48 protein-coding genes and 1 riboswitch (2 of these 49 only partly in view) are annotated in these 57,426 nt (G+C 71.4%); of the genes, 18 read left to right on the top strand and 30 right to left on the bottom strand.

The genetic code is table 11. The annotated features are described in order from the left end of the window. On the bottom strand, positions 1-524 hold the start of the coding sequence (locus H6726_27805) for a quinone-dependent dihydroorotate dehydrogenase (GenBank protein MCB9661484.1). Its footprint begins 589 nt before the window's first position; 524 of the gene's 1,113 nt are visible here — the first part of the coding sequence; the start codon lies at positions 522-524; the stop codon falls past the left edge of the window. Between the two features lie 48 nt (positions 525-572). Here H6726_27805 and metF point away from each other — a divergent pair, with 48 nt between their 5' ends. After that, positions 573-1,490, top strand: a complete 918-nt coding sequence (metF, locus tag H6726_27800) for a methylenetetrahydrofolate reductase [NAD(P)H] (protein MCB9661483.1) — start codon at positions 573-575, stop codon at positions 1,488-1,490. A 144-nt stretch (positions 1,491-1,634) separates the two neighbouring features. Here metF and H6726_27795 read toward each other — a convergent pair whose 3' ends face one another. The 7 genes from H6726_27795 to H6726_27765 all read right to left on the bottom strand — a co-directional run bounded on the left by H6726_27795 (position 1,635) and on the right by H6726_27765 (position 13,165). Continuing rightward, positions 1,635-4,340: a CehA/McbA family metallohydrolase gene (locus H6726_27795; protein ID MCB9661482.1), complete on the bottom strand. Its 2,706-nt coding sequence runs from the start codon at positions 4,338-4,340 to the stop codon at positions 1,635-1,637. Between the two features lie 59 nt (positions 4,341-4,399). Further along, positions 4,400-5,470, bottom strand: coding sequence for a 4-hydroxy-tetrahydrodipicolinate synthase (locus tag H6726_27790; protein MCB9661481.1), 1,071 nt, complete (start codon positions 5,468-5,470; stop codon positions 4,400-4,402). Between the two features lie 86 nt (positions 5,471-5,556). Continuing rightward, positions 5,557-6,702: a hypothetical protein gene (locus H6726_27785; GenBank protein ID MCB9661480.1), complete on the bottom strand. Its 1,146-nt coding sequence runs from the start codon at positions 6,700-6,702 to the stop codon at positions 5,557-5,559. After that, on the bottom strand, positions 6,699-7,790 hold the full coding sequence (locus H6726_27780) for an acyl-CoA dehydrogenase family protein (protein ID MCB9661479.1): 1,092 nt from the start codon (positions 7,788-7,790) through the stop codon (positions 6,699-6,701). The genes H6726_27785 and H6726_27780 overlap by 4 nt, the downstream gene beginning before the upstream one ends. After that, positions 7,787-8,623 (bottom strand): AgmX/PglI C-terminal domain-containing protein, encoded by an 837-nt coding sequence (locus tag H6726_27775; protein ID MCB9661478.1) that lies wholly within the window; start codon positions 8,621-8,623, stop codon positions 7,787-7,789. The genes H6726_27780 and H6726_27775 overlap by 4 nt, the downstream gene beginning before the upstream one ends. A 39-nt stretch (positions 8,624-8,662) precedes the next feature. Continuing rightward, positions 8,663-9,817 carry an acyl-CoA dehydrogenase gene (locus H6726_27770; protein ID MCB9661477.1) on the bottom strand — a complete coding sequence of 385 codons (1,155 nt, stop codon included), beginning with the start codon at positions 9,815-9,817 and terminating at the stop codon, positions 8,663-8,665. A gap of 51 nt (positions 9,818-9,868) precedes the next feature. Then, positions 9,869-13,165 carry a tetratricopeptide repeat protein gene (locus tag H6726_27765; protein MCB9661476.1) on the bottom strand — a complete coding sequence of 1,099 codons (3,297 nt, stop codon included), beginning with the start codon at positions 13,163-13,165 and terminating at the stop codon, positions 9,869-9,871. A gap of 221 nt (positions 13,166-13,386) precedes the next feature. Here H6726_27765 and H6726_27760 point away from each other — a divergent pair, with 221 nt between their 5' ends. After that, on the top strand, positions 13,387-14,133 hold the full coding sequence (locus H6726_27760; protein MCB9661475.1) for a hypothetical protein: 747 nt from the start codon (positions 13,387-13,389) through the stop codon (positions 14,131-14,133). A 155-nt stretch (positions 14,134-14,288) separates the two neighbouring features. On the opposite strand, the gene H6726_27755 is transcribed toward H6726_27760, so the two are convergent. After that, on the bottom strand, positions 14,289-15,923 hold the full coding sequence (locus H6726_27755) for an OmpA family protein (GenBank protein ID MCB9661474.1): 1,635 nt from the start codon (positions 15,921-15,923) through the stop codon (positions 14,289-14,291). A gap of 157 nt (positions 15,924-16,080) precedes the next feature. Here H6726_27755 and H6726_27750 point away from each other — a divergent pair, with 157 nt between their 5' ends. Next, positions 16,081-16,746: a DUF72 domain-containing protein gene (locus tag H6726_27750; GenBank protein ID MCB9661473.1), complete on the top strand. Its 666-nt coding sequence runs from the start codon at positions 16,081-16,083 to the stop codon at positions 16,744-16,746. A gap of 8 nt (positions 16,747-16,754) precedes the next feature. Beyond that, complete coding sequence (locus H6726_27745; protein MCB9661472.1) at positions 16,755-17,828, top strand: RluA family pseudouridine synthase; 1,074 nt, start codon at positions 16,755-16,757, stop codon at positions 17,826-17,828. A gap of 4 nt (positions 17,829-17,832) precedes the next feature. Here the strand turns inward: H6726_27745 and H6726_27740 are convergent, their stop codons facing one another. The 4 genes from H6726_27740 to purH are packed head-to-tail and all read right to left on the bottom strand — an operon-like array spanning position 17,833 to position 23,225. Further along, positions 17,833-18,096 (bottom strand): hypothetical protein, encoded by a 264-nt coding sequence (locus H6726_27740; GenBank protein MCB9661471.1) that lies wholly within the window; start codon positions 18,094-18,096, stop codon positions 17,833-17,835. A gap of 33 nt (positions 18,097-18,129) precedes the next feature. Next, complete coding sequence (locus H6726_27735; protein MCB9661470.1) at positions 18,130-20,262, bottom strand: hypothetical protein; 2,133 nt, start codon at positions 20,260-20,262, stop codon at positions 18,130-18,132. Further along, positions 20,259-21,545, bottom strand: a complete 1,287-nt coding sequence (gene purD / locus H6726_27730; GenBank protein ID MCB9661469.1) for a phosphoribosylamine--glycine ligase — start codon at positions 21,543-21,545, stop codon at positions 20,259-20,261. Before purD ends, H6726_27735 begins: the two co-directional genes overlap by 4 nt. A gap of 15 nt (positions 21,546-21,560) precedes the next feature. Next, positions 21,561-23,225: a bifunctional phosphoribosylaminoimidazolecarboxamide formyltransferase/IMP cyclohydrolase gene (gene purH, locus H6726_27725; protein ID MCB9661468.1), complete on the bottom strand. Its 1,665-nt coding sequence runs from the start codon at positions 23,223-23,225 to the stop codon at positions 21,561-21,563. Between the two features lie 32 nt (positions 23,226-23,257). Between purH and H6726_27720 the strand changes: the two genes are divergently transcribed. Next, positions 23,258-24,190: a hypothetical protein gene (locus H6726_27720; protein ID MCB9661467.1), complete on the top strand. Its 933-nt coding sequence runs from the start codon at positions 23,258-23,260 to the stop codon at positions 24,188-24,190. Positions 24,191-24,513: 323 nt separating this feature from the next. Here H6726_27720 and tgt read toward each other — a convergent pair whose 3' ends face one another. Genes tgt through H6726_27695 form a run of 5 tightly spaced genes read right to left on the bottom strand, consistent with a single transcriptional unit; the run spans position 24,514 to position 31,414 of the window. Beyond that, positions 24,514-25,671, bottom strand: coding sequence for a tRNA guanosine(34) transglycosylase Tgt (tgt, locus tag H6726_27715; GenBank protein MCB9661466.1), 1,158 nt, complete (start codon positions 25,669-25,671; stop codon positions 24,514-24,516). Continuing rightward, on the bottom strand, positions 25,668-26,747 hold the full coding sequence (gene queA / locus H6726_27710) for a tRNA preQ1(34) S-adenosylmethionine ribosyltransferase-isomerase QueA (GenBank protein ID MCB9661465.1): 1,080 nt from the start codon (positions 26,745-26,747) through the stop codon (positions 25,668-25,670). Before queA ends, tgt begins: the two co-directional genes overlap by 4 nt. Before the next feature lie 11 nt (positions 26,748-26,758). Continuing rightward, positions 26,759-27,898 (bottom strand): PQQ-binding-like beta-propeller repeat protein, encoded by a 1,140-nt coding sequence (locus tag H6726_27705; protein MCB9661464.1) that lies wholly within the window; start codon positions 27,896-27,898, stop codon positions 26,759-26,761. A gap of 37 nt (positions 27,899-27,935) precedes the next feature. Beyond that, positions 27,936-29,936 (bottom strand): protein kinase, encoded by a 2,001-nt coding sequence (locus H6726_27700; protein ID MCB9661463.1) that lies wholly within the window; start codon positions 29,934-29,936, stop codon positions 27,936-27,938. 8 nt (positions 29,937-29,944) lie between these two features. After that, positions 29,945-31,414 carry a hypothetical protein gene (locus H6726_27695; protein MCB9661462.1) on the bottom strand — a complete coding sequence of 490 codons (1,470 nt, stop codon included), beginning with the start codon at positions 31,412-31,414 and terminating at the stop codon, positions 29,945-29,947. Positions 31,415-31,421: 7 nt separating this feature from the next. Between H6726_27695 and H6726_27690 the strand changes: the two genes are divergently transcribed. The 3 genes from H6726_27690 (at position 31,422) to H6726_27680 (ending at position 33,892) form a co-directional block, all read left to right on the top strand. After that, the gene (locus tag H6726_27690) at positions 31,422-31,844 is read left to right on the top strand and encodes a hypothetical protein (GenBank protein MCB9661461.1); all 423 of its coding nucleotides are present in this window, start codon (positions 31,422-31,424) and stop codon (positions 31,842-31,844) included. Positions 31,845-32,188: 344 nt separating this feature from the next. Beyond that, entirely contained in the window at positions 32,189-33,424 is a 1,236-nt protein-coding gene (locus H6726_27685) for a hypothetical protein (protein MCB9661460.1), read from the top strand. Between the two features lie 87 nt (positions 33,425-33,511). Beyond that, positions 33,512-33,892, top strand: a complete 381-nt coding sequence (locus H6726_27680) for a hypothetical protein (GenBank protein ID MCB9661459.1) — start codon at positions 33,512-33,514, stop codon at positions 33,890-33,892. Between the two features lie 48 nt (positions 33,893-33,940). Here the strand turns inward: H6726_27680 and H6726_27675 are convergent, their stop codons facing one another. From H6726_27675 to H6726_27665, 3 genes are all read right to left on the bottom strand, one after another. Next, positions 33,941-36,223, bottom strand: coding sequence for a hypothetical protein (locus H6726_27675; protein MCB9661458.1), 2,283 nt, complete (start codon positions 36,221-36,223; stop codon positions 33,941-33,943). A 29-nt stretch (positions 36,224-36,252) separates the two neighbouring features. Continuing rightward, the gene (locus tag H6726_27670) at positions 36,253-37,041 is read right to left on the bottom strand and encodes a DUF4159 domain-containing protein (protein ID MCB9661457.1); all 789 of its coding nucleotides are present in this window, start codon (positions 37,039-37,041) and stop codon (positions 36,253-36,255) included. 71 nt (positions 37,042-37,112) lie between these two features. Further along, the gene (locus tag H6726_27665; protein ID MCB9661456.1) at positions 37,113-37,643 is read right to left on the bottom strand and encodes a hypothetical protein; all 531 of its coding nucleotides are present in this window, start codon (positions 37,641-37,643) and stop codon (positions 37,113-37,115) included. A 163-nt stretch (positions 37,644-37,806) separates the two neighbouring features. Here H6726_27665 and H6726_27660 point away from each other — a divergent pair, with 163 nt between their 5' ends. The 3 genes from H6726_27660 to H6726_27650 are packed head-to-tail and all read left to right on the top strand — an operon-like array spanning position 37,807 to position 40,642. Beyond that, the gene (locus H6726_27660) at positions 37,807-38,910 is read left to right on the top strand and encodes an FAD:protein FMN transferase (protein MCB9661455.1); all 1,104 of its coding nucleotides are present in this window, start codon (positions 37,807-37,809) and stop codon (positions 38,908-38,910) included. Further along, complete coding sequence (locus tag H6726_27655; GenBank protein MCB9661454.1) at positions 38,907-40,367, top strand: sigma-54-dependent Fis family transcriptional regulator; 1,461 nt, start codon at positions 38,907-38,909, stop codon at positions 40,365-40,367. Before H6726_27660 ends, H6726_27655 begins: the two co-directional genes overlap by 4 nt. Further along, a complete protein-coding gene (locus H6726_27650) occupies positions 40,367-40,642 on the top strand; it encodes a hypothetical protein (GenBank protein MCB9661453.1) in 276 nt (91 codons plus the stop codon). The genes H6726_27655 and H6726_27650 overlap by 1 nt, the downstream gene beginning before the upstream one ends. Here H6726_27650 and H6726_27645 read toward each other — a convergent pair. The 4 genes from H6726_27645 to H6726_27630 form a co-directional block, all read right to left on the bottom strand. Next, positions 40,633-42,039: a hypothetical protein gene (locus H6726_27645; GenBank protein ID MCB9661452.1), complete on the bottom strand. Its 1,407-nt coding sequence runs from the start codon at positions 42,037-42,039 to the stop codon at positions 40,633-40,635. The genes H6726_27650 and H6726_27645 overlap by 10 nt on opposite strands. Positions 42,040-42,129: 90 nt before the next feature. Then, entirely contained in the window at positions 42,130-43,479 is a 1,350-nt protein-coding gene (locus H6726_27640; GenBank protein ID MCB9661451.1) for a sigma-54-dependent Fis family transcriptional regulator, read from the bottom strand. A 50-nt stretch (positions 43,480-43,529) separates the two neighbouring features. Next, positions 43,530-44,006, bottom strand: a complete 477-nt coding sequence (locus tag H6726_27635; protein ID MCB9661450.1) for a hypothetical protein — start codon at positions 44,004-44,006, stop codon at positions 43,530-43,532. A 61-nt stretch (positions 44,007-44,067) separates the two neighbouring features. Continuing rightward, positions 44,068-45,384 carry an HD domain-containing protein gene (locus H6726_27630; protein ID MCB9661449.1) on the bottom strand — a complete coding sequence of 439 codons (1,317 nt, stop codon included), beginning with the start codon at positions 45,382-45,384 and terminating at the stop codon, positions 44,068-44,070. A gap of 71 nt (positions 45,385-45,455) precedes the next feature. Here H6726_27630 and H6726_27625 point away from each other — a divergent pair, with 71 nt between their 5' ends. The 7 genes from H6726_27625 to H6726_27595 all read left to right on the top strand — a co-directional run bounded on the left by H6726_27625 (position 45,456) and on the right by H6726_27595 (position 53,086). After that, on the top strand, positions 45,456-45,857 hold the full coding sequence (locus tag H6726_27625) for a hypothetical protein (protein ID MCB9661448.1): 402 nt from the start codon (positions 45,456-45,458) through the stop codon (positions 45,855-45,857). Then, positions 45,854-47,236, top strand: coding sequence for a 5'-nucleotidase C-terminal domain-containing protein (locus tag H6726_27620; GenBank protein ID MCB9661447.1), 1,383 nt, complete (start codon positions 45,854-45,856; stop codon positions 47,234-47,236). The genes H6726_27625 and H6726_27620 overlap by 4 nt, the downstream gene beginning before the upstream one ends. 36 nt (positions 47,237-47,272) lie before the next feature. Further along, on the top strand, positions 47,273-48,010 hold the full coding sequence (locus H6726_27615) for a YebC/PmpR family DNA-binding transcriptional regulator (protein MCB9661446.1): 738 nt from the start codon (positions 47,273-47,275) through the stop codon (positions 48,008-48,010). Positions 48,011-48,092: 82 nt separating this feature from the next. Next, complete coding sequence (locus tag H6726_27610) at positions 48,093-49,952, top strand: tetratricopeptide repeat protein (GenBank protein ID MCB9661445.1); 1,860 nt, start codon at positions 48,093-48,095, stop codon at positions 49,950-49,952. Between the two features lie 27 nt (positions 49,953-49,979). Further along, positions 49,980-50,074: riboswitch (TPP riboswitch) on the top strand. A 50-nt stretch (positions 50,075-50,124) separates the two neighbouring features. Then, positions 50,125-51,918: a phosphomethylpyrimidine synthase ThiC gene (gene thiC, locus H6726_27605; protein ID MCB9661444.1), complete on the top strand. Its 1,794-nt coding sequence runs from the start codon at positions 50,125-50,127 to the stop codon at positions 51,916-51,918. A 45-nt stretch (positions 51,919-51,963) separates the two neighbouring features. Continuing rightward, positions 51,964-52,338, top strand: a complete 375-nt coding sequence (locus tag H6726_27600) for a cytochrome c (protein ID MCB9661443.1) — start codon at positions 51,964-51,966, stop codon at positions 52,336-52,338. A gap of 496 nt (positions 52,339-52,834) precedes the next feature. Further along, entirely contained in the window at positions 52,835-53,086 is a 252-nt protein-coding gene (locus H6726_27595; protein ID MCB9661442.1) for a hypothetical protein, read from the top strand. A gap of 106 nt (positions 53,087-53,192) precedes the next feature. On the opposite strand, the gene H6726_27590 is transcribed toward H6726_27595, so the two are convergent. The 5 genes in view from H6726_27590 to H6726_27570 are tightly spaced (at most 13 nt apart) and all read right to left on the bottom strand, a layout consistent with a single transcriptional unit that may run on beyond the window. Next, positions 53,193-53,639 carry a globin gene (locus H6726_27590; GenBank protein MCB9661441.1) on the bottom strand — a complete coding sequence of 149 codons (447 nt, stop codon included), beginning with the start codon at positions 53,637-53,639 and terminating at the stop codon, positions 53,193-53,195. Then, positions 53,636-54,559 carry a VOC family protein gene (locus tag H6726_27585; protein ID MCB9661440.1) on the bottom strand — a complete coding sequence of 308 codons (924 nt, stop codon included), beginning with the start codon at positions 54,557-54,559 and terminating at the stop codon, positions 53,636-53,638. The genes H6726_27590 and H6726_27585 overlap by 4 nt, the downstream gene beginning before the upstream one ends. Continuing rightward, positions 54,559-55,773, bottom strand: coding sequence for a flavin-dependent monooxygenase (locus H6726_27580; GenBank protein MCB9661439.1), 1,215 nt, complete (start codon positions 55,771-55,773; stop codon positions 54,559-54,561). The genes H6726_27585 and H6726_27580 overlap by 1 nt, the downstream gene beginning before the upstream one ends. Further along, positions 55,770-56,735 carry a Rieske 2Fe-2S domain-containing protein gene (locus H6726_27575; protein ID MCB9661438.1) on the bottom strand — a complete coding sequence of 322 codons (966 nt, stop codon included), beginning with the start codon at positions 56,733-56,735 and terminating at the stop codon, positions 55,770-55,772. Before H6726_27575 ends, H6726_27580 begins: the two co-directional genes overlap by 4 nt. 13 nt (positions 56,736-56,748) lie before the next feature. Beyond that, on the bottom strand, positions 56,749-57,426 hold the 3' portion of the coding sequence (locus H6726_27570; protein MCB9661437.1) for a Rieske 2Fe-2S domain-containing protein. 309 nt of this gene lie beyond the right edge of the window; the window shows 678 of its 987 coding nt (coding positions 310-987); its start codon lies off the right edge, out of view — the gene reads right to left on this strand; its stop codon occupies positions 56,749-56,751.

Raw genomic sequence — 57,426 nt, 5'->3', positions numbered from 1 at the left:
ACCACGTAGTCCGCCGACGCCGCCAGCCGCTCCGCGCTCAGCACGTAGTCCGCGGCCGCGTCCTCCTCCGCCACCACCTTGCTCTTGCCGAGGTTCACGCCCACGCGCGTCTCGCGGGGCTCGGCCAGGCGCTCGGCCGCGGCCGCGCTGCCCCCGTTGTTGAAGCCCATGCGGTTCACCAGCGCGCGGTCCTTCACCAGGCGGAAGAGCCGCGGCTTCGGGTTGCCTGGCTGTGCCTGCCCCGTGAGCGTGCCCACCTCGACGAAGCCGAAGCCGAGCGCCCCCAGCGCCTCGAAGCCCTGCGCGTCCTTGTCGAAGCCCGCCGCCAAGCCCACCGGGTTGGGCAGCTGCATGCCCAGCGCGCGGGTGACGAGCGCCGGGCTGGTGGCCGAGCACACACGCTTCAGCAGGCGCCGGAACAGCGGGACCCGCGCGAAAGCGCGCAGCAGGCCGAACGTGAGGTGGTGCGCCGTCTCCGCCGGCAGGAGGTACAGCAGGGGCCGCAGGAGGGTACGGTAGAGCATCGCGGCGGCAGCCTAGCAGCGTGCCGGGGGACTGCTACGGTGCGCCCCATGCGCATCGCCGACCGCCTCGCCCACAAGCGCCCCGTGTTCAGCTTCGAGTTCTTCCCGCCGAAGACCGAAGCCGGAGAGACCGTGCTGTGGAAGAGCCTGGAGCAGCTGGCCAAGCTGCGCCCCGACTACGTGTCGGTGACGTATGGCGCCGGCGGCAGCACCCGCAGCCGCACCATCGAGCTGGTGGGCCGCATCAAGCGCGAGCTGGGCATCGAGGCCATGGCGCACCTCACCTGCGTGGGCTCCACGCGCGACGAGATCGCGGAGATCCTGGACCGCTTGGGCGAGCTGGGCATCGAGAACGTGCTGGCGCTGCGTGGCGACCCTCCGAAGGGGGCCGAGCGCTTCGTCACCGTGGACGGCGGCTTCTCCCAGGGCGCCGAGCTGGTGGCGTTCATCCGCGAGCGCTACGGCGACCGCTTCTGCGTGGGCGCGGCCTGCTACCCCGAGGTACACCCCGAGGCCGAGAGCGCCGAGGCCGACCTGGCGTACCTGGTCGACAAGGTCAACGCTGGGGTGGACTTCCTGGTCTCGCAGCTGTTCTTCGACAACGCCAGCTTCCTCGGCTTCTGCGAGCGCGCCCATGCGGCCGGGGTGAACGTGCCCATCGTGGCCGGCATCATGCCCGTCACGAACGTGAAGCAGATCCAACGCTTCACGGCCATGTGCGGCGCGAAGTTCCCTGAGCGCTTCGCGCAGCACCTCGAGACCATCGAGGACGACCCGCAGGAGGTGTTCTGGGCCGGCGTGCAGTACGCCGCTCATCAGTGCCGGCAGCTGCTCGAGCCCACGCGTGACGACGTGTTCGGGACCGCCCCGCTGGGCGTGCCGGGCATCCACTTCTACACGCTCAACAAGTCGCCCGCGTCACGGGCCATCTTCGAGATCCTGCAGCTGACCCGCTCGGCTCTCTGACGCGGGGCCGTCGGGAACGCCGAGACCCGTCGCCAGCGCTCTCGGGCCCACTCCGACGTGTCGTACCGGGGCATCTGGGGGGGGGTGCCCATCGTCCCTGACCTGGTCGCTCGCATGGACGACCGGACGACCCCCGAGCGCGCCTCAGCCTTCGGCTCCGGCCTGGTCGTTCGGCGCAGCGACATCGGAACCGCCCCCGCCCACTGCGGGCTGCCGCGGGCCCGCGTCCGCCTCGGGCTGAGACCCGGCGGCTGCGTCTTCCCCCGCCGGACCCGCCTCGGGCAGTGGCGCGCCCACCCCCTGCTCACGAGCGCTACCGCCGCGGGCGCCGACCCCCGCGTCCACGACGGGGAACCAGCGCAGCGCGCCGTCGCCGTCCGCGTCGACGAAGATGGGGTTGGTGAAGGCCATCGGGATGACCCCACGGCGGCCGAAGAAGTCGTCCATCGGCGTCGCCGAGCGGACGCGCACCACCACGGGGGAGTCCCGCTCGATGGGGACACGCAGCTGACCCTGGTAGCGCACGATCGGAGGCGCGTCGCGCGCCGCGGTGGGGGCCGGGTCCACGACGGGCCGCGCGTGACGGATGGGGATGGTGTGCACCAACGAGCGCCCGACGAAGACCTGCAGCTCCTCGACGTCGATGTAGGCCGGCGCGCGCACCTCGACGTCCACGAGCACCTCACCGTCACGGGCGGTGACGCGACCGCCGGGCAGCTGCCCCTCGATGCTGGCCTCCAGGAACGGCCCGCTGGTGACGAACACACGCCCAGCGCGCAGCGCCTCCAGCACGCGCTCTGGGTCCCGCGGACCGTCGGGGGCGTAGACGTAGGTGCGTGGGTAGCCCGCCCAGTGGTAGCGCACGGGGTGCGAGTCACTGTTGCCCGTGCCCACCACGCGGACGCCCCCCTCGAGCAGGGCCAGCCACTCCTGGAACACGCGCTCGACGTAGGTGGGGCGGGCCAGGTCGTACCCGTTCCAGATCTCGATCAGGTCGTAGCCGGGGTCGTAGAAGCCCGTGGCCGTGAGCGTGGCGGGGTCGAAGCCCGTCAGGTCGAAGTAGCCGATGTTGGGCTCGAGCCGGGGGTGGTTGACCTGCACCAGCATGCCTGCCCGCGTGGCGTGAAGCTCCGCGAACAGGTCGGCGGGGGTGCGCTGCACGTGGACGGGCGCGCCGTTGTGCGGGCGCTCGGCGTCGAGGGGATAGGGGAACGCGTTGAAGTGACCGAAGTTGGGGTCCCAGGTAGTCACCTCCACGCCGGTGACCGTGCCGAAGTCCTCCAGGGCGTGCGCCTCGATGCCAGGAGCGTAGCTGCTGACCTCGTTGTGGTCGGTCGGGACGGCGAACGAGATGCCCTCGGCCACCAAGGTCGCGACACGGTCCTCGATGGACACGGAGCTGTCGTCACTGGGAGCCTGGTGGACGTGGAAATCACAGGCGATCCAACCGCGGGGAGGGATCACGTGTTCGATGCGTCCGTCGATGGCGGGTCGCTCGCCCTCCGTCACCACGACGTCGCTGACCACGATGGACCACTCGGGTCCGTGGCTGACGATGACGCGGTAGGAGCCCGGCGGGAGCGGGACGATGGCCTCGCCGGTGGCCGTGACCACGGCCTCGCCCGCGCCACGCGCGAGGTAGTCGGGCCCCAGGTTGGGCGTGTCGGTTCCGTCCCGCCCGAGGATGCGGATGCGCGCGGGCAGCGGGGTGCCGCGCAGGTCGCCGAGGCGTACCCAGACCTGGCCGCCCTTTGGGATGACGAGACGCACACGCTCCCCGGCCTGCACCGCCAGCGGCTCGCTCGGCAGGTATCCATAGGCCTCCGCCTGGACCACGTAGGGCTCGGACGCGTCCGGGTCGCCCAGCAGGGGGACCACGGCCACGCCGCGGGCGTCCGCCTGTGCGACGATCAGCTCCACGCCCCCGCGCCGGAGACGCACACGCGTTCCCGTGGGGGCGCCCGGGACGCGCACCGACACCTCGGGAAAGGGCTGACCTTCGAGCCAACCCATGCGCCGCACGGCGTCCGCCAGGCCGAACTCGGACAGCACCAACCCGAAGGTCTGCGTGCGCGGCTGGTCGGGCTCGAGGGGCAAAACGGCCACGGCCGCGCGCATCTGGTCGAGGTCCTCGACCGTGCCGTGTCGTTGGGTCTCCGTGTGGACGTGGAGCGGCGCGTGGCTGGCGAACACGGCAGCCCCGGTGATGCCCTCGGCACCGCGCATATCGGCGCCCACGACCGGCGCGACGGCCTCCATGGCGCCCACCACGCGGCCATGGCCCGGCACGTAGGGTGCGTGCCCTCCCCACCTCACGACCAGCGCGGGCGCGAGCTCGACGGCGTGCTCGGCGATGAGCTGCGTGCTGATCATCAACGCGTGCCGGTCGTCGCTCAGGCGGTACTCGAGATACACCCGGACGTCATGGCCGCCGACACGCGCGTGACCCGTGAGGCGCAACGCCACGCGCTGGTCGTCGTCACCGCGTTCGACCAGCCGGAAAGACTCGAACACGATGGGGTGTTCGCGCTCGCCATCGGTCACGATAGGCACCAGCGTCGCGCCTCGGGCGAGGCCCTCACCGTTGGCGAGCGAGGCCTCCAGCACGGCCCCGAGCGGCGTCTCGGTGCGCCCTCCCCCGGCGATGACGACGCGCAGCGTGTCGCTCTCGATCAGGACGTCGCCGCGCGCCGCCACGAGCCCCAGCCGCCGCGGGGCGCGCTCTTCGGTCTCGACCACCCGCATGACCACGCCAGCGCGCGTCATCTCGCGCGGTCCGCGGTTGTACCGGCGGATGGCGAAGAAGGTGGCGCAGCCTGCGATGCCCACCCCCACGGTGAGCGCGATCATGACGCGGGTGGTGCGCTGATGCCGGCGCACGAACGACGGCCGGCCTGTGTCGTGCTCGCTCAGCGACAAAGGCCCGACCAGACCTCGTCGTCCGCCAGCCGCGCTGCGACCGACACGGAGAAGGCTTCCTCGATGGGCGCGAGGAGATCGGGGGTTTGCTGGTGCACGGCCCGGAGGGCCTCACGGCAACGCGCCACGGCCGGCTGACTCATCGAGCCAAGGGGCGCGCGCAGCCCGTGGGTGAGCATGCCGAGGCCCGCCATCATGGTCTTGACGGCGCTCGGGTTGCGGAACTTGTCGACGGTCGCCACCTCGCGGCCCGAGGGGAGCCGGCGCGTGGCGGGCACGGCGCAGCCCACCAACGCGAACAGGGGCTTGAGCTGCTCCTGGAGGGCCTGCGCGCGCGCCTCGTCGCCGGCGGCCTGGGCCTGCACCATCTCCGTGATGGCGCCGGGCACGAGGTTGGTCATCACGCTGATGACGCCGCTGGCCCGAATGCGCTGGTCACTCATCATGGCCAGCGTGAGGTCGTCATCGCCGGAGAGGATGGCGAGGGTGTCGCCGGCCAGCTCGCGGTCTTCGGCCATGCGGTCGAGGTCGCCGGTGGCCTGCTTGACGGCCGGCACCATCTCCGGGGACGCCTGGTGCAGGATGGCCACGTCGGGCGCCAGCAGCGCGCAGCCGCTGCGGCCGGGGATGATGTAGGGCACGATGGGGAAGTCGGACACGGCCGAGAGCACGCGCTCGTAGTACTCTTCGCGCAGCTCGAGGGAGCTCGGGCCGTTGTAGTAGCAGTCCACCAGCAGGCCAGCGCTGGCGCCCAGGTCGCGCGCGTGCCGCGAGCTCCAGATGGCCTCGTCGGTGCTGTTGCTGCCGGTGCCCGCCAGGACGCTGACGCGCTCCCCGGTGACCTCGACGCACAGCTCGATGACGCGGTTGTGCTCGTCCCAGGTGAGCGTGGGCGACTCGCCGGTAGTGCCGCAGGGCACGAGGCCGGTGATGCCGTTCGCGATCTGGAACTCGATGTTGGCGCGGAAAGCCCCCTCGTCGCACTTGGCCTTGTCCCCCGTCCCCGTGAAGGGTGTGACGAGGGCGGTGAAGGCTCCATGGGGATCGAAGGGCTTGCGCATGACCGCCCGAACATAGCAGCCCGATGGAAATTCGCATCAGGTGTTGCGCGCGGGTGAGACCGCCCGGCGTGGTCCGCGCGCGCCCGCTAGGCAGCACGAAGCAGGTCCCAGAGCGCGGCGTGTTCGGGTCGGATGACGAGCCCGTCGTAGTCGGCTCGGCCACGCTCCGCGATCATCCACGGGAGGGTCCCGACCGACAGCTCGCGCGCCGCTTGCAGGAGGCCGCGCATGACCTGGAGGCGCTCGCACCCGAGCGTGTGCGCGCCCGTCTTCCAGCCCAGCTCCTCGACCAGCAGCGGCAGCCCGTAGCGGGCGGCGAGCGCGGCACGGTCCGCGAGGATGGCGCGGCCGACCCCGACCGCGGCGCTGGCCCGCGCGTCCCAGGGCACGCGGCGCAGGAGCGCGGGGTGCGTGGCGAAGGGGTAGAGGTGCAGCGTCGCGAAGTCGACGGCCCCGCTGGCGAGGACGGGCTCCATGTCTTCTCCGTGCGTGCCCCGGTGCCCCGAGCCCCCCCACCCCACCAGCTGCTGCGCGCCGCCGGCGTCGAACGCGCGCCGCATGGCGACTGCCCAAGCGGCGAGCGCTGGACCGAGCCGGCGGCTGGGCTGCACGAGTCGACGCAGCCGGGCACGAGGAGCACGCGAGAGCCGGGGCTCGTTCGCGAGCTCCCACGCGAAGACGGTTGGATCGTCCCCGTAGCGCACGCCGGTCAGGTGATTCACGCGCCCCATGAGCGCCTCGATGTGGACCTGCTGGGCACGGACGCAGCGCGGGTCCAGATAGAACGCGTCCGGATCGGCTGCCGCTCGAGACGCGCCGAGCACCATGCCGGCCACGGCCCGCGCGCCGCCGTAGTCCGGCCAGTGGTTGGCGACGGGCAACAGCAGCTGCACCCCGTGCGCGCGGGCCTCCGCGAGCACGCCATCCAGCGCGCGCAGCCCGGGCTCGTGCGGCGTACCGTCCGCGTTGCGAAGGCGCGCAGGGCTGTCCCCCCCGTCGAAGAACGCGTGTGTGCGGACCAGGGGACGGTCGAGGTCGCGGGCCTGCGCGAAGACGTCGCGCACGTGCTGGACGCGCCCGCGACCGCTGTGGTCGAGCAGGGGATAGCTCCCGACGCCGCGCGGCACGAAGGGCCCCGACCCGAGCCCCGTGTCAGCGGGACCTCCGCGGACGAAGCGCCCTCCCTGGACCCGAACGAGCGACGTGACCGGCATCGGGGCCACGCGGGTCACGCGCGCAGCATCACTTCGCGCGCGATGACGTGGCGCTGGATCTCGCTGGTCCCCTCGTAGATGCGCGTCACGCGCACGTCGCGCTGACAGCGCTCTACCGTCGCGCGTTCGGGGTGGCCCGCAGGCACCAGGTCGGCCGCGGTGTCGCACACCCACTGGCTGGCCTCGGTGGCGAAGAGCTTCGCCATGCTGGCCTCCCGCGTGAAGGGGCGCCCCTGCTGCTTGAGCGCCGCCGCCTGATGCACCAGCAGCTTGGCCGCGTCGAGGCGGGTCCGGCAGTCGGCCAGCGCAAACTCGGCGAGCTGTCCCGGGCGGCTCGCCGCGACGTGCGCGCGCAACGCGTGGAGCGCGCCCTCGCCGATGCCAATGGCCTGAGACGCGATCCCGATGCGCCCTCCGTCGAGCGCCATCATGGCCACCCGGAACCCGCGCCCGTCCTCGCCCATGAGCGCCTCGGAGGGCACGCGCACGTCCTCGAGCGCGAGTGCGCACGTCGCGGACGCCCGCAGGCCGAGCTTGTCCTCCTTGCGCACCACGCTGATGCCTGCCGCGTCACCCGGCACGGCAAAGCAGGAGATGCCGCGCTCCGTGCGGGCCCACACCACCAGCACCTTGGCCTTGTCGCCGTGGCTGATCCACTGCTTGTCGCCGTCGAGCCGGAATCCGCCGTCGGGGAGCGGGGTGGCCCGCGTCCGCATGCCCGCGGGGTCGCTCCCCGCTTGTGTCTCGCTGAGCGCAAAGCCCCCCAGCCCCCCAGCGGCCAGCAGCGGGCAATAGCGCGCCGATACGCTCGGCTGGGCGAAGGCCGCCAGCACCTCACCGACCATGTTGGTGACGGCCATGGTCACGGCGGTAGACGCACAGCCGCTCGCCACCTGCATCATGGCGTCGGCGTAGTCGGTGACGCTGCGCCCGGCGCCGCCCATCGCAGGCGAGACGTGCACCGCCATCAGTCCGTCGGTCGCGAGCGCACGGTACACGTCGAGGGGCACGTGTTCGCCGGCCTCGTGCTGCGCCGCGCGTTCCCGCAAGCGCTGGCCGTGCGCCTGGGCCGTGGCCAGCCAGGTCGCCCGCGCGTCGCCGCTCACGGCGCCTCGAACGTGACCTTGGCGGTGTAGGAGCCCGGGTCGGGGAAAGGCCAGCGGGCCACCGCCTGGGTGACACAGTCGAGCGCGGCCTGTGAGTCGGCCGACGGGTCGCGTGGGACGAACGACGCGCCCACGGCCGCCACCGTCGCGCCCGGGTCCACGTAGACGGTGATGCGCAGGTCGTCACCCGGGACGTTGCACGTGCGCAGGCCGGAGCCCGCCGTGCGCAGGGTCGCGCGCAGGCGCGACGGTTGCCACGCCACCGGCGGCCGCACGTCGTCGGGCGCCTGCAGCTCGATGGTGTCCTGGAACTCCGCGTCGCCGCCCACCGGGCCAGGCGTGAAGCGCATACCCGCAGCGGCGCCGAGCACGCAGCGCTCGGTCTCTCGGTCGCCCACCGTGGAGTTCACCAGGTGCACCCAGCGCACGCTTCCGTCCCCACGCACCCGGAACGCCAACGTGGCGGCGCCCGCGAGCACCGGCAGCGCGTCGTAGCGCTGCGCGAAGCAGTCGCTGAAGCGTCCCATGCGCTGCGACATGGCGCGCGTGATCGTCGACTGCGCGAGCGACCCCAAGATGCCCTCGACCTCCATGCCGTCTTCTGCCGCGACGGGCTCGCCCTGGGGCTGTGCCTCGGAGCCGTCCCCAGGCCACGCCGCCGTGCCCTCGTCGCTCCCGTGCGTCCCGCCGCCTTGCGCCTCGCCGCCGCTGCTGGTGCTCCCGGACCCGTCGCCCGTGGACGACGACTCGCCTCCCTCACCGCCGCCGCAGCCCGCGAAGGGCAGCGAGGCCAGCGCCAACAGACACCACCAGGAACGAACCGTGTGCTTCATCGAACTCATGCTCCTCTTACGCCGACTCCGTCCGCGTGGTCACGCCTCGAGCGTCTTCGCCGCGATCACCAGGCGCATGATCTCGCTGGTGCCCTCGTAGATCTCGGTGATGCGCGCGTCCCGGTAGTGGCGCTCCATGTCGTACTCCTCGGAGTAGCCGTAGCCACCGTAGACCTGCAGCGCTTGGTGCGTGATGCGGGTGGCGGCCTCGGACGCGAACAGCTTGGCTTGCGCCGACTCCAGCGTGTGGCGCAGCTTCTCGGTGCGCGCGCGGTCCTTCAGCCATGCCGCGCGCAGCGTCAGCAGTCGGGCGGCCTCGAGCTGCGTGGCCATGTCCGCCAGCTTGAACTGGATGGCCTGCTTCTTCGCGATGGGCTCGCCGAACGCGTGGCGCTCGTGGCTGTAGGCGACCGCCTTCTCGAAGGCGGCGCGCGCGATGCCCACCGCCTGCGCCGCGATGCCGATGCGCCCACCGTCCAGCGTGGACATGGCGATCTTGAAGCCCTCTCCCTCGCTGCCCAACATGGCGCTCCGAGGGACCCGGCAGCCCTCGAAGAACATCGTGCACGAGTGGGCCGCGCGGATGCCCAGCTTGTGGTCCGCCGGCTGGGGGTTGAAGCCAGGCGTGCCGGCCGGGACGATGAACGCGCTGATGCCCCGCACGCCCGCGTCGCGGTTGGTGCAGGCGAACACGAGCATGGTGTCCGCGTGGGGACCGTTCGTGATCCAGTTCTTGCTGCCGTCGATGACCCAGCCGTCCCCGTCGCGCACGGCCACGGTCTGCATCTCGCTGGCGTCCGAGCCACTGCTCGGCTCGGTCAGTCCGAAGCAGCCGAGCGCGGCCCCCGAGGCCAGCGGCCGGAGCACCTCGCGCTTCTGCTCGGCGTTCCCGAACTTGTGCAGGGGGTCGCACACCAGCGAGTTGTTGACGCTCAGGATGACGCCGCACGAGGCGCAGGCTGCGCTGATCTCCTCGACCGCGAGCGCGTAGCTCACGTGGTCCATGCCCGCGCCGCCGTCCTCCTCGGGGATGGCGACGCCCATCAGCCCGAGGGCGCCCATCTGCGTCACCAGCTCCTCCGGCCAGCGCGACGCCTTGTCGAGCTCCCGCGCGCGCGGCGCCACTTCGTTCTCCGCGAACTCGCGGGCCATGTCGCGCACCATGCGCTGAGATTCGGTGAGGGTCAGGTCCATCGCTGCTCCGGCGCGAGGATACCCAAGACCCGCCCTCTCGGCGACGCAAAGCTACTGGATGGCGCGCCTGGCCCGGGCGGCGAGCGGGCCCACCGGGTGAAGCGCCAGGTAGCGCTCGTACGCGGCGCGCGCTTCGGGGGAGTGAGAGCCGCTGAGAGCCTCCCCCAGGTAGAACCAGCCCTCGCTGGGCGCGCCGGGGATCTCCAACGTGCGCCGCAGCAACGCGGCCGCCTGCGCCATCTCGCGCTCGGCCACCATCACCCGTGCGCGCACGACCTGCAACCGCGCCAACGTCGCGGGGGGGCGCACGCGCCCGCGCAGGCTGGCCTCGGCGCGGTCGAGGTTCGCACGCGCCTCGCGGTGCTTGTGGGCACGCAGGAGCACCTGCGAGAAGCCAATCAGCGCCTCGGGGTGGGACGCGTCACGCGCGATGGCGCGCTCGTACTGGGCGCTGGCCTCGAGGGTCCGCCCGGCCTCGTAGAGGGCGTCGGCGTAGAGCGCGATGACGCTGGGGTCCGCACCCTCTGCGGAGGCGAGCTCGGCCAGCAGGCGGGCCGCCTCGGCGGGCTCACCGCGCATCAGCTGAAACTGGGCGACGACGGGCGCGTAGCGTGGATCCGCGCGCGCGGGCTCGGGCAGCTGGGCGAACAACGCCTCGGCCGCCTCGTACGCTTCGAGTCCCAGCGCGGCCCGCAGCTGGCGCTGCGTCCGGGCGGGCGTGGGCTCCGCGTCCATCGCGGACAGCTCATCGAGGACGGGAGCGTAGTCTCCCGCGTCGAGGCGCAGATCGACCTGCCGCAGCGCGACCAGCCCCCACGACGGGGCAAGGGCCCGCGCCTCCTCGAGCGCTTGCCGCTCGGCCGTGGCGTCACCGCGCTGGTGAGCGAGCCACGCGCGCTGGACCAGCGCCCGCGCACGCATCGTCTCTGGGCCCTCGGCGATGACGCGCGACAAGACCGCGTCGGCGTCGCTCATGTCGCCGTGGGCGATCAGCGCCTCGGCCAGCGTCCACTGCGCGAGCGCGTCGTCCGGGAACTCGTCGGCGAGCGCGCGAGCGGCGGTCAGCGCCTCCGTGTCCAGCGCGGCGGCCGTCAAGCGCAGAGCGGATGCGCGCAGCGCGAGCGCGTCCGCGCGATTGGTGTCTCCTGCGGCCAGCGTTGTCGCGATGGCGTCCAGCACGACTGCGCGCGAGGCGTCGGACACATCGCCCGGCTCGTCGCTCCACCACGGCGCGAGCTGGAGCAGCATGGCCTCCGCACGCACGCGCAGGGCGTTCGCGTCCGTGATGGCGTCGCCTTCCGCCAAGGTCGAGAGACCGTCCGGGATCTGCCCGCCCGCGAGCGTGCGATCGAAAGCGTCCAACGCGCTCGTCTCGTCCGCGGGCGGCTCGGGCGCGAGCGGAGCGCCCGCGGAGGTGGTCGCGGCAGGTGTCGGCGTGGGCGGGGGGCTGTCGACCGCCGTCGAGTCCCCGCGTGCGCCGCCGCGCATGTCGTCGAGCTGCGCGTCGATCGCCCGGGACCATGGCGCTGGCAGCACCCCCGCCACGTGCGCCCCGGCGCCGGCAGCGAGGGAGAGCACGATGGCGACCATCAGCACCGCGCCCCACCGTCGCTTGCGAGGTGGAGCGGGCGCAGCCTCGTCGCGGGCATGGTCGCGTGCGTCCGACGGGACGTGCTCCGAGGTCTGCTCGTCGGGCCCGGAGGCGCTCGCGGCGGATGATGCGCCTGCCCGGGCTCCACCGACCGCGGCGCGCCCGCTCTCTCCCTTGCGCTGGGCACGCTGCCCTGCCCCGGAAGGAGTTGCGCTCGACCCGTCGGCCGCGACGTCCGTCGCGTTCGCGGCGGGTGCCTCGGGTTGTGTCCGCGCCCCGCTGCGGAGCCCGAGCGCCGGCAGAGCCGCGTTCTTTGGGAGCACCACGGGCACCACGGCGGCGTCGGCGCTGACGGCGAACTCCGGGAGCGTGTCCGCCAGCTGGGCCGTGGACGGCGCCGCCCTGGACGCGGAGCCACTTTCGTCGACGCCCGCACGCGGCACGTCGCCTGCGCGGTCGGCAGCCGCCGCCTGCGACACCTCCTCGGTGACCACCGGGTGCGACGCGAGCGCGTTCACGAGGCTCTCGCGATCCATGAACGCCGTCGGCATGTCCTCGTCGTCGTCCGTCCCCGTCGCGCTCGACGACGGTTCGCCGAGCTGCGCTGCGCGACCGGGCGGCGGAACCACGGGGGGCGGGAGTGCCGCGCCCAGGCCGGGCGGCCTGACGCTCGGCGGGCGGATGGCCGGGAGCGGTGCCGTGTTGGGTGGGGGCGCCACGGACGCGGGCCGGGCAGGAGGTCGCGGTGGCGCGAAGCCGAGCAGCGTGGGGCTGCGTCGCGGCCCAGGGCGCGGTGAGGGTGCGCTCGGCGGATCCTCGGTCGCCGTTGGGGGATCCGCCGTCGCCGTTGGCGCGAGGGGCGCAGACGGCGACGGCTTCGTGGGCGCGGACAAGGCCGCTTGCGCGGGCGCGGACAAAGCCGCTTTCGCAGGCGGCACGGCGGACGGCGCCGCCATCGCGGGTGGCGGCACGACGGCGGACGGCGCCAACTTCGCAGGAGGCGGGACGTCGGGCGCCGCGATGGACGGCGCGGGCGTGCCGCGTGCGTCCTTCGGCCGCGGCGGAAGCGGCTGAGATACGGATGGAGGGGCGACGGAGGTGGGGACGGGAGCCGTCTTGGGGATGGCGACCTCGCGCACACCACCGACGGGCGCCGCAGGATGGGCCGACGCCGTCTTCATCGCCGTCGCGAGCAGGTCCGCCACGTCGCGCTGGAGCTCGTCGCGCTCGGTGGCCTCGGGCGTCGACCGGCTCTCCTCCGGGACCTGCGTCGTCGTGGCTGGCACCACGCCAGGCACGACCTGAGGGGATGGGCCAGGCGCGGAGACCTCCGAAGCCAGACTCGGCCGTGCGGGAGCAGGGGTCGACGACGCCGTAGGGCGCGTCACGGGCGCGTCCACTTCCGCCAGCGAGCGAGCCTTCGCCAGAGCGGCGTCCGCCCGGCCCTCGTCACCACGAGCGCGCAGGGCGTCGGCCAGCAGCAGGTACGCATCGACGTCCTGCGGATCGGCCCGGATGATGCGTGTGAGGGTCTGCTGCGCGCGGAGCGGGTCGCCGTCGGCCAGCAGCGCGCGGGCCGCTAGGCGCAACAGCTCGGGATCGTCGGGACGCGCCGCGACGGCCCGCGACAGGACTTCGAGGGCCTCGCGCGGACGCCGTGCCTCGAGCAGCTCCCGCGCGAAGGCGGGCCCTCGCTCCGCGTCTCCGTCGGAGCGAAAGCGCAGCACGCGCGCGTCGAGGCTGAGGTCGTCGGACACGGCTGGACTCTACCGATTCCGCGTGAATGGGCCGCTTTCCGGCACACAGCGCACCCCTGGCCCCGCTCATGCGGTCCAATTGCCCAATGATTCTGTGGGAGCCAACGCGGTATCCAGCGATCCGTCGCCGGTGTGCTGGACGCGCAGAGCCTGGTGCACGGGCGGAGCCCGACCCGAAAAGCCCTCGCCCGCGCCCCCCAACGCTGGCACTGTTCCAGCGCATGTCCTCGTCCCTTCGCCGCCCCATCGCTAGCCTCCGCCCGCCTCCCCCGCGGGTCCAGCGCAGCCCCCGTGCCACCTGGCATGCCGCCCTCTCGTCGCTCTTGCTGTCGGGCGTTGCGTTGGGCGGTTTGGCGGGCTGCGGAAGCGGGTCGAGCGCCGCAGACACCACCGTGCGCGAGTTCTCCGAGGCCATCCGCCAGGACCGACCACGCCAGGCCTACGCGCTGCTGTCCGAGGACTACCGCCAGCGCGTTTCGTACGAGGAGTTCGAGCGGTATCTCAGTGACCACCCCGACGAAGCCCGCGACGTGGCGGCCCTCCTTCAGCGCATCGACGGCGAAGCCGAGGTAACGGCCGTGGTGCGCTACGCAGACGGGCAGGAGCTCACCCTGGTGCAGGAGGACGGGCAGTGGCGCATCGCCGGGAACCCCGCGAACCTCTACGACCAGAGCACCCCACGCGCGGCCGTTCGTTCGTTCGTGCGCGCCATGGAGCGGCGGCGCTACGACATCGTGCTGCGCTTCGTACCCAACGCCAGCCGCGACGGAATGGACGAAGAGCGCCTGCGCGCGTCATTCGAGGGGGAAGGCCGCGAGGAGATCGAGCGGCTGGTGGCGAGCCTGCGCGCCAACCTCGACAACCCCATCGAAGAGGTGGGGGACCGGGCCACGATGACGTACGGCGAAGGGGCCGCGGTGCAGCTCATCCTCGAAGACGGCGTGTGGAAGGTCGAGGACCCGGACTGACACCGTCAGTGTGGCATGCACCCGGACTGAGTGGGTGAGTCCGGCATGCACCCGGACTGAGTGGGTGAGTCCGGCATGCACCCGGACTGAGTGGGTGAGTCCGGCATGCACCCGGACTGAGTGGGTGAGTCCGGCATGCACCCGGACTGACACAGTCAGTCCGGCATGATGGTGAACTCGACGCGACGGTTCAGCGCGCGGCCCTCGGGGGAGTCGTTGGGCGCGACCGGGTTGCGCTCGCCGTAGCCCTCGTAGAGCAACCTCTCCCGGTTGACGCCGCGTCCCACGAGGTAGTCCACCACGGCGCGCGCGCGTGTGTAGCTCAAGTCGGCGTTGTAGGAATCGTCGCCCTCCGAGTCGGTGTAGCCCTCCACCCGGATGCGCCGCCGTCCGGGGAGGGAGCGGATCACGTCGGCCACCTGATCGAGCAGGGGCAGGCTCACGGAGCGGATCTCGGACGTGTCGAAGTCGAAGTAGATGCGCTCCGAAATGAGGATGCGCGTATCGGTGACGGTGACGGTGGCTTGACCGGGCCCCGGTTCGGGGCAGCCGTCGTCGTCCTGGTAGTTGTCGCGGTCCTCGGGCTCCATCGGACACTGATCGGCGCCGTCCGCGATTCCGTCGCCATCGTTGTCCGGCTCGGGGCAGCCGTCTTCGTCCTGGTACTCGTCGTGGTCCTCGGACTCGAGCGGGCACGTGTCGGTGTCGTCGGGGATGCCGTCTGCGTCGTTGTCCACGTCCGGGCAGCCGTCGTCGTCCGCGAACCCGTCCATGTCCTCGGGGTCGTTCGGGCACGCGTCCACGGTGTCCTCGAGTCCGTCCGCGTCGTTGTCCAGCTCGGCGCAGAAGTCGCCGTCCTCGAACCCATCGAAGTCCTCGGGGCCCGCCGCACACGGCTCGCGCTCGTTGCTGTAGCGCACGATGACGAAGCCACGGACCTGTGGCGCCCCGTAGCCCGCGAGCACGCCCGTGCCGGCGCCGACGTCGATGGTCCACGCGGCGCTGGGGAACAGCCTGACCCCCGCTTCCACCTCCATGGGGAACTCGTTGGCGCGCCGTGTCCGTCCTCCCAGGCCAGCTCGCAGGTGCGTCTCGGCCACCAGCGCCAGGAGCGGCACCACACGGTAGCTCGCGCCCAGCTTGACCTGCAGCTCGTCGTCGAACTCGAAGCCCTGGACGGCCGAGCGGTCGCGGAAACGGTAAGCCAGGTCCGCGCCGAAGGTAAAGTCGCCTGCATGGTGCGCGAAGACCAGCGCCGGGGTGAGCGACCAGTAGCGCTGCCGCGCGTAGGTGGAGCGGCCGCCCGAGGGCAAGGTCCCTTCGATGCGCGCGGAGAGCGCCGTCTGCCCACGCAGGATGGGCACCTTGAAGCCGATGCGGACGTCGCCGAGCGAGACGTGCGTGTCCGTTCGAATGGGGCCGCTCTCGATGAACTGGCCCGTCGCGCCGAACACGACGGGCAACGCGACGCCGAGCTCCACCCACTCGAACAGGCCCAGCGCGAAGAGCAGGTCTGCTTGGACACGCCAGGGGGCGATGCTCTCGCCGTCTTGCCGCTCCAGCAGCCCAGCCGCTCCGTTGACCCCGAGCCCCGCGACGATGCTGAGGTGACGCGGCACCTCGGGGCGGTCCAACGTGAACGTGGTGCCTGTCGCGAGCGTGGGCTGGAACAGCTGGAGGTCCAGCGTGGGTCGCTGCGCGTGCGCTGGCACGGCACCGAGCGCGGCCATCACCAGGGCAAGGGCCACCGCCGACGCCGACCGCAGCACGCGCAGGGACAGCAGCTGCACGGCGGATCGCGAGCGCGGAGGACGGGGAGACAGAAGCTGACCCACGGCGCGACGCTACCACGAACCCCGCAGCACGGGGCGCAGGATTGCTCACTCGGCGCACAGGCGGGCGCGCAATGGCCACCACGCACACGGTTTTCTGTCATACTCCGCGCCCATGCTGTTGGTCGCGTGCTCCGGCTTTCCCGTCCCTGTCAGTCGCTATTGGGACGCATTCCCGGCCGTCGAGATCTCGGACACCGAGATCGCGATGCCTGGGCGAGGCTCCATCCGTCGTTGGACCCGTGAGTCTCCGGAAGACTTCGCCTTCTCCGTGCTGGCCCCCAAGCTGCTGGGGGACACGTCCTTCAAGAAGACGGCCGAGTCGGACGAGGCCCTGACTGCGGTCATGGCCCTGTGCACCGAGCTGAAGGCGCGCGCGCTGGTGTTCGGGGCCCCCGCTACGTTCACCCCCACCAAGACCAACCGGGCAGCGCTCAAGCGCATCGTCGGGCTGGCACCGCGCAAGGGTGGCCCTGCCCTCGTGTTCGACTTCCCCGCCTGGAAGCCGGCGCAGGTGCTGGAGGCGGCCCAATCCGATTCGGTCGTGGCGGCCTACGATCCCCTCCTGCACGAGCCGGTCGAAAGCGGCCCGCTGCGCTACATCCGCCTGGCGGGGCCCGCCGGGCACCGGAGTCGCTACGACGAACCCTCCATCGACCAGCTGTCCCAGCACATCAAGGCCCTCCCCGACGTGAGCAAGCGCGACACCTTCTGCGTGTTCTGCAACATCGACATGGAGACCAACGCCAACCAGCTGCTCGGGCGCCTGTCGGCCCGCTGAACGCGCCGATGACGTCGCCTTCTCATCCGCCCAGCAGCGACCGGTCGCACAGCGCCGCGACCGCGGGGTCGCACGGGGACGAACTCCTCGACGCCCCGGACGTCGAAGACGACGACGAGCTCGTCGCGGGACCGGGTGCAGCGCCCCCTGCCGCGCTGCGCATCCTCCTCCGCGAACAGGACGCGGGTGAGCGTCTGGACCGCGTGCTGGCCGAGCACGGCGACATGCCGTTCTCGCGCAGCGTCATCCAGCGCCTCATCGCGGAAGGGCGTGTCACGCTCGATGGAAAACCGGTGGATCGCAAGACGCTCGCCGCACCGCTGGGCGTGGTGCTGCTGCGCCCTGCCCCCCCGCCGCCCATGGAGGCGCTGCCCGAAGACCTGCCGCTCCGGGTCTTGTTCGAGGACGAGCACCTGATCGTCATCGACAAGGCAGCAGGGATGGTGGTGCACCCCGCGCCGGGGCATCCGACCGGCACGCTGGTGAACGCCCTGCTCCATCACGCCCAGCTGCACCCTTCGCTCCGTGAAGGGCACGCGCGCCCGGGCATCGTCCACCGCTTGGACAAGGACACCAGCGGGGTGATGGTGGCGGCCAAGACGCCCGAAGGGCACGAGGGGCTCGTCCGCCTGTTCCAGACCCACACCATCGAGCGGCGCTACGTGGCCATCGCCGTGGGGCCGCACCTGCGCACGCAGACGTTCGACACGCTGCATGGGCGGCACCCGCACGACCGCAAGCGCTTCAGCTCGACCGTGAACAAGGGCAAGCCCGCCATCACGCACGCCGCGCTGACGGAGCGGCTGCACGGTGGCGCGCTCATGACGCTGACCCTCGAGACCGGCCGCACGCACCAGATCCGCGTGCACCTGAGCGACGCCGGCACGCCGGTGCTGGCGGATCCGCTCTACGGGAAGAAGAGCCGCGACCCGCGTCTTCAGCGTGCCGAGGCCGCCATCGGCCGCCAGGCGCTGCACGCCGAGCTGCTGGGCTTCGTGCACCCCATCACGGGCGAACCCGTGCGGTTCGAGGCGCCCCCTCCGGCGGACTTCCAAGCCGCACTCGCCGAGCTACGCGGCTGAGCCGTCACCACATGACCGACTCGACGTGCCCCTTGCTGCGCACGAGGATGTCGATGATGGCGCGGTCGTAGAAGTTCTTCTCGAACAGCTCGGGGGCGACGCGGCTGCGGAACAGCGCGCGGCCCTCTTCGATCTCGCCCTCGAGCACGCTGAAGAGGTTGTCCCCCTTGATGCCCTCGACGATCTTGTCCTCGTTGTAGAGCGAGAGGTCGCTGGCGATGGCGCGCGACAAGCGGCGGGCCGCTTCTTCCGTTTCGATCAGAGCCATGACGCGATGTGTACCGCGTTCCCGGCGCCCATGTCAAAAGCGTGCGGAGAGGTAACGCAGGTAGGCCGACCCCGCGTGCTGAACGAAGTCGTTGCGCACGACCAGGTCCCCGAGCGCCCCCGTGGTGCCGCCGCGCATGGCCTCGGGTCGCCGCATGAGGTGCGTGGGGCCTGGCAGAAAGTGGTGCTGGAGGAGCGCTTGCACGCCCCGCTCCACCTGACGCTCGAGGTCGGGGTCCCGCGCGTCGCCATGCCAGCTGGCCAGCGCCGCGAAGGCCTCGGTGCGCGTGGCGGTGCCGCTCATCTGGGGCGGGATGATGGGCCCGAGGCCGTACGCTCCGGTCACGTCCCAGACCGTCTCCCCTTCGTCGTACTGCACGCGCCGCGAGAAGGCCGCCCAGCGGTCGCAGAAGTCGCGCACCTCGGGCAGCTCCGCGCCCAGCAGCGTCTGGTACTCACCGTACGCGATGCAGGTCCAGTGCTCCTCGCCCATCAGGTAGGGCTCGCCCAACGCGTCCCGCTCGGTCACCGCCAGGTAGCGCAGCAGCCTCGTCGCGGCGTCGCGGTCGGCCGGGTCCTCGCTGCTGGCCGCACCGCGCACCAGGGCCAACGCGGCCTCCCCGCTGAAGTACATGAGCTGCACGTCGATGGGCTCGCCACGCTCGAGGTCGAAGCCGTGCCGCATCTCCCCGTCAGGGCGCTGCTGGGCATGCAAGAAGGTCAGCAGGTCGCGCTGCAGCTGCGCCAGCTCGGGCGTGTCCGCCACCGCCCGCAGGTCGAACAAGGCCGCGGCGAAGAGCGCCGTGGAGCCAAACTCGGGCCCGTTCCATGTCACCACGCAGCGCGCTCCGTGCGGGCCGCAGGGACGCACCCGCTGGGTCAAGAAGCGCACGCCGCGCTCCGCGCCGAGCAGCGCGCGCGTGGACGGGAGCATGCGCGCCGCTTGGGCGAGGAAGTAGGCCACGCCAGCGTGACGGGTGAAGTCGTAACCCGCGTTGTTCGGGATGCCCCGGGCTGCGTCCACTTGATAGCCGAAGAGACCGTCGGCGCGCTGGAACCGGACGATGAACTCCACGCTGTCCACCACCGCCGCGCGCACGGCCGCCTCGCTCGCCTCGGGCAGGGGCCGGCGGTGAGTGGCGTCGCGGAACGGTGGATCCGTGAAGGTCGCGAAGCGCAGGACCTCGACGATGGGGTCGCCGGCTGGCTCCCCCGCCTCGAGCTGCGCGCCGAGACGCGCCACGATGGCCCCGAAGTCCGTGCCGAACTGGAACACGGGCATGGGCGCGAAGGGCACCGCGACGTGCGCGCCGCTCAGCTGCAGCACCGTCGGGGTCTCGACCGCGCGCGCATCACCCCGGGTCAGCAGCACGCCGTCGTGGAGCGGCGCGATCTGGAGCAGATGAAGCCAAGGCAGCGGCGACGGGCGCGAGCGACGCGTGGGCACGGAGACGACCCAGTGCCCGTCGGTGGGCAACGGCGTGCCGAAGCGCGCGAGCGCGCCCTCCACCGTCTCGTGCAGAGACTCCGTCCCGACGTACTGGGCGCGCGAGCGGCCCCCTCGGATGAGCTCCAGCACCACGGGCCCGGCCGCGACGTGCGCGGGTGCCTCGCCCTCCCCGCGCATGGCGGCGAAGGCCGCGCGCATCACGTCCTCGCTGGGCGCGTCTGCGGTGTGACCCATGGCGTAGGCCCGACCTCCCAGGAGCGCGAGCCCGAGCGCGGTGAGCGCGCCCAACAGCAGCCCGCGCAGACGGCGCGCCGCGCGGGCCGCGTCACCTCCGTGAACCCGCGTCAGGTGCGCCAGCTGGAGCGCCGGGAAGACGATCACGTAGGGAAAGAAAAGCAGCAACCCGAACACCATGAAGCCCGCCCCGACCGGACCGATGGGGCCGAAGCGTCCGCTGATGTCCGCCGCCGTGAGGGTCAAGAGTCCGAGGAAGCCGAGACCCAACAGCATGCGCAGCGCGATGGCCCAGCCCGCCACCCGCGCCCCCGCCAGCCCGCCACGCAGCAGCGCGAGGGCGGACACGCAGAACGAGAGCGCGAGCAGCCCGAGGGGCAGGTCGAACGGGAGATAGCGCGCGGGCAGCACCTGGAGCGCGAAGCCCAGGACGAGCAGGAGCCCCAGCGCGTCGACCAGGGCCAGCCACGGGTGGCGCGTCACGACCCGCGCAGGCCCTCGGGGGAACGGGCGCGAAAGCCGATGTCCCGGCGCAGCATCTTGCCGTCGAAGGCGATGGCGTCCGCGGCGCGGTAGGCCCGCTCGGCCGCCTGGTCGAACGTCTCGCCAACAGCCGTGACGGTGAGCACGCGGCCGCCCTTGGTGACCAGCTGTCCGTCCCGCTCGTCGGTGCCGGCGTGGAACACCTGCACGCCCTCGACCTGCGCCGCCGCGTCCAGCCCGGTGATGACCTTGCCCGTCTCGTAGGCGCCCGGATAGCCCCCCGACGCGAGCACCACGCACAGGCTGACGGGGGCGTCCCAGGCGGGCGTCACAGCGCTCAGGTCGCCGCGGGCCGAGCCCTGCAGCAGGGGCAGGATGGACCCGCTCCAGCGCATCATCATGCTCTCGCACTCGGGGTCGCCGAAGCGCGTGTTGTACTCGAGCACGAGCGGCTCTCCGTCGACGATCATCAGCCCCACGAAGAGCGCCCCGCGGAAGGGGTGCCCCTCGGCGCGCATGCCCGCGAGGGTGGGCTCGACCACGCGCGCGAGGGTCTTCTGCAGCACGGCGTCGGTGAACACCGGCGGCGGCGAGTAGGCGCCCATGCCACCCGTGTTGGGTCCCTGGTCGCCGTCGAACGCGCGCTTGTGGTCCTGCGCGGGCGCGAGCGCCACGTAGCGCTCGCCGTCGCACACGACGTGGAAGCTGACCTCTTCGCCCACCAGGCATTCTTCGACGAGCACGCGCGCGCCGGCACCGCCGAACTCGCGCTGACGCATGATGCGGTCGACGGCGTCCGCCGCCTCGTCGCCGTCCTTGGCCACCGTGACGCCCTTGCCCGCCGCGAGGCCGTCGGCCTTCACCACCAGCGGACGACCGGCGCCGCGCACGTAGGCCTCGGCCTCGTCTGCGTCGTCGAACACGCGGAAGCCAGCGGTGGGCACGTCGTGCCGCGCCATGAACTCCTTGGAGAAGATCTTGGAGCCCTCGAGCTGCGCCTGGAAGCGAGGCGGCCCGAAGGCCTCGATGCCCGCTGCAGTGAGCGCGTCGATCGCGCCGTCGACCAGCGGGGCCTCGGGGCCGACCACCACGAAGTCGGCAGAGACCTCACGGGCCAGCGCGACGACGGCCTCGGGGGTGGCCTTGGGCAGCGGGCGCCGCTCGGCCACGGCGCTCATGCCCGCGTTGCCGGGGGCGACCACCACGGACGTGCCCTCGTCCTGCGAGAGCTTCCACGCCAGGGCGTGCTCACGCGCGCCGCTTCCGATGACCAAGACCTTCATGGGTGACCTCTGCGCTCAGTGACGGAAGTGCCGGACGCCCGTGAACACCATCGCCAGCCCGGCGGCGTCGGCGGCCGCGATGATGGCGTCGTCGTTCTTGGAGCCACCGGGGTGAGCTACGGCGGTGATGCCCGCGGCGGCAGCGGCCTCGATGCCGTCCGGGAACGGGAAGAACGCGTCGGACGCCATGACCGCGCCCTGCGACAGCTCGCCCGCCTTCTCGGACGCGATCTTCACGGCCGTGACGCGCGCCATCTGCCCGGCGCCGACGCCCACCGTGCGGTCGGGCTTGGCGAAGATGATGGCGTTGCTCTTCACGTGCTTGCACACGCGCCAGGCGAACTGGAGGGCGGCCCACTCGTCCTTGGTGGGCTCACGCTTGGTGACCACCTTGGCGTCGCGCACCTCCACGCCACCCGTGGCGTCGCGGTCCTGCACCACCACGCCGCCGCTGATGCGCTTGTAGTGGAGCGCGCTGTGCTCGGGCCCCAGCCACGCGCCCGTGGCGAGGATGCGCAGGTTGCTCTTCTTCTTGAGCTTGGCCAGCGCCTCGTCGTCGTAGCCCGGCGCGATGACGCACTCGATGAAGGTCTCGGCCAGCGCGCCTGCGGTGGCCAGGTCCACGCGCTGGTTGAGCGCCACGATGCCGCCGAACGCGCTCTGCGAGTCGGCCTCGCGCGCCACGCGGTACGCCTCTTCGAGGGTCGCGCCGCGCGCCACGCCGCACGGGTTGGTGTGCTTGACCACCACGGCCGCGGGGCCCTCGGTGAACTCGCGCACGGCGTCCAGCGCGGCGTCGACGTCCACCAGGTTGTTGAACGAGAGCTCCTTGCCGCCCTCGTCGAGCGACTCGGCCAAGGCCAGGCTGCCCGGCTCGGCGTCGCGGTCGATGTAGAACGCGCCCTTCTGGTGGGGGTTCTCGCCGTAGCGCACGTCGTAGCCCTTGCGGAAGCTCAGGGTGAGCGTGCCCGGGTACTCGGAGCCCTCTTCGCGGGTCATGTAGGCCGCGATGGCGCCGTCGTAGGCCGCCGTGTGCGTGAAGGCCTTGGCGGCCAGCTCGGCGCGCAGAGCCAGCGTGGTCTCCCCGTTGCCGGTGATGGCCTCGAGCACGCGCCCGTAGTCGGCGGGCTCGGTCACGATGGTGACGCGGCTGTGGTTCTTCGCGGCGCTGCGCACCATCGACGGCCCACCGATGTCGATGTTCTCGATGATCTCGTCGTGCGCGGCGCCCGCGGCCACCGTCTTCTCGAACGGGTACAGGTTCACGCACACGAGCCCGATGGGCTTGCCGCCGATGCTGGCGAGGGCCGCGCGGTCCTCGTCGAGGTCACGCATGAGGATGCCGCCGTGCACTCGCGGGTGCAGGGTCTTGACGCGCCCGTCCATGATCTCGGGCGACTGGGTGTACTCGGAGACGTCGACGACCGTCAGGCCCGCGTCGCGCAGCGCCTTCGCGGTGCCCCCCGTGGAGAGAATCTCGATGCCGAGAGCGGCCAGCCCCTTGGCAAAATCCACGACTCCGGTCTTGTCCGAGACCGACACCAACGCTCGTTCGATGCGCACGACGCTACCTCCAGCTCGGCGCAGCCGACGGTGACCACGCGCAGGGAGCTGCCCGTATAGCGTCTTGTGGGAAGCGGTCAAACCGAGGTGGACCACAAGCCGCCTGGGCCATCCCATGCGCGTCACTCGGGGACACGCTATGACCTCGGATGAGCGCCCCCACGCCCTCGTCCGCCGAAGCCTTCCGCCGCGCGCTAGACGCCAGCGTCTCCGGTCAGGGAGGCTCCCCTCTCGAGCCAGACGCGAGCGGCGCGTTCACGGGCGAGGCCTTCTTCGGCGCGGCGCTGGCCGGCCCCCCGGGACGCCTGCACGGAGGGCTGCACGCCTATGCGCGGATCGTGTCCGTGCTGCGCGCCCTGCGTGGCGCCGAGGCCGTCCCGAGCGCGTTCCCCCTGCGCTGCGCGCTGCGCCTCGAACGGCCGCTGATGCTCGAGACCCCCACCCCCTTCACGGGCACGTACCAGCCAAGCGAGCACGGCTTCTCGCTGACCACGCGCTTCACCGACTCGCCCAAGCTGGACGCCAGCGCCGAGAGCGCGGCACCCCTCGGCGAGGCCGACGCGCAGCCCTTCCGTGAGGTGCTCACACGCTGCACGAACGAGCCGAGCCGCACGCTGATGATCCGCGACTCGTTCCCCGTCACGGCCTACCCGAGCGCGTGCGTCATGACGCTGGACGAGGCGTTCCTCGCGCGCCCCGGGAACGAGCTGCGCGCGGCGCTGCCCCTGGACGACACCCTCGACGCGGCCTTCGCATGCATCGCGCTCGACTGGATGGGCGCGATCGGGATGGGCGTGCGCTGGCAGGCGCGCCTGTACACGACCAACCTGCGCCTGCAGCTGGACGTCGAGCGCCTGCCGCGCTCGGAGCCCCTCCTGGTGGTGGTCGACTGCACGCGCCCCGAGGTGGACGCCGAGCAGACCCTCGAGCCGGTGGTCCTGCGCGGCGAGCCCGTGCGCGCGACGTCGCTGCCCGTGGCCCTGCTCTCCGCGGACCACCAGCGCATTTACGCCGCGGGCCGGGTGACCATGCTGCCTTGGGCGGGCCAGACCGAGCGCCTGGGCGCGCCACCGTCGGAGTGAAGGAGACGCCGCTAATCCCTGCTTATGGGCACCCCGGACTAAAGTCCGGGGCAGCGATCTCAGGTGATCGCCCGCTCGAAGTCCGCCCCCTTCGGAGGCGGACTGCGTCTCGTCAACTGCTGTCGGGTGTTCGGCGGGAGGGCTGCGTTCTTGGATTGCGGCGCCGAGCAAGACAGTCCTCCCCCTTGTGGGGAGGACTTTGGAGAGTGCCCGGCGGTAGCCGGGCTCTCGGAAGGATGCTGCCCCGGACTTCAGGCCGGGATGCGCCTATTCTGGGACACGGTCGCTCTCAATACAGCCTCTTTGGTTCGGGGTGCCCTCATTCAGCCCGGGGGGCCGCCGTCGATCTCGTCGCCCGCGCGCATCTTGGCCACGGTGGCCGCCGCCCAGCTCGCGTAGTCGCCGGCTTCGATCGCGGCGCGCGCGGCGCGCATGAGCTCACCGTAGAAGTGCAGGTTGTGCTGCGTCAGCAGGCGCGGCAGCAGCATCTCGTTGGCCTTGTAGAGGTGCCGCAGATAGCCGCGCGAGAACGTCGCGCACACGCTGCAGCCGCACTCGGGGGAGAGCGCGGCGTCGTCCTCCGTGTGACGCGCCTGCTTGATGTTCACGCGGCCGTGCCACGTCAGCGCCTGCCCGTTGCGCGCATTGCGCGTGGGCAGGACGCAGTCGAACAGGTCGATGCCCGAGCCGACGGCCTCGATCAGGTCGTAGGGGGTGCCCACTCCCATCAGGTAGCGCGGCTTGCCGCTGGGCATGGCGGGCCCGAGCGTCTCGAGCAGCGCGTACATGGTCTCGATGGGCTCACCGACGGAGAACCCGCCCATGGCGAGGCCGTCGAAGGGCAGCGCGCCGATGTCGTCCATGTGCGCGCGGCGCAGGTCTTCGTGCACGCCCCCCTGCACGATGCCGAAGCGGGCCTGCCCCTCTGCGGCGGGCGCCGCCAAGCAGCGCGAGGCCCAGGCCGTGGTCAGGCGCATGGCCTGCTCGATCTCGCGGCGCTCCGCCGCGCCAGGCGGGCACACGTCCAGCACCATGGCCACGTCGGAGCGCAGCAGGCGCTGCACGCGCATGGACTCCTCGGGCGTCAGCCGCTTGGGCTCGCCCGTGAGGTGCGAGCGGAAGGTCACGCCGTCGTCGTCGATCTTGCGGCGCGAGGCGAGCGAGAACACCTGGAAGCCCCCGCTGTCCGTGAGCATGGCGTGCGGCCAGCCCATGAAGCGCGGTGTGCCCCCGAAGCGGTCGACCAGCTCGGGGCCCGGCCTCAGCCACAAGTGATAGGTGTTCGCGAGGATGATGCGCGCGCCGGTGGACTCCACCTCGGCGGGCGTCAGCCCCTTGACGCTGGCCTGCGTCCCCACGGGCATGAACACGGGCGTCTCCACCACGGCGCGCGGCGTGGTGAAGCGCGCGCGACGGGCGGCACCGGACGTCGCCAGCACCTCGAACGAGAAGCCGGATGTGGGCAAGGCGTGCGCGCTCATGAGCGGGCTCGGGTCAGCAGCATCGCGTCTCCATAGCTGAAGAAGCGGTACTGGGCCCGGACGGCCTCGGCATAGGCGGCGCGCAGCGTGTCTTCGCCGGCGAACGCCATCACCAGCGCCAGCAGCGTGCTGCGCGGCAGGTGGAAGTTGGTGACCAACGTGTCGACGACGCGGAACGGATACGGCGGGCGGATGAAGAGCGCCGTGTCGCCCTGCCCTGCGCGCACCACCTCGTCCGCAGTTGCCTCGAGCGCGGCGGCCTCGAGGGTGCGCACCACGGTGGTACCGACCGCCAGCACGGGGCGCCCGGCAGCCTTCGCGCGACGCACGGCCTCGGCCGTCTCGGCAGGCAGGTCGTAGCGCTCCCGATGCATCACGTGCTCGTCCAGCGTGGCCGCCTTCACGGGCCGGAAGGTCCCGGGCCCCACGTGCAAGGTGACGTACGCGAACTCGTGCCCCGCCGCGAGCAGCGCGTCCCGCAGCGCGGGAGTGAAGTGCAGACCCGCCGTGGGCGCCGCCACCGCACCCGGTGTCTTGGCGAAGACGGTCTGGTAGCGCTCGGCGTCGGCGCGCTCGGGCGCGCGCTCGATGTACGGCGGCAGCGGCAGCTCGCCCACCGCGTCGAGGGCGGCGATGACGCTGGCGTGCTGCAGCGGCTCGAGGGCGACCTGCAGCTGCCCCTCGCCCAGACGCTCGAGGACCTCGGCGCGCAGCGCGTCACCGAAGCGCAGCACGTGCCCGGGCTTCAGCGGCTTGTTCGCCTTGCCGAGAGCCAGCCAGACCTCGCGTCGCGCCTGCCCGGGTGTCGCGCCCGCGACGTCTTGCACGGGCTCGAGGAGCAGCAGCTCGGCCTTGCCACCGCTCTCACGCGAGCCGCGCAGGCGCGCGGGGATGACGCGCGCGTCGTTCCAGACGATCAAGGAAGGCTCGAGCAACGCGGGCAGCTCGGCCACGCCGCGATGGCGCTGCGCCTCCGGCAGGTGCGGCACCAGCAGACGCGCCGCGTCGCGCGCGGCCGTCGGGTGCTGTGCGATCAGCGCCTCTGGCAGATCGTAGTCGAGGTCTTCGATGCGCATGGGCGCCCCTTCTACCGCAAGGCAACCAGCGAGCCACCCCGCATGCCCACGTAGACCGTGCCGTCCACGCCGATGACGGGCGCGGACTGTGGCCCGCCACCACTGAGACGTGTGCGCCAGCGCTCCTGTCCCGCGGCGTCGAGCGCGACGAGCAAGCCGTCCCGGGTGAGGCTGAGCGCCACCCCGGCGGCGTCCACCACGACGAAGTGGGCGAGCTCCAACGGAAAGCGCCACAGCTCCGCGCCGGAGGCGTTCACGCTGAGCACGCCGGTGCCCAAGACGGACGCACGCACGCTGCCGTCCGCGGCGATCGCCAGGCCCCCGTGCGTGACAGGACCCGCTGGAGAAGCCGGCACGCGCACGCGCACGCCGCCGCGGGCCTCGAACGCCACCAGCTCGCGCCGCGTCAGCATCCACACCGTTCCGTCGAGCGCCACCGCAGGGCCCGCGACTGGCGGCTCGCCCAAGAGCTCGCGTCTCAGCACGCGCCCGTCCTCGCTGAACACCACCAGCTCCTGGGTGGTGGCCGCCACGAGCTCTCCCGCCGGGGTCCGCGCGATGGGTGAGTGCGCCCGCGAGGCGACAGGCAGCGCGAAGTGCTCTCGCCCCGTGGCGTCCACGCGCAGCACGCGCGCCCCAGCGCTGACGACCACGGAGCTGTCCTCGAGCGCGAGCGGCGCGTGAGGGGAGAGCCCCGCCACGGGGACGCGCGTGAGCCCCGAGAGCGCGCGGTCGAAGAACGCGAGACCGTCCGTCTCCGCGACGACGTACCCGTCCCCAGGCGTCAGCGACACCCCTCCACCACCACGGAGCGACACGCCATGCGGCCCCACCGTCCCCGCGGCATCGACATGCGCGGCCGCGTCCCCGGCGACCGCGAGCAAGAGGTTGTTGGTGAGCGCGATGGGGGCCGCGACCGCCCCGCTGCCGACCATGGCGGTGTACAGGACGCTGGGCTCGCGCGCGGGCAGGCGCGCCAAGCTCCGCCCGTCGCGCGTGGTGCGCGCCCCCTCCGTGACGCTCGGGTGGCTCCGAGCGACCCCGAACGGCAGCTCTTGATACACGCCGATGGTGACCGGGCGGGCTCGGGCCGCGGGACGAACCGTCGTGAGCAGGCTGCCGACCCCGAGCAGCAGCGCGAGCGCGTACATGCGCGGAGCACGCCGGCGGACGGTCGGGGACCGGCGCTCAGCCACCGTCCACCCCCGCGAACACCTCGAGCGTGTAGGGAGTCAGCGGCATGGCTGGCGCCGTGTCGTGCGCGTTCATGTCCACGGAGACTTCGAAGCAGGTCTGCCCCGAGAGGACACGCAGATCCTTCACGCTCTCACCCTCCCCGACGCCCTCCTCGTCGATCTTGACGCTGGACTCGTCTGCCCGCTGCACGACACGCAGCACCAGGTCGAGCCCCGGCACGCCGCTGACGCGCGCGCCCACGCGGTCGGCCGAGCCGTCGACACAGTACAGGTCCACGTCGTTCCGCCACCCAATCCGTCCTTGGACGGTACCCATGAGCGGCACGCGGCCAGCGGCCTCGAGCGCGTCGTTCGGCTCGTGCTCCTCGTCGGCGGCGGGCGTGCGGACGCTCCACACCAGCGTGTAGGCGTCGCTGATGTTCTCGACGGGCAACGCGCCGGGGGTCACGCGCTGGCGCACGCGCACGAGGTAGTCGTCGTCCTGCACGGGGAACGCGAGGATGGACTCTCCCTCCCCGACGCCCGCCGCGTCCACCTCGATGGCCGGGACGCCGCTGCCGACACGCACCAGGGCGAGCACGATGTCCACGTTGGGCACGCCAGACACCACGACGTCCAGGTGCTGGCGGCCCGCGCCGCGGCGCTGAAGGCGGTAGAAGTCCACGTCGCCTTCGGTCTCCGAGAGGCGCCGGCCGAGATGCGCCGAGAGCACCAGGTCGCGGTCGATGCGCGAGGCCTGCGCGGGCTCGTGGTTGGGCTCCCGCTCTTCGGTCGGAGGCTGCAGACTCTTGAGATAGCGCCGCCCGTAGATCACGCCCAGTACCACCAAGGCAGTGAGCAGCAGCGTCCCCAAGACGTAGGCCGCAGCGCCGCGTCGCTGGATGCGAGCCTCGTACCCCTCTACGTCCCCGCGCGTCGCCAGCTGTGCCATGCGACGACGCCCGGACGAGCTCATCTCGGCCGTCTGCAGCACGAAGCTCGGGTCCGTCAGGTCGTAGCCCGCCGCGCCCAGGTACTCGCCGAGCGCCGCCCGCAGCGCGTCGGCGTCCGGGTAGCGGTCGCGCGCCTCTTTCTGCATGGCGCGACCGATGATGGCGTCGGCCTCGGGGGGCAGCCCCGGCTTCTTCTGGGATGGCGGGACCAGATCCTCCGTGAGGTGCTTGGTGAGCACGCCCATGGGGGTGCTGGCCACGAACGGCGGGGACCCGGTGACGGCCTTGTACATCATCGCGCCGATGGCGTAGACGTCGCCGCGCGGGTCCACCTCGTCCCCGCGGATCTGCTCGGGCGACATGTAGTAGGGCGTGCCTACGATGGCCCCCGCGCGCGTGACCGTGTTGCCGGCCTGCGTGTCGCGCAGCTTGGCGAGCCCGAAGTCCAGCACCTTGGCCGTCTCGCCCTGGTCCGGCCGCGTGACGATCATCACGTTCTCGGGCTTGAGGTCGCGGTGCACGATGCCGAGCTGGTGCGCCTCGGCCACCGATGCGCACACCTGCGCCGTGAGCCGCGCCACGCGCGCGAAGTCGAGCGGGCCCGCGTCCCGGATGAGCTGCCCGAAGTCACGGCCGTCGACGTACTCCATGACGAGGTACATCAGCCCTTGGCTGGATCCGAAGTCGAACACCTGCACGGTGTTGGGGTGGCTGAGCTTCGAGGCCGCCTCGGCCTCGCGCCGGAAGCGCTTGATGGTGTCGCGGTCGCGCGCCAGCTCCCCGTGCAGCAGCTTCATCGCCATGACCTTGCCGATGTGGACGTGCTCCACGCGGTAGACCACGCCCATGCCGCCACGCCCGAGGAACTGCAGGATGCGGTAGCGGTCGGCGATGATGCGACCCACCAAGGGGTCGGCCATGACCTCGTGCCCCAACGCCTGACTGTCGGTGGTGAGCTCGTGCCCGCACGCCCCGCAGAAGCGCGCCTCCATCGAATTGGGGCGTCCGCACTCCGTGCAGGGGCGCTGTTCGAGGGTCTTGGCAGTGGCTCTGGGGTCCATCGTTTCGGTCAGCGGGCCGGCAGCACGAAGCGGGCGTCGACGCGCGGCACGGTCATGGTGCCTTCGCCGGAGCGGGGCCGGAAGCTTTGTTCGCCCGCGACCTCGCCGATGACCCGCACCCAAGCGCCGACGGTCGCGTCGGTCGCTGCGGGGTACGTGACCCACAGCGCGCAGGCCTGCCCACCGCCGCAGTTGCGGTCCATCATCTGCAGCACGCTGCGCCCCTCGTGGACGTCCACGTGATAGACGCGCCCCTCGAGCGCGACGCTCTGGCCGCGGTAGATGGTGGGGTTTTGTGCGATGCGCGCGTAGGTCAACGTGCGGTCCACCGGGTAGCGCGCGGCCTCGGCGGCCAGGTCGGCCACGCGGCGCACGACGATCTCGCGCTGGCGCGGCGCGAAGCCGGGCTGTCGCGCCATCAGCTGCAGACGGTACTCGCGCACCTCGGGCAACGGGACGCGCTGCAGGAAGCGGCCTTCGCGCAGCGTCAGGGGCGTGCCGTCCAGTGTGACCGTGGCCGCCGCGTCGGCGCTGCCGGCCACCTCCACCGCGTCGTGGTCGGTCACCAGCTCGTCCCCCGGGCGGTCGAGCCCCAGCGTCGCGTAGGGGACGCGCGTGGTGATGCGCCCCGTCTCGGTACCGCCCGCGGGGGAGCGCACCTCGAAGCGGACGATGCGCTCGATGCCCTCGTCGTCGGCCGAGGCGACCACGGGGTAGTCGTGCTGGCCGCGCCCGTTCGCATCCAGCGTCACGGGGTGCCCGTCGATCGCGATCGAGGCGCCTGGCTGGACCTCCACCGCATAGCGCAGCACCGGGGGACGCTGCTCGAGCGCGCTGAGATCCGCGCGCACGCGGTAGGTCACCACCAGGGTCAGGGGCAGCTCCTCGGTCGACCCGTCCGACGCGACCAGCACGAGCGGCAGCTCGTTGGGCCCGACGTGCAGCGTGTCGGACGAGAGCGGCAGGTTCGCCTGACCCGCCTGGAGAGGCGCTTCCTGACCCGCCAAGCGCACGCGAGATCCCGCCTCGGCGGTGGGCACCTGCACCTGAAGGACCTCGCCGGCATCCGTTTGGACGACCGCCGCGCGCACCTCGGGGGGGCCACCCAAGAACGCGAAGGCCAATGCCACCAACGCGCCCACGACCAACAGCGCCACCAACACCGCTGCGATGATCAGCGGGGCCTTGCTCTTCGGCAGCTCGGGCGGGGCGTCGTCGTCCCGGGGGCGGGGAGGCACGGGCACCATGCCGTAGTTGGCCGACGCTCGGGCGCGGCCGGGGCGCTGGTCCTCCGTGGACTCTGCGGGCGCGGGCGGGGCCTCGAGCGCGGTGTCGCCCACCATGGTGAGGCCCATCCCGGGCCGCGACTTGCGGCGCGTGCGCGCGTCGGTGGGAGATGAGTCACGGGCAGGAGCGGCGGCAGCGGCCTTCTGCGCCTCTGCGGCGCGAGCGGCCTCCGCGACGGACGCCGCAGGCATCCCCAGCATGGTGTGCGCGGGGGCGGCCTTGCGCATGGGCGTGGCCGGAGTCGCCCCCATCGCCCCTGAGGGTGCGGTCGCGGGAGACGCAGGGCCAGCGGCCGCCGCGCCCCCTGGCACGACACCCGGCGACACATCCGCGGACCCGACACCCGGCAGCGGCATGGCCGCGGCGGGGAGCCCCAACATCGTCCGGGCGGGGGCCGCCTTCTTGGCGGGCGTGGCCGACGCTGGGGCGGCCGCCGGGGCCGCTGCGAGCGGAGGCAACATCTCGTTCGGGAGCCCCAGCATCGTGCGCTGCGGGGGGCGCTTGGCAGGACCAGGGGCGACGGCTGGGGTGGTATGGACCGCGGCGGGGGGGGCGGCGACCTGCGGGGCCCCGGTCGCGACGACCGAGGGCGGGGCTGCGACGGGTGGCGCGGCGGGCTGAGCGGCCACGGGGACCATACTCTGCCCACATTGCCCGCAGAATCGAACGCCCCGGGCCTGGGGTGCGCCGCAGTGGGGGCAGGATTCCATCGCTGACATAGACGGGACGAGGGTAGCCCGGTTCCCACCTAAAGTCTCGCTTTCGCCGAGCTTCTCAGCTCCCCGGAGCCGCCTGACAGACGTGGGCTACCGACGCCACGACAACGACACGCGATTTTTGCATAGGCTTTTGTTTCCGGAGAAAGAGCGGTAAGCTTATCGCTCATATCTCCGGCCGGCGATGGGGCCTGGTGGGGTCAAACATTGGAGTTGCGGATGAAAAAGCTTTCGATTGTGCGTAGGGGGATGCTCGCCATCTCGCTGTTGGTGTCCATGGCCAGCGCCGGGTGTGGCGGCGACGGGGACAGCACCCCGGCCGACATGGGCCAGAACACCAACCAAGACATGGGCGGCCAGACCCAAGACATGGGACAGGGCCAAGACATGGGGCAGTCCCAGGACATGGGATCGGACGACGAAGGCGTCGACGGTGGGGAAGAGCTCCCCGAGCCGCAGGTACGTGTCGTCCACGCGGTGTCCGACCTCACCAAGAATGACCCCGCGGTGCCCATCAACGGCATCCGCCTGTGCGTGGACACGGGCTTCGGTGTCATCGCTCAACCGGCCAATGACCCGAACCTGCTGCCCAACATCGACCTGAGCCTCGGCCTGCCGCACCGTGCGGTCACCCCGTACCTCCAGACCCTCCCGCCGGCCACCGTGCGCGTGTACGACGAGGAACGCGTCGACAACGACGATCCGGGCGCGCTTCCGCCGAAGGTCGACTGCCCCGTCTCACATGACGGCAGCACCCCCGCGCCGGGAACGACCGTGTTCGATGGCGACTGCACGAACGACACGGTCCCGTGCCTCTTCCAGTTCACCTACGATCCCAGCAGTCTCGAGGACGGCGAGTCGTACTCCCTCATCGTGCACGGGTTCGTCGACAACACGAACAACTGTCGGGACCTGCTCAACCAGCCTGTGTCGTGCCCGAACGGCGCCGTAGGCGCCACGCTGGAGCAGGACGAGGACGCCGATGACGTGGTCGCCGGCAGCGCGCGCGCGCGCTTCTTCCACGGCATCTACAACCTGTGGCCCGTGGACGTCTGCTACGACGCCGACGGCATTGGGACCGGCGCGCCAGCGGTCGCCGTGCACACGAACGTCAGCCCCGGCACGATCACGGACTATGCCACGGTGCCCGTGTTGCCCCCAGGTTCCGCCATGGTGTTCCTGACGCTGAAGGACCAGACGGACGCGCCAACACTCCTCGGCCCCTGCGCGTTCTCGGCGAACATGGCCATGGGCAGCAGCTTGCCAGCGAACGTCGTTCCCGTGTTCTTCAGCCCGGAGAACGCCGCCATGATGCCGCCCAATCCGGCAACGAACGTGGTGGCGGGCACCACGTTCACCATCTTCGCGACGGGTGACACGCGGTTCGCGGCGCCCCCCACCATGGCGGACAACTACGCCCAGAACTATCCCGCGAGGACCCCCGTCGTGTTGGCCTTCACGGACTTCGCCCCGCCCACACCCTGAGCTAGCTCCGCCCCAACGGAAGAGGCCCGCCGCGAGGTGGGCCTTTTTCGTTTCGTCCTCGCCCAGGGGGCGATGATACGCTGAGGCGTGCCCCTGACCCTCGATCGCCTGACCTTCGTCTACCAGGACGACCCTGGCCACCTGGGCCCCATGATCGAAGCGGAGCGTCGTGTGGTGCGCTTCGGGGCGGAGGGGAGCGGGATGATCGAGCTGGAGAGCCTCGTCTCGGGTGAAGCCACGCCGCAGGAGACCCGCATCCCCGTCCGCATGGCCGAGGCCAGCACGCTCAGCGGGCCTCTCGCGGAGCTGCTGGCCAACGAGCCGCTGCCATGCCTCGTCGGACACGCCGCCGCCACGGCGGTGGTGCTCCTCGGCGCCGACAGCGTCGCCCGATGCAGCGCCAACCCCGCGGACCTGCGCGGCAAGGTGCGGTTCGCGCTGGCGCGTGTGGGCTGGAAGCTGCGCTGAACAACGCCGCTCGACCGGTCACGGGAGTTCGTCAGGCCCAGCGCGGGGTCAACGCTTGCCCCACCGGCGCCGTAGGCTCCACTCCAAGATGAGCGCTCCGGCGAGCGTGAGCAGCGCAGGCCACGACTCGAACGGGTAGCGCGTGGCGATGCCGAGCGAGCGCGTGCGTCGCGTGTCGAAGTCCGATAGCTGCGGGAGCGCCGTGGCGGAAACGAAGCGGCCACCGGTCCGCTCGGCGAGCGCTCGCAGGAGAGCGGGTCGGGGACGGGGGTCGGCCAGCTCGTCGCCGCCCTCCTCCACGACGAACCACTCGCTTGCCAGCGCGGCGGGCCCGGGCGTAGTGGACGCCGACCCCGTCGCAGCGTCTTGCGTGCTCGCAGCGCCGGTCGACCCAGGCGCGGCGGGGGCGCCCACCACGACGCGATAGCCACCCGGTCGTTCGGGGGCGGTCAGCTCGGCCGTGAACGCGCCGCCCGCGTCGGTGGTGACGGCCCGTGTGACGACGGGCACGTCGCCATCCGCGGGCACGATGGCAAGCGAGAGCTCGCGCGACGCGTAGGGCTCGTGCACCTCGTCCCGCGCCTCGCCGTGCACCCGGACGCGCCCGTGTGCTGCGTAGCGCTCTTGGTCGGTCGCGACGCGCGCCGGGTCCAGCGTGGGGTCTTTGGTCAGCCAGCGCAGGGCGCGATCCCAGAAGCGGTCGTAGGCGCTCGCGTCGCCCGACGCGCCTGCCGTGCTCATGCCCCAACGCCAGCTGGTGTCTGCCATCAACGCGAGCACGCGCCCCTCTCCAGCGCGTCCCACCGCCAAGACAGGCAACGCTCCGCCAGACAGCGCGTGCTCGCGCGGATGCTCGAGCAGCACGCGTCCCAGCGCGCTCACACGCGTCACCTGATTGGCGCCCTCGAGGGGGCTGAGGCCTTCCCACAAGCGCAGGCTCTCACGCTCGTCGGGCAGCAGCGCGACCAACGGGTGGTGTCGGTTGGCGGTCACGACACGTGGCTGAAAGCGCCCCTCCACCAGCGAACGCGAAACGGGGAGAGACTCGGGTGGCACCCCCACGGGCAGAATCGTCTCGATGGGCGTCCCCGCGTAGCCCCCTGGCCCGAAGGCCCGGTCTCCGCCGATCATCGCGAACGCACCGCCGCGCAGCACGTAGTCGCGGATGCGCGGCAGATACGCGCCCATCTCGTACGGCGCGTAGTCGAAGTTCTGGAAGATGATCACGTCGAAGCTGCCGAGGTGCTCGCTGAACAGCTCGTCGGTCGGGAACGGGATCAGCGCGAGCTCCTCGGAGGGGGCCATCGTCAGGTCGTTCGCCGTGCGGAGAATGAAGAACGAGATGAGATCGATGGCGGGGTCGCGCTTGAGGAACACGCGCAAGAAGCGCACGTCCCAGCTGGGCTGCCCCGTGACCAGCAGCACGCGCAGCTTGTCGCGCCGCACGTTCACCAGGAACGAGCGCTGGTTGTTGGCGGGGACCGCGTCGTCGACGTCCACGGGGATGCTCACCCGGTAGAGGGCACGCCCGAGGTGCTGAGGAGTCAGCGTGAGGGACACGCTCACTTCGCCCGAGGCGGGCACACTGACCACCTGCTCGCGCACCAGCTCGTCTCCATGGAAGAGACGCAGGGGCAGGCGGCGTGGCTCGTCGAGCGTCGTGGCCACGCGGACACGCACGCGGAGGGGTTGACGCAGGTAGCCGACGGGGTCGACCGACAGGCCGCGGATGGCGTCGTCGCGCACGTCCTCATCGACGCCGAGCGCCACCGCGTGCACCCGCACTCCGTCCAGCTGGAAGTCCGGCGGGAGCTCCTCGAAGTCCGTGTCCGCGCCGTCGGAGACGACCACGATGGCCCCCAACTCGAGCTCCGCGTCGTCGGCGGCCGCGCGGCGGAGGCTCTCCACCAGGCGCGTGCGCTCCTCGTCGACGGGATACGCATCGCTCAGCTCCGTGAGCGTGGTCTCGGCGAGCTCCGCGCCGAAGCGTGAGAAGCGGGCGCGCGACGCGTCGGACTGCTCCAGGAAGGTGGTCACGACGGCACGGGCCTGCGCCGAGCGGGCGGGTTCGCCCAGGGCGAGGTCGACGCTGCGCGAGGTGTCGAACAGCACACGTAGGCGACCGTCGATGGTCTCGTGATGCTCGGCGGCGCAGCCCGGCCGCGAGCAGACCAGGAACAAGAGCGTGAGCGAGATGGCGCGCACGCCGAGCAACGCGCGCCGCCGCGGCGGGGCCAAGGCAGAAGCCTCGCGATGCGCCAGCCAACCGAGCGCTACGCACACGAGCAGCAGCAGCCCTGCGGCGGGCGCGCCCAGGGGGATTCCGAACACGAAGGTCGCAGCGAGCGTCGCAGGCAGGGTCAGGGCGCGCTCCCTCGGCGTCGCATGATGAACGGCGCGTGCACCTGGTCGTCTTTGTAGTCCAGGCAGAGCGCGTACATGATGATGTTCACGCCCAGTCGGATGGCCAGCTCGCGCTGCACCTCGCCCCCCTCCACGGCGTGCTGCCACGTGCCGAGGTTGTCGCGCGCCCACGCGCCGCCCATGTCTGCGCGGCTGTAGACGACCCCCATGCGCCCTTCGCGCTCGATACCTTCCAGCGGACGCCTGCCGTGGATGCGCCCGGCGGGCCCGTGCAGCAGGTAAAACGAGCGAAAGAGGGTGTGATCCGCCGGGATGGGCCGCAGCGGACGGGTCGGGAACGCGCGTTGGAGCATGCGCCTCACGCTGGCGTCGAACCCCGCGCTCAGGGGGTCGGCGTCGTCCACCACGAGCAGCCCGCCAAAGTCCACGAAGCGCCGCAGACCTACCACTTCCGCCTCGCTGAGGTCGGGGAAGCCGGAGTCCCCCGCCAGGTAGAGCAGCGGGGTCTCGAAGATGGACGGGTCGTCGAGGCGCGCGCGCGAGGGACGCAGGCGAGTCTCGATGCTGGTGCGCTTGCGCGTCTCCCAGGCGATCCGCCGCCGCGCGCTGGGCCGCGGTTCGTCCTCTTCACGCTGCCCGTCGATGACCACCCCGCGCACGTCCACGCGGGTGGTCTCGCCGATGCCCCGCGCGTCTGGGATCAAGGTGACCAGCGACGCCGACAAGCTCGCCAACGCGAGCGCGCAGGTGACGAAGCGGCGGGAGTCACGGGGCCGGGCGCGCATGGTGCGCGGAGGATAGCACCCAGCGCCGCGAGGGCGACGCCTGCGCACAGACGACATCCCGCGACGGGCGCCTACCCGAGCCCGAGCTTCTTGGCGTATGCCATCAGCGCCGCGATCTGCTCGGGGCCCATGCTGCCCACCATGTTCTGCACGGCGGCGAGCTGCTCCGGGTCGAGCTGCTGCGCGGCCTGGCTCGCGGCCGCCATCAGCTCCTGCTGCGACATGCCCGCGAGGGCGCCCACGTTGAGCCCGGCGAGCCCGGACATCCCAGCGAGGCCTCCGAGCCCCTCGGCGAGCGGGCCCAGGTCCGGGAACGCGGCGTTTGGCGACGGGGCGCCCGAGCCCGCGTCCCCCGACTCGGCGCGCGTCGGTGTGGCCACGCGGGCGTCGAGCTCCGGAGTGGAGAAGACCACGCGCTCCGGGGTCTTCTCGTGCGTGATGCCCTCCGCCGCGAGCCGCTCCAGTACCCTGTTGAAGCTGAGCCCCTTCTGATCCGCGGACTCGTAGAGCCGCTCGAGGGGTAGCGCGACCTTGCGGGACGGGAAGCCGTTCTTCGCGAGGTTTCTGACGATGGTGGCGGTGAAGCTCTCGAGCGCGTCCATGGCGCCACCATAGAGCACGACTCGGGGGCGCCGGAAGCCCCAGCTCTCGCGCGCAGCGGGAACTTGCGCGTGGGCCCTCGGGACGCGAGGCTACGGCGTGTCCAACGACTCGAGACTCACGTGGCGGCGGCGGGACGCGCGCCCTGCTCAAAGGCCGAAGACCTTGCTCCGGAGCCGTGTGGCGGGCGCGCTCGGGCTCGGGCTCGCCGCGCTCGCGTGCGGCGGCGAGGGCAACGAGGCCGAGCCCGTCGTCCCGGCCGCTGCCGCGGAGGCCCCCGCCGCCGACGACGGGCAGCGCTACATCAGCCTGAGCCGCCCGCTGATGGGCACGATCTTCCGTATCAACGTGGTGTCGACGCCCGAGGTCGCGGAGCCCGCCATCCGCGACGCGTTCGCGGAGATCGCACGGCTGGAGGACGCCCTCAGCGAGTGGCGCGAGGACAGTGAGATCTCGCGCATCAACCGTGAGGCGGGGCGCGAGCCCGTCGTGGTGGGTCCCGACGTGATGGCGGTGGTCAAGGCCGGCCTGGACGTATCGCGTTGGAGCGACGGCGCGTTCGATCTCTCCTGGGCGGCCCTGCGAGGCATGTACAGCTTCCCTCCCCACGAGGAGCGCATCCCGAGCGCGCGGGACCTGCGGCGCCAGCTGCCCCTGGTGCGCTACCAGGACATCGTGGTCGACGAGGAGGCCAGCACCGTCTTTCTGCGAAGAGCTGGCATGGCGATCGGCACCGGCGGCATCGGCAAGGGCTACGCGCTCGACCGGGCGGGCGAGGTGCTGCGCGCGGCGGGCATCAACGACTACATGATCTTCGGCGGTGGTCAGGTGCAGGTGCACGGCCAGCGCGGCTCGCGCGACTGGCGCGTGGGCATCCAGCATCCACGCCAGCAAGGGCAGAACAGCTACTTCGCGGCGCTGGAGGCCACGGACGTCAGCATCAGCACGTCGGGCGACTACGAGCACGCGTTCTTCCGCGATGGGCGCCGCTACCACCACATCATCGACCTGCGGACAGGGCTGCCCGTGGACAAGTCCATGAGCGTCACGCTGCTGGCGCCCGCCGGGCTGTATGCGGACGCGCTCAGCACGGCGGTGTTCGCCCTGGGCGCCGAGCGCGCGCTCGAGATGCTGCGCACCATCGACTACCGCGCGGAGGCCGTCATCGTGGACAGCCAGTGCCGCGTACACACCACGCCCGGGACCGAGGCGCGCCTGCGGCTCAACGTCGAGCTGCGCGACCAGCTGCTGCCGGAGTGCACCCCATGAGCGCCGCCCCCTCCACGGCCGCGCCGGCCACCACGGCGGCGAAGACCACCATCCTGGTCGTCGACGACGAGCGCAACATCCGCCGAACCCTGCGGATGGTCCTCGAGGGCGCCGGCTTCGACGTGTGCGAGGCCGAGAGCGCGGAGGCCGCGCTGGCCGCCCTGGACGAGCAAGAGGTGGACTTGGTCATCCTCGACATCCGTCTGCCCAAGATGAGCGGCATCGAGGCCCTCGAGAAGATCCGCGCGCGCCCCGAGTCGCGTCGGCTGCCCGTGGTGATGGTGTCCGGGCACGCCTCGGTGGCGGAGGCGGTGCAAGCGGTGCAGCTGGGCGCGACGGACTTCTTCGAGAAGCCGCTCGACCGCGAGCGCGTGCTGGTCAGCGTGCGCAACGCCCTCAAGACGTGGCAGCTGGAGCGCGAGGTGGAGCGGCTGCGTGGCCAGGTGCAGCACCGCTACGAGATGATCGGGGAGAGCCCCGTCATGCGACAGCTCTTCGCGCAGGTGGAGAAGGTCGCGCCCACGAACGGACGTGTGCTCATCACGGGCGAGAGCGGGACCGGCAAAGAGCTGGTGGCGCGGGCGGTCCATCGACTCAGCCAGCGCAGCAAGGACGCGTTCGTGAAGGTCAACTGCGCGGCCATCCCGGCCGAGCTGATCGAGAGCGAGCTGTTCGGCTACGAGCGGGGGGCGTTCACGGGGGCGGCCGGACGCAAGAAGGGGGTGTTCGAGCTCGCGCACGGGGGCACGCTGTTCCTGGACGAGATCGGCGACATGAGCGCGAGCGCGCAAGCAAAGGTGCTGCGCGCGCTCCAGAGCGGCGAGATCACCCGCGTGGGCTCCGAGCGCAGCATCGCCGTGGATGTGCGCATCGTGGCCGCCACCAACCGCGACCTGGAAGCCGACGTGGCCGAGGGGCGGTTCCGCGAGGATCTCTACTTCCGGCTGAACGTGGTGCCCCTGCGCACCCCAGCGCTCCGCGAGCGCCCCGGCGACATCCCCGCCTTGGCGGTGTCCTTCTTGCGCGAGTTTTGCAAGGAGAACGGGCTCCGAGAGAAGCCCATCGACGACGACGTGCTGGAGACCCTGGCGGAGCGCTCGTGGCCGGGGAATGTGCGCGAGCTGCGCAACGTGGTCGAGCGCATGGCCATCCTGAGCGGCGACTGCATCGTGCTGGACGACGTGCCCGACGTGGGACGCCTGTCCCGCGAGCGCGCCGTCGAAGACCGCAGCAGCGCCGAGACCCTGCGCCCCTCGTCCCTGCCGCCGGCGCTCGACGGCGAAGAGCGCATGTCGCTCCGGGACTACCGCGAGTTCGCGGAGAAACAGTACATCCTCGCCACGCTCGAGGAGGTGGCGTGGAACATCAGCCGCGCCGCGCTGCTGCTGGGGGTCGAGCGCACCAACCTGCACAAGAAGCTGCGCGCGTACGGCATCCGGCGCGAAGACGAGGTGTGATGATCGTCAAGAGCGTGAAGTTCTTCTGGTCCCTGTTGGTCTTCGCGGCCGTGACCTGGTTCGTGTTCTTCGTGCCTCTCGGAGAGCGCACGCTCTTCCAGCACTTCCTCCGCATCGCCCAGACGGACGAAGCCCAGGACCTGGGCCGTGAGGTGGAGGAGGCGGGGAGGCGAGTGGGCGACGAGGTGCAGCGCAGCGTCGAGGAGAGCGCGCGGGAGCGGCTGGAACGAGAACGGCTGGAGCGAGAGGCCGACGAGCCTCGGCCTCAGCCCTGACGCTTCTTCCACTCCTCCACGAACTCCCAGTCCGCCAGGAGGCCCTTACGGATGAGGAGCGTGAGCAGGGACGCGAACAGGATCTCCCACTGCTTGTCCGGGAGGACGTCGCTGACATCGGCGCCCTGGGCGCGCGCGATGAGGGCCGAGACGAGGTCGCTCGCCGTGAGCCCGCCCTCGGTGGCCTGCTCCGCGGCCTGACGCTTGGACCCGGGTGCCGGGAGCCGGACCGTGGTCCCGTCCAGTAGGGTGAGGGTGACCATGCGCACACCGGCCGCCTCCACACCCTCTTCGGTAGAGGCTGGCGCGGCGGGCGGATCCTCGACGCGCGTGACCGGCGGCTTCGAGACCGCATCGATCAGCACGGACACCGCCGCGCCGGGGTTCGGGGATCCGGCTGACGCCGGGCGCGCCGTTCCACCGTTGGATCCAGCTGGAGTCACAGGCCCGACGCCCGCCGACGCGGAGGACGCTGCTCCGCTGGGCGCGGCGGCAGGCGGCGCTGCGGGGGCGGACGCGGCGGCGCCAACCGCGGCCGTAGCCGCAACCGGCGCAGGGCTGGCTTGCGCCCCCGCTCCTCCAGTCGCCGACGCGGGGGCGCCAGAGGGAGTCGCTGGGTGGGCTGGAGGCGCGGCAGCCGCAGGGGCAGCGGCAGCCGAGGCAGCAGATGCGGCGGCTGGGGCAGCAGGCGGCGCGGTGACAGGCCCAGTGGCAGGCGCGGCAGCAGGCGCGGCTGGCTTGAGGGCCGCTGGTGGTGCGGCCGGAGGACGCGCTGGCGAAGCAGCGCTCGGCGGTGGGGGCGACCCTTTGTCCCACTCGTCGGCGCTGGCCGGGACGCTGGTGTCGCCTAGCCCCGTGGGCGGCGCCTTGGGGATGGCGACGGGCTCGGGGGCGACGGGGTCCGGGTCCGGGTGACGAGACGCGCGGCGCTCGGGGGGGTGGACCTGTGGCGCGCCCGCCAGATAGTAGACGCGGATGGCGTGTCGGATCTCGGACGGAGACGAGACCATCGCCTTGACGGGCAACCCCGTCGTCGCAACGAGCTCCTCGAGCGCGTGCTCGTTAGTGGGATCGTCCATCGCGACGTAGAGCGTCTCGGCCGCGCGCACACGGCGCATGTAGATGGGGATGACGCAGAGCCGGTTGGCCACCTCGGCGGGGACCATGTTCAGCAGCTCCCGCGTGAACTCGATGCGCTGCAGGCTGACCCACGGGATGGACAGCTGGTTGGACAGGATCTGGGTGAGCTGAAACTCCGTGACGAAGCCCTTCGCCACGAGCTCTTCGCCCAGACGTCGACCGGACTCGCGCTGGGCCACGAGCGCCTCTTGCACCTGTTCCTGCGTGACCAGCTTGGCGGCCACGAGGAGATCGCCGATTCGCACCCTGTCGGACATGCCGCAGCGTAACGCGAAGCAAGCCCGCGGCTCAAACTACAGGACGACCCGAGGGGAAATTGCAGCCCCGAGTTGGCGTCGTCCCCCGAGCTACGGCCAGCTGAGGTCCAGCCGCTTCATCTTGCGCCAGAGCGTCGTGGAGCTGAGCCCGAGCGCCTCGGCCGCCTTCTCCTTGTTGCCGTCGACCTCGCGCAGCACGTTCATGATGGCCTCGCTCTCCGCGCGGTCCACCACGTCCTGCAACAGCCGCGGCGCCGCCGTGCCCTCGCCTCCCTGGCGCATCTCGGGCGAGACGATGTCGTCGAGCTGCACCTCGCCGTCGAGCGCCAGCGCGATTCCCTGCTCGATGAGGTTCTCCAGCTCACGGATGTTGCCCGGGAACGGGTACCGTTCGAGCCACTCCATGACGCCGTCACCGAGGCGCGCGGACCGCCGCATCTTCTTCCCGTACTTCTCGAGGAAGTGCTCGGTCAGGGGCGCGATGTCCTCGCGCCTGTCGCGCAGCGCGGGAAGCACGAAGCGCGCGACGTTGAGCCGGTAGTAGAGGTCCTCGCGAAAGGACTTCTCCTCGATCATGGCCTTCAGGTCACGGTTGGTAGCCGCGATGATGCGCACGTCCACCTGCACGGTCTGGTTGTCGCCGAGGCGTCGGATCTCGCCCTGCTGGATGGCGCGCAGGAGCTTGGCCTGGAACGACGGCGCCGTCTCTGCGATCTCGTCGAAGAAGAACGTGCCGCCGTTGGCCTCCTCGAACAGCCCCTTGCGGGACGCGACGGCGCCCGTGAAGGCCCCGCGGTTGTGCCCGAACAGCTCGCTCTCGAGCAGCGTCTCGGAGATGGCCGCGCAGTTGATGGTGATGAACGGCTTCTCGGAGCGCAGCGAGTTGACGTGGATGGCCCTCGCCACCAGCTCCTTGCCGGTGCCGCTCTCGCCGGTGATGAGCACCGTCGCGTCCGTGGGGGCGATGCGCACGATGCGCCCGAGCACGTCGCGGATGGCGCCGCTGCGGCCGATGATGTTCTCGAAGTGGTAGCGCTCGCGGAACTCGGCCGCCATGGCGGACACCTGCCCCGCCAGCTTTCTCGCGCGTACGGCGCGCGCCACCTTCATCAGCAGCTCCTCCTCCTCGAAGGGCTTCTGGATGTAGTCGTGCGCGCCCAGGCGCATGGCCTCGACCGCGCTCTCGATGGTCCCGTAGGCCGTCATCACGATGACCTCGGTCAGGGGCGAGGCCTCGCGCGTCTTGCGCAGCACCGCCAGGCCATCCGTGGTGCCCATCTTCAGGTCGGTCAGCACCAGGTCGAACGCCTCCTCCGCCACGCGCTCGCACGCCACGTCCCCGTTCTCCGCCTCTTCGACGTGGTGGTCTGCCCCGCGCAAGAGCATCGCGAGGGTGGTGCGCATGTTGCGTTGGTCGTCGACGACGAGGATCTTGGCCATTCCGTCGCGAGTATCGGCCCCCGCAACCTCGATGACAACCGAAGATGTGCTCAGCCTACGCCCGCGCGCTCGGCCGCTGTGCCATGCAAGGCGCGCATGAGCTCTTCCAGGTGCACGTCCGGCGACAGGCGGACGCCGGCGCCCTCCAGGTGCTCGAACGCCACGGCGACGGCCTCCGCGGGCGACGCGACCACGAGATACGGCGACGGGTGCGGCGCGATCCAGTGGATGGTCCGCAGGGCGGCGCGGCCGAGCACGGAGTCCAGGATGGCCACCGCGGCCACGTTGTAGGTGGCCGTCTCGGCACGGTAGCGGAGGTTCCAATCCGCGATGGCCCGACGCAGCGGGGCGGCCGGGACCCGGGTCAGCGCGCGCGCGTCGGTGATGGTGACGAATGGACGACGCGCCGCGAACAACGCCTCGAAGCGCCGCTGCATCTCCTCCACGTCCTCCGCCCGCATCCCGCCTCGAACGGTCGTCAGCACGAACGGCAAGCGCGTGGTGTCGACCTCGATGGAGCGCTGCATGGCCGCATCGTCCGCGATCAGGGGTCGTCCACGCAACCCGCCCGTGCCACGCACGTTCAGGTCAGCGGTGGCCCTCTGCGCTCCCGAGCAGCGGACCCAGCTCCGTCTCCACGTCGTCCCGCAGCGCACGGGGGAAGATCAGGCGTGAGCTGGTCAGCCGCTTGTTGCGCAGCTCCTTCAACAAGAACGAGGCCTCCCCGAGGCGCATGATCTCGCGATGCCGCAGCAGCAGCCACAGCCCCCCCGGCGAGTCGTCGTCGGGCTCTGCGTAGGGCACGTCGCTGGTGTGGTCCAGGAACACATGCAGCTCGGGGCGCAGCCCATGGCGCGCGGCGAGCGCGTACGTCCTCGCGAGCAGCTCGCCGAACATCGGCTCACACTCGCTGGGCAGCGGCAGCGTCTTGGGCAGGTCGCGTGCGCGCAGCCGTCGGGCGAGCAGCGAGAGCGCCTGGTCCTCCGCCTGCTCCCACCCCGAGAGCGCGCCCAGCAGCGCGATGTCGTCGAGCGCCAGGTAGTCACCCAGCGACACTCGCTCCCCCAGCGCAGCGGCCCGCAACGCCGCCGGGGTGCCCGCGGGCGCCCTCCCCTCGCGCACCAGCTCACCCACCCGAATGAACACTCCGCGGATCAGGCCTTCCGCCGCGCGCGTCGCCTTGTGGTGATAGACCTGCGCGTACATGTGCTGACGGGCGAGGAAGAAGCCCTCGATGGGCGGCAGCCCCTTGCGCCCCTCCACGGCGAGCACCCACTCGCCCCCGACCTGACCGAACGCGAGCGAGCGCAGCACCCAGTCCAGGTCGTACAGGCCGTAGCGGACCCCGGTCATGTAGCTGTCGCGCAGCAGGTAGTCCGCTCGGTCTACGTCGATGGTCCCGCTGATGGCGCGCGCCAAGTAGCCCAGCCGGTGCTCACCGCGCAGCATGCCCGCGACGCGGGTGGCCATGCCAGACGAAAGCCCCTCGAGGGCGCGGTGCACGTCGGTGCCGTCGTCCAGCAGCACGTCCCGCGTCCAGTCCTCGTGGTGGCGCGCGTGGGGCGACACCTCCTCGTAGAGGTGTGAGAATGGCCCGTGTCCCAGGTCGTGCAGGAGCGCCGCCGCCAGCGCCTCGTCGGCCGCGGCCTCGTCGAGCCGCGCATCCATGGGCAGGTCGTCCTGCGCAGCGACGATGCGCAGCTGGAGCCGCTGCATGACGTGGGCCGCCCCGAGGGCGTGCGCGAAGCGGGTGTGCTCCGCGCCAGGGAACACCAGCGATGTCAGCCCCAGCTGCTTGACCCGGCGGAGGCGCTGGACCTCGCGCGTCGCGAGCAGGGCCTCGATGACCCGCTCGGCCCGCCCCTCGAAGGCCACCAACCCGTGCACGGGATCACGCAGAAGCATGAGCAACGTTAGCCGCCGCGTCGCGCCCGGGCAATCACGCGCTCCCGCACACGTGGTAGATTGGCGCGGTGATGTCCGAGCTGCTCGCGCGCGCCCCCGATCTCGACCGCACCGTCGACGGAAGCCGCATGCTCCTGTGGCTGCGGAGCGATCTCGTCGTGTCGCGTATCGAGGGGCACTTCTCGCGCGCCCTGGCCGAGGCCCTGGTGGAACACAGCGAGCCCCTCATCCGGCGCAGCGGTGCGTTCGTCGGCCTGCACGACTGGACCGAGATGCCGTCCTTCGACATCCTGGTTCCGCCCCGCCTGGCCGCCTGGACCATCGGGCTCTTGCCCCACATCGCGCGCATCGTCATCGCCACGGGCCACCCCCTCGTGTCCATGGCCGTGCGCACCACGAACCTGACCATCAAGCGCATCGAACACCTCGATTCGCGCGAAGCGTGGCTCGACGTGGTACGCCGCGCGACATGAGCGCCACCCGTCGCCAGCGCGCCACGCTGCGCATCGTCGCCGTCAACGACGTGTACTCGCTGGAGGAGCTGCCGCGACTCGCGACCCTGATCGCGGAGGTGCGCGGCACGGCCCCTTGCGACGCGTTGCTGGTCACGCTCGCGGGGGACTTCCTGGCGCCCAGCCTGCTCTCGAGCTTGGACCAGGGCCGCGGCATGGTGGACTGCCTCAACGCGCTGGGGGTCACTCACGTGACCCTCGGAAACCACGAGGACGACCTCGACACGGAGGCGCTCCTTGCGAGGCTGGACGAGCTGAAGGCGCGGGTGGTGCTCAGCAACGCCCTGTCGTTCGCCGGGCGTCACATCCCGCACGACGTCGTCTCCGTCGGAGTCTTCCGAGTCGGCGTCCTGGGCGCGGTCGATGGAGACGCGTCGCTCTACCGGCGCCCACCCTTCGGCGGCGCCACGCTCGAGGAACCCAATGACGCCATCGTACGGCAGGCCTCGCAGTTGCGCGCCGACGGATGCGACGCCGTCATCGCGCTGACGCACCAGTGGCTCGCCGACGACCGCGCCCTCGCTGCGACCCGCGCCGTGGACCTGATCCTCGGCGGCCACGAGCACGAGGGCTACCTGGAGCGCGGTGAGGACACGCCCGTGGCGAAAGCCCAGGCCGACGCGGTCACGGCCGTGGTCGCCAGCATCACGCTGCACGCTGGGGCGGATCGCCCCTCGGTGCGCGTGGAGGTGGAGAGTCGGGCGGTCGATGACTACCCGGAGGACCCCAGCGTGCGCCGCCGCGTCGACGGCCACCTGGCCCAGGTCCACGCACTCGAGGCACGCACGCTGCTGACGCTCCCCCCGGGGACGGAGCTCTCGTCGGCGGGGTCGCGGCTGCAGCAGACGTCGATGGGCACGCTGGTGTCGTCGCGCCTGCGCGACGCGCTGGGCGCCGAGGTGGGCATCTTCAACGGCGGCGGGCTCCGCGGCACCGAGCCCCGACGAAAGCGGCTCACGTTCGCGGACTTCTGCGAGGAGCTCCCGTTCGACAACGAGGCCGTCGTCGCCGTGCTCCCAGGGAGCGTCATCCACGATGCGGTCCGCTTCGCCCGCACGGAGCGACGCGGGACGGGGGGCTTCCTGCAGGTCGACGATCGCAGCGAGGTCGACCCCCAGCACCACGTCGTTCGCCTCGCGAACGCACCGCTGGAGCCGCGTCGTCCATACCGTGTCGCCATCGTGCGCGACCTCATGACGGGCTCGGACAGCATCACCCCGTTGGTCGACTACTGGCGGGCTCACCCCGGCGCCGTGCCACCCGCGACCACGGGCCAAGACGTCAAGGTGGCGTTGCTGGGCACGTTCACGTCAGGTCGTCCAGGCGCAGATTCGTGCTAAGACCGCCCCGCTTCTGCACGCCAAAGGACAGCCCCGATGGGACGCATCTTCGAAACCCGCAAACACACCATGTTCGCCCGCTGGGACCGCATGGCCAAGGCCTTCACCCGCTGCGGCCGCGAGATCGGCATCGCCGTCAAGCAGGGTGGTGAGCACCCCGAGACCAACCCCGCCCTGCGCCGCGCCATCCAGAACGCCCGGGCGGTCAACATGCCCAAGGACCGCATCGAGAGCGCCATCAAGAAGGCGCTGGGCAACGACGCGGCCGACTACCAGGAGCTCATCTACGAGGGCTACGCTCCGCACGGCGTGGCGGTCATGGCCGTGTCCGCCACGGACAACCCCACCCGCACCATCGCGAACGTACGGGTGCGCTTCAACAAGGGCAACGGCAGCATCGGCACGCAAGGAAGCGTGGCCTTCGGCTTCACGCGCATGGGCGTCTTCCGCCTGGACGCCGCAGCACTGACGAAGGCCAAGATCGACCTGGAAGAGCTCGAGATGGAGCTCATCGACGCTGGCCTGGACGAGATGGGCGAGGCCGAGGGCGAGAAGGGCGAGCCGCAGATCCTCATCCGCTGCCCACTCCAGGACTTCGGGCGCATGCAAGAGGCCCTCGAGGCGCGCTCCATCACGCCCGTCTCCACCGCGTCCGAGTTCATCCCGACCACGCTGGTAGAGCTCGACGACGAGCGCGCGGCGGAGGTGATGAAGCTGATCGACCTCCTCGAGCAGGATGACGACATCCAGCAGGTCTTCCACAACCTCGCGTGACGACGGGGGATGGCGGTCCGACGCTCCGTCCGCCGCATCCCCGAGTTGCGGTTCGCGTCGAGCGACCGCTACCCTCGCCGCCGTGACGACCACCTCCCCCGCAACGCTGGCGCGTGAGCTGTACCGCGCTGGCCGCTGGGCCGACGCAGCGCGGGTCGCGCGGGTCGCGGCGCAACGCGACCCCTCCTTTGCGGAGGACGGCGCGGTCATCGTGGGCCTGTGCAGACTACGCGAGGGCCGCGCCGAGGAGGCGCGGGCGGCCCTCGAGTACGCCCTGTCGCGCAACCCGCGGTCCTCCACGCTGAGACTCGCGTTCGCCGAGGCGGCGCTGGCCAGCGGGGACGACGAGGCGTGTGCGTCTGCCCTGGACGGACTCACAGCCGACACGGCCGACGCCGAAGAGCTGCGCGCGGCGCTGCGAAGGACCCGCCGCGAGCTGCCCGTGAAGAACGCCATGGCGGGGCTCGCGCCCGGTCGACGGCTGGCGACACCCCAGTGGGAGGAGGGCGTGATGCTGCTCCTACGAGCGGGTCTCGCCGAGGACGCGGCCGAGCTGGTTGCGCGTCGGCCCGCTGGCGCGGCCGCGCCCTTGGCGAGGCTCCTCGCGGCGCGGACGGCGACGGCACGCGCGGACCGTGAAGCGCTCCCGCTGTGGCGGAGCGCGGTGGCGGACGACGTGGCGCACGCGGCGGAGGCGGTCGACGCTGCGTTGGCGCTGGACGCGTTCGAAGACGCGAAGGAACTCGCACGACGCGCCCATGAAGCCCTCGGGGACTCTCTCGCGCTCGGTCGCTTGGCCCTCTACGGCGGGCGCTTCGACGAAGCGCGGCGGCAGCTGCTGGACGCCCTGCCCTCCGGCGAGCGCCGTTCTCTGCTCGCGGCCCTCGAGCTCGCGAGCGGAAACCCCGCGCGCGCGCGCGAGCTTCTCGAGGCGAGCGCGCGCGCGCCGGCCGACGAGCTGATGTACGTGGAGACCCTACGCCGCCTCGGCGACATCGCCGGCGCCGAGGCGCACCTGAACGGGCTCCCTCCGACGGTGACCAACCGCGTCGCAGCAGCTCCCCTCTGCCGGATGGCGCTGACCTCGGCACGCGACGTGCAGCACAAGGAGACCAGCGACGTACTCACGACGCTCCGCCGCGACTTCCCGGATCTCGCACCGCTCGAAGACCATGTCGCGTTCGCGCATGGGGCGCTCGACGCGCTGAGCGGAAACTGGTCTCCCCGCGCCACGCGACGGACCGCGCAGGGTGAGGTTCGCGCGCAAGCCGTGACCCCGCCGCTCCGGGCCCGCCTTGCGGCACTGCGCGAGGGCCTGAGCGGGCTCCCGTTCGAGGCCATCATGGCCCAACACGACGCGCTCGACGCACGCGAGGGGCCACACCCACTCGTCGCGACCTACGGCGCCGAGCTCCTCCTGTGGCGCGGCGAGTACGAACGGGCCGCCGAGTGGATAGCGCGCGCCCTCGCGCGCGACCAGCTGACGCGCTGGGCCTACGTTGGTCGGGCCATCCTGGAAAACGCGACGGATCGGCCGACGGAAGCCCTCGCGACCCTCGCGCATCAGCGTCAGCTGATGCCTCCCCTCCCCAACAGCTTGGCGTGTACGGCCGAGGCGTACCTGCGGCTCGGCGACGGTCCTCGCGCCCAGCGCGCGTACGAGCAGGCCACCGACGCGCACCCGACGCGCACCAGCGCGTACGTCGGGCTGGCGGGCGCGCTCACGCTCCAGGAACGCGACCCGGCCTGGGCGCTGCAGCGGGTCCGCGCAATCAGCCCGGTCTTCTATTCTCAGTGGATGCGAGAGGCTCCGGGGGACGACGTGCTGGCCGCCGTGCACCACGCGCTCCACATGATGCGCGGCAACCGGGGGTCCGGGCTGATCACCTGGTACACGGCCGACGGCGCCTTTCACGGCGACAACGCAACGCCGAGTGCCTGATGGGAGCGAGCCTGCTACGCTCTCCCCGTGATGCACTCGGGGCGTCCGCACACGCGGGCTGAGAAGCACCCGTCGAACCTGATCCGGCTCATCCCGGCGGAGGGAAGTGCTCATGACCCCGCCACCGTGGTCCCCTCTGCCCCTTGCTCCTCCGAGCGCAGTGAGGTCGCCCATGTCGCAGTCCAGCTCCCCTGATCTTTCGCTCCCGCTCCGGGGCGCGCACAACCCCTCCAGCACCGGCGCCGGGACCACCCCGGGCTCGTTCGCCAACGCGCCGCAGGTGGGCTCTGCCCTGACCTACTCGTCCCCGGACACGCCGGGCATGCCCCCGCCCAGCGACAAGACCGCCTGGGACTTCATGCCCGCGGACTGGACACAGGTGGACGGGCGCTGGACACCGCCCGCGGGCTTCGAGCCGCGCACCCAGCTGGAGTTCGCGCGCCTGGGGCAGATCACGCCCGAGATGAAGCGCGTGGCCGAGCGGGAGCGGCACCTCACGGCCGAGCAGGTGCGCGACGAAGTCGCGGCTGGGCGCATGATCATCCCGGCCAACCGCGTGCACCTGCAGCACAACCTGGACCCCATGGCCATCGGGCGCGCCAGCCTCACCAAGGTCAACGCGAACATGGGCGCCTCGCCCGTGTCCTCTGGCACGGAGGACGAGGTCGAGAAGCTGCGCTGGGCCGAGCGCTGGGGTGCGGACACCGTCATGGACCTGTCCACCGGCGGCGACCTGGACGCCACGCGCGCCGCGATCCTGAGCGCCTCGAAGGTGCCCATCGGCACCGTGCCCATCTACAGCATGATCATCGGGCGCAAGATCGAGGACCTCACGCTGGACGTGATCCTCGACACGTTGCGGCATCAGGCGCAGCAGGGCGTGGACTACTTCACCATCCACGCGGGCGTCGCGCGGGCCCACCTGCCGCTCATCCGCGACCGACTGATCGGCATCGTCTCGCGCGGAGGCTCGCTGCTGGCCAAGTGGATGCTGACGCACCGGGCCGAGAACCCGATGTACACGCACTTCGAGGCCATCTGCGACATCATGCGGGAGTACGACGTGTCGTTCTCGCTGGGCGACGGCCTGCGCCCCGGCGGCCTGGCCGACGCGACAGACGCCGCGCAGCTGGGCGAGCTGCAGCGCCTCGGCGAGCTGACCGAGCGGGCTTGGCGCAAGGGCGTGCAGGTGATGGTGGAGGGCCCCGGGCACGTCCCGTTCGACCAGATCGAGTACAACATGAAGCTCCAGCGGCGCCTGTGTCACGGCGCGCCGTTCTACGTGCTGGGGCCCCTCGTGACCGACGTCTTCCCCGGCTACGACCACATCACCAGCGCCATCGGCGCGACGGCCGCCGGCTTCCACGGGGCCAGCATGCTCTGCTACGTCACGCCGAAGGAGCACCTGGGCCTGCCCAAGCAGGAGGACGTGAAGCAGGGGTGCATCGCCTACAAGATCGCGGCCCACGCGTCGGACGTGGCGCTGGGCATCCCCGGCGCGCGCGACTGGGACGACGACCTCACGCGCGCCCGCGCCGCGCTCAACTGGGAGAAGCACTTCGACTTGGCCTTCGACGGCGAGTTCGCGCGCGCGCTCCACGACGAAGACCTGAGCGTGGACACCGACTTCTGCGCGATGTGCGGGCACGACTGGTGCTCGGTGCGCATCAGCAAGGAGATCGTGGAGTTCGGCAGCGGCAAGGACCCGGGCTTCGTGCGCGAGCGCGTGGCCAAGAGCCCCGGGCTCACGCCGCAGCAGCAGGCCACGCTGGAGCAGCGCGGCTACCTGTCCCCCGACGAGATCCATCAGCTGGCCGCGCAGACCAAGGGCGCTGTGGGTCGTGGTGGGGACAAGGCCGACTGCCACTCGGACTACGTGGACCCGGACGCAGCAAAGCGGCTCCAGGCCGAAAAGCTGGTACAAGTGGGCCGCAAGCCTGGCACCAGCGCCACCCCCTCGGCGTGAGCTCGTGCCCCTAGACTGTTCTTGAAGCGCTCAAGGAGACTCTCGATGAAGAAGTTCGTAATCGCGATGGCCGCCATGGCCCTGATGCTCGGTGGATGTGGTGGTGGTGGCGAAAGCAGCGGCGAAGGCTCGTCCGGCGGCGAGCACGTGGCCAGCTACGAAGGCGCGGTGACGTCGACGGATGTCTCGGGTGGCCAGCAGGCCTACACGGACTTCTGCTCGGGCTGTCACCAGGACGGCAACGGCGGCGACGGCGCGGCCCCGGCCGTGCACGGCATCGGCTGGACAGCCGCCCACATGCGCCAGCAGGTGCGCGAGGGCGAGGGCCGCATGCCCGCGTTCAACGCCGACGTCCTCTCGGACGAGCAGCTCGAGGCGCTGATGGCGTACCTGGTCTCGACCGGCGGCGTCACGAACTGAGGCGCTCCACGCGGCAGCTCGGCGAAGGTCGGATCGGGAGCCGGGGACCGTCACGTCAGTCGGGGCGGTCCCGAATCCCGCTCGAATACGGCGATGGGGGGCACCAGGCTGAAGCCAGGTGCCCCGGGACTGCAGCGTGACCTGTAAGTCCGCCCCACAGAGGGGGCGGACTACTTCGTCGAAGGCCATGGAAGGCGGGAAACGCTCCCATGACACGCGGCAGGCACGTGGATTCGACCGCAGGATCACGTTGGGGGCCGCGGCGGCGAACGCGATGGCCCGGCCGACCCGTCGAGCCCCAGACGCCCTGCACGAACGCGGAAGCCGACCACAGCGTAGTCCGCTCCCGCAGAGGAGCGGACTTTCGGAGCGCACTGCGGCTCTGGGGCACCTGGCTTCAGCCTGGTGCCCCCAAGATCATCGGCCTGACCGGTACAACCGGGCGCGGGCAAGGTGGAGAGGGAAGCTCCCAGCGCGTCGCCCGTACCTTCCCCGCATGAACGAGCGTCAGATGGAAGGGCTGAAGGCGGCCGGTGGCGGAGTCTTCCTGTGCCTGCTGGGTGTGTTCATCTACTGGTACCTGTGGGACTTCGAGAACAGCACGGACACGACCCGCAGCGTCCATAGCCTGGTCGCGATGCTCTACAACCTCGGCGGGAAGCCGCTGGCGTCAGCACCGTTCGTGATCCTCGGCATCCTCGGCATGGGCAAGGGCGCCTATCACTTGGCCACGCCGGGCAAGTCGTAGTTGCCAACTCGGCCGGCGCTGTGCCCGTCGGCCCGCCGCAGTCCACGCCGTCTTCGTCCCCGCTCCGTGTCCCGTCCGTGCGACGACCTCTCCACGCGCGGCGTGGCTACGTCGACGGAGCGTGGCCGGTCATGAGCGCGTTGACACGCTGGAGCCCGCGGCGGAACGCGGCCTCCGTGTCCGCGTCCCAGCGCTCGCCAAGCACGTCGTGGAGCGCCCTGACGATGGCCTCCGAGAACCACATGTACATCTCGTCGGGCACGCCGTAGGCCTCTCGGTGCCGATGGCCCATCGCGGCTACGTGCCCCGGGGTCCACGGCTCGTGGTCAAGCAGGTCGAGCACCGAAGTCAGCGTCTCGCCGAACATCTCCGCCTGACGCTCCTCGCCGTAGCGGCCGAACAGCTCCTCTGCCTCGGGGTGGTCGCGGAACAGGGTGGCGTAGACGCGGCGCACGAGCTCCGGCTCGCGATCGGCCACTTTCTCCAGGCTCGCTCGCAGCAGCGACGCGTCGTCGGTCGGAGCGAGCGCCCCTCCGGCTCCGGACGCGTTCATCGCGGAGCCGCGGCACGACCGGAGCGTGCCTGCATCGTGGGTGGGCGGTGGCCCCACTCGGTCCACACCGCGTGCGTCTCGGGCTGCCAGTCCGACGTGATGGTGCGCCCTCCCCAGCCCAGCTCCACCTCGAACCCCGAGGGGGTCTCGGCGTAGAACGAGATCATCTTGTCGTTGGGGTGCTGCCCCAGCGTCTGCACGACGCGCACACCATGGTCCACCACGCGGTCGAGCGCGCGGCCCAGGTCCCGCAGGTCGTTCAGCTGCAGCATGAAGTGGTGCAGGTGCTTGGGCAGCCCCGCGCCCAACGCGATGGAGTGGTGCCGCTCGTTGAAGTGCAGGAACGTGATGCGCACCTCGGCGCCGCCGATGCGCGTGATGATGCGGTCGCTGAGGCGCCCGCCGAGCACCAAGCAAAAGAAGCGCTCGGACTCCTGCATGTCGCGCGCGCGCAGCGCGAGGTGGCCGAGCCCCTGCGCGCCCGCCACGAAGCCCCCGGGGACGAGCGGGTTCGCGAAGGGCCCGGGGGCGTCTGAGGGTCTCACGTACAGCTCACAACGCGCGCCGCCCGGCTCCTCGAAGCGGACCAGGCGGAGCACCCCGCGGGCCGCAGCCTCCTCCTCGCTGCCGGCCTCGGGGCAGGCCCCTGCGGCCAGCAGGCGCTCGCGCAGCTCGTCCAACGCGGCGTCGTCCGCCACCTCGAAGCCGAGCACGTCGAGGTCGTCCGCCGTGGCCTCTTCGTCGTCCCGCGCCGGGCGCACGAACAAGCGCTGCTCCTGAGCGTCGTGGCGCACGGAGAAGCCGCCATCGGGGAAGCGCCGCGCCAGCTGAAGGCCGAGCACCTGGGTGGCGAAGTGCTCCCACGCCGCGATGTCCCGCACCACGAAGCCCATGTACCCGAGCTGCTCGACCTCGGCCATCAGAGGAAGAAGTCCGTGTTGGCCGCGCCCAGCATCACCGCGCCGAAGTTCTGCGCGGGCTTGTGCGGGTTGTTGACGTAGTGCGCCTCGGCCGCGTGCATGTCGTTGAAGTAGCGCAGCAGCGGGTTGGTCTCGTAGATGGCGCTCCCACCCGCCGCACGGAACAGGCTGTCGATGGCGGCCACGCACTTGGGCCCCACGCGCGACGTCTCGTAGCGCCACTGCACGCGCTTCTCGAGCGGGATCTTCTCGCCCGTGACCGCGTAGTCCATCATGTCCTGCAGCTGGTCGTAGAACACCAAGCGCAGCTCCTTCAGCGTCGCCGCCGCCTCGGCCACCGCCAGCTGCGCCGCCGGGTTCTCCGCCACGCGCCCCCCGGTGCTGCGCGCCACGCGGTCCTTCTGCAGCGCGACGAACTCGCGCAGCGCTCCGTCGAGCATCCCGATGCCGCCCGACGCGACCGCGCGCACGAACATCTGCCCGAAGGGGATGCGGAACAGCGGCGCGGTGTTCTCGGCGTGCCCCGGGCTCTTCTGCCGGAAGCCGTCGCCGAAGGTGTGGGTGCGGTGCTCGGGCACGAACTGCTCGCGCACCACCACGCTCTTGCTGCCCGTGCCCTGCAGCCCGGACACGTGCCAGTCGTCCTTCACCTCGAAGTCCGTCTTGGGCACCAGGAACGTGCGCAGATCCTGCATGTTCGGCGTGCCGTCGTCGTTGGGCGCGAAGGCGCCGAGCATGGCCCAGTCGCAGTGGTCGACGCCGCTGCTGAAGCCCCACTCGCCGCTGAGCGTGAAGCCCCCGGGAACCCGCGTGACGCGACCGACGGGCATGTAGGAGCTCGAGATGAGCACGGAGGAGTCCTCGCCCCACACGTCGCGCTGGGCCTGGTCCGGGAACAAAGCCAGCTGCCAGCTGTGAACCGACACCACGCCGAGCACCCAGGCCGACGAGGGGCACGCGCTGGCCACGATGCGCGCGACGTCGAAGAAGATCTCGGGATGTACCTCGCTGCCGCCCCAGCGCTTGGGCTGCAGGGCGCGGAAGAAGCCCGCCGCCTGCATGTCGTCGATGGTCGCCTTGGGCACCCGACGTCCCTCTCGCGCCTCGGGCACGCGGGCCAGCAGGTCTGGCACCAGCGCCTCGGCGCGCGCCACCAGCGTCCTGCGCAGCGCCTCGTCCGGGAGCGCTGCGGCCACGGCGAGTCCGGGGCTCATGGCGTCACCCCCGCGGGCGCGTAGAACTGCGCGTACCACTTGCGCAGCTTGTGGAAGGGCCCGTCGCCCTCGCAGAGCACGGGGTTCTCGACGTAGCGCTTCTCCATCCAGATATCGATGTCCTCCTGGAAGCCCTTGCTCATGTTCTCCACGTAGCCCTTCTGGAAAGCCTCGGTCTGGCGCGCGTCCTTGCCGCGCTTGAGCATCACCGCGAAGCGCAGGTCCATCGAGCCGGTGTCCACCATGGTGTTGGCGTTGATCAGGCGCGCCTCCATGAAGCCGTCCCAACGCGAGATCTGGAAGCCCGGCCCGTAGTACGTGGCCTCGATGTGGTACTTGTCCACGCCGCCACCGATGGGGTACGCCACGCCCGAGTTGATCTGCTTGGCCATGTGCCCGGTGAACTCGTTCTCGAACTTCTCCACCTGGGTGCGGTGCACGGGGCTGAAGTGCCCGACGTCCACGACGTTCTCCACCAGCTCGTGCGGGTGCGTGTGGACGCGCAGCTTGGCGTGCACCCACGGCATCCACTCGTCGTCGTCGCACTCGGGGAGCACCGGCACATCGAACTGTGGCGCGCCGCCCTGTGGGTCGTGCCACATGAAGATGATGTTGTTGACCTCCTTGCACGGCGTGGTCTCCACCAGCGCCTTGCCCGGGATGCGCGGGCTGTAGGGGATGTGGTTGCAGCGTCCGTCCGGCCCGAAGCGCCAAGCGTGGAACGGGCACACCAGCGAGTCGCCGTTGACCTTGCCCCGCGCCAGGCTGCCGCCCAGGTGCGGACAGTACGCGTCCATGATGCGCGGGACGCCGTCGTCCCCGCGGTACAGCGCGTACTTCTTGCCGAAGTAGTTGAGCGTCTGCACGTCGCCCACCTTCAGCTCGTCCGAGAAGGACACCACGAACCACCCGCGTGGGTAGCCCTTGAACGAGTTCTGCCGTGCCTCTGCGTTGTTGCCCATCGTCCCGCTCCCTTCAGGCGTTGTAGGCCTCGGCCGTGAGGTTCATGCCGTCGAAGGTGCCGGCGGGGAAGAACTGCCGCAGCCACTTGCGGAAGAGCGGGATGGGGCCGTCGCCCTCGCACAACATGGGCGGGTGCACGAAGACCTTGTTCTCCCAGACGGGGATGTCCTGCTCGAGCTGCCGCGACACCTCCGCGATGAACGCCTTGCCCACGCCCTTGTCGAGCGCCGCGCCCAGTGACTTCTTCACCATGAAGCAGAAGCGCACGTGGACGTAGTCCTTGTCCTTGGGCGTGACCGACGTGACCAAGAGCGTCTCGACGATGCCCTTGAAGCGGATGGTGTTGAAGCCGAAGCCGTACGACGTGGACTCGATGCTGCCCGCGACGGCGCCCTGCTTGGTGCCCATGCCCGCCTTGCTGGTGACGCGCATGATGTGCCCGTCGACGCTGGCCTCGCTCTCGGGGTAGTCCAGCGTGCCGTGCAGGTACTGGAAGTGCGCCACGTCCACCTGGTTCTCGGCCATGTCCAGGCTGTGGGTCTTGATGTCCCACTCACGCACCTCGAAGTCGGTCCACTCGTCCGAGCCGATCTCGGGGATCACCGGCACCTCCCACTCGGGCGCGCTGCCTTCGATGTCGTTCCAGGCGAGGATCATCCCGTTGCGCTCCACCACGGTCCACGGGCGCAC

The organism is Sandaracinaceae bacterium (assembly GCA_020633055.1).
Taxonomy (GTDB): domain Bacteria; phylum Myxococcota_A; class Polyangia; order Polyangiales; family Houyiibacteriaceae; genus JADJJE01.
This window is presented reverse-complemented; position numbering and strand designations above follow the sequence as displayed.

Bases quoted from the DNA above. Each gene is read 5' to 3' on its own strand.
- H6726_27635 (MCB9661450.1), bottom strand. From the start codon at position 44,006: ATGCAGCGCTCCATCGAGGTCGACACCACGCGCTTGCCGTTCGTGCTG.
- H6726_27585 (MCB9661440.1), bottom strand. From the start codon at position 54,559: ATGGCCGAGGTCGAGCAGCTCGGGTACATGGGCTTCGTGGTGCGGGAC.
- H6726_27630 (MCB9661449.1), bottom strand. From the start codon at position 45,384: ATGCTTCTGCGTGATCCCGTGCACGGGTTGGTGGCCTTCGAGGGGCGG.
- H6726_27685 (MCB9661460.1), top strand. From the start codon at position 32,189: ATGCTCGCCATCTCGCTGTTGGTGTCCATGGCCAGCGCCGGGTGTGGC.
- H6726_27760 (MCB9661475.1), top strand. From the start codon at position 13,387: ATGTCCTCGTCCCTTCGCCGCCCCATCGCTAGCCTCCGCCCGCCTCCC.
- purH (MCB9661468.1), bottom strand. From the start codon at position 23,225: ATGGGATGGCCCAGGCGGCTTGTGGTCCACCTCGGTTTGACCGCTTCC.
- H6726_27620 (MCB9661447.1), top strand. From the start codon at position 45,854: ATGAGCGCCACCCGTCGCCAGCGCGCCACGCTGCGCATCGTCGCCGTC.
- H6726_27690 (MCB9661461.1), top strand. From the start codon at position 31,422: ATGGTGTGCGCGGGGGCGGCCTTGCGCATGGGCGTGGCCGGAGTCGCC.
- H6726_27775 (MCB9661478.1), bottom strand. From the start codon at position 8,623: ATGAAGCACACGGTTCGTTCCTGGTGGTGTCTGTTGGCGCTGGCCTCG.
- H6726_27750 (MCB9661473.1), top strand. From the start codon at position 16,081: ATGCTGTTGGTCGCGTGCTCCGGCTTTCCCGTCCCTGTCAGTCGCTAT.
- H6726_27595 (MCB9661442.1), top strand. From the start codon at position 52,835: ATGAACGAGCGTCAGATGGAAGGGCTGAAGGCGGCCGGTGGCGGAGTC.
- H6726_27580 (MCB9661439.1), bottom strand. From the start codon at position 55,773: ATGAGCCCCGGACTCGCCGTGGCCGCAGCGCTCCCGGACGAGGCGCTG.
- H6726_27670 (MCB9661457.1), bottom strand. From the start codon at position 37,041: ATGCGCGCCCGGCCCCGTGACTCCCGCCGCTTCGTCACCTGCGCGCTC.
- H6726_27590 (MCB9661441.1), bottom strand. From the start codon at position 53,639: ATGAACGCGTCCGGAGCCGGAGGGGCGCTCGCTCCGACCGACGACGCG.
- purD (MCB9661469.1), bottom strand. From the start codon at position 21,545: ATGAAGGTCTTGGTCATCGGAAGCGGCGCGCGTGAGCACGCCCTGGCG.
- H6726_27705 (MCB9661464.1), bottom strand. From the start codon at position 27,898: ATGTACGCGCTCGCGCTGCTGCTCGGGGTCGGCAGCCTGCTCACGACG.
- H6726_27645 (MCB9661452.1), bottom strand. From the start codon at position 42,039: ATGTCCGACAGGGTGCGAATCGGCGATCTCCTCGTGGCCGCCAAGCTG.
- tgt (MCB9661466.1), bottom strand. From the start codon at position 25,671: ATGAGCGCGCACGCCTTGCCCACATCCGGCTTCTCGTTCGAGGTGCTG.
- H6726_27790 (MCB9661481.1), bottom strand. From the start codon at position 5,470: ATGCGCAAGCCCTTCGATCCCCATGGAGCCTTCACCGCCCTCGTCACA.
- H6726_27600 (MCB9661443.1), top strand. From the start codon at position 51,964: ATGAAGAAGTTCGTAATCGCGATGGCCGCCATGGCCCTGATGCTCGGT.
- H6726_27795 (MCB9661482.1), bottom strand. From the start codon at position 4,340: ATGATCGCGCTCACCGTGGGGGTGGGCATCGCAGGCTGCGCCACCTTC.
- H6726_27650 (MCB9661453.1), top strand. From the start codon at position 40,367: ATGATCGTCAAGAGCGTGAAGTTCTTCTGGTCCCTGTTGGTCTTCGCG.
- H6726_27740 (MCB9661471.1), bottom strand. From the start codon at position 18,096: ATGGCTCTGATCGAAACGGAAGAAGCGGCCCGCCGCTTGTCGCGCGCC.
- H6726_27700 (MCB9661463.1), bottom strand. From the start codon at position 29,936: ATGGACCCCAGAGCCACTGCCAAGACCCTCGAACAGCGCCCCTGCACG.
- metF (MCB9661483.1), top strand. From the start codon at position 573: ATGCGCATCGCCGACCGCCTCGCCCACAAGCGCCCCGTGTTCAGCTTC.
- H6726_27665 (MCB9661456.1), bottom strand. From the start codon at position 37,643: ATGGACGCGCTCGAGAGCTTCACCGCCACCATCGTCAGAAACCTCGCG.
- thiC (MCB9661444.1), top strand. From the start codon at position 50,125: ATGTCGCAGTCCAGCTCCCCTGATCTTTCGCTCCCGCTCCGGGGCGCG.
- H6726_27615 (MCB9661446.1), top strand. From the start codon at position 47,273: ATGGGACGCATCTTCGAAACCCGCAAACACACCATGTTCGCCCGCTGG.
- H6726_27720 (MCB9661467.1), top strand. From the start codon at position 23,258: ATGAGCGCCCCCACGCCCTCGTCCGCCGAAGCCTTCCGCCGCGCGCTA.
- H6726_27640 (MCB9661451.1), bottom strand. From the start codon at position 43,479: ATGGCCAAGATCCTCGTCGTCGACGACCAACGCAACATGCGCACCACC.
- H6726_27770 (MCB9661477.1), bottom strand. From the start codon at position 9,817: ATGGACCTGACCCTCACCGAATCTCAGCGCATGGTGCGCGACATGGCC.
- H6726_27575 (MCB9661438.1), bottom strand. From the start codon at position 56,735: ATGGGCAACAACGCAGAGGCACGGCAGAACTCGTTCAAGGGCTACCCA.
- H6726_27695 (MCB9661462.1), bottom strand. From the start codon at position 31,414: ATGCCTGCGGCGTCCGTCGCGGAGGCCGCTCGCGCCGCAGAGGCGCAG.
- H6726_27655 (MCB9661454.1), top strand. From the start codon at position 38,907: ATGAGCGCCGCCCCCTCCACGGCCGCGCCGGCCACCACGGCGGCGAAG.
- H6726_27745 (MCB9661472.1), top strand. From the start codon at position 16,755: ATGACGTCGCCTTCTCATCCGCCCAGCAGCGACCGGTCGCACAGCGCC.
- H6726_27625 (MCB9661448.1), top strand. From the start codon at position 45,456: ATGTCCGAGCTGCTCGCGCGCGCCCCCGATCTCGACCGCACCGTCGAC.
- queA (MCB9661465.1), bottom strand. From the start codon at position 26,747: ATGCGCATCGAAGACCTCGACTACGATCTGCCAGAGGCGCTGATCGCA.